General features: G+C 68.2%; 45 protein-coding genes and 1 tRNA gene. 26 read left to right on the top strand and 20 right to left on the bottom strand.

The genetic code is table 11. From position 1 onward, the window contains the following. Positions 1-39 precede the first annotated feature (39 nt). The 4 genes from gcvPA (at position 40) to NS334_RS07975 (ending at position 6647) form a co-directional block, all read left to right on the top strand. Positions 40-1398 (top strand): aminomethyl-transferring glycine dehydrogenase subunit GcvPA, encoded by a 1359-nt coding sequence (gene gcvPA / locus NS334_RS07990; protein ID WP_058755440.1) that lies wholly within the window; start codon positions 40-42, stop codon positions 1396-1398. Continuing rightward, the gene (gene gcvPB / locus NS334_RS07985; protein ID WP_058755439.1) at positions 1395-2969 is read left to right on the top strand and encodes an aminomethyl-transferring glycine dehydrogenase subunit GcvPB; all 1575 of its coding nucleotides are present in this window, start codon (positions 1395-1397) and stop codon (positions 2967-2969) included. The genes gcvPA and gcvPB overlap by 4 nt, the downstream gene beginning before the upstream one ends. A gap of 123 nt (positions 2970-3092) precedes the next feature. Further along, complete coding sequence (gene infC / locus NS334_RS07980; protein ID WP_058755438.1) at positions 3093-3626, top strand: translation initiation factor IF-3; 534 nt, start codon at positions 3093-3095, stop codon at positions 3624-3626. A gap of 216 nt (positions 3627-3842) precedes the next feature. Continuing rightward, a complete protein-coding gene (locus NS334_RS07975; RefSeq protein ID WP_058755437.1) occupies positions 3843-6647 on the top strand; it encodes a TonB-dependent receptor in 2805 nt (934 codons plus the stop codon). Between the two features lie 300 nt (positions 6648-6947). Here the strand turns inward: NS334_RS07975 and proS are convergent, their stop codons facing one another. Then, positions 6948-8477, bottom strand: coding sequence for a proline--tRNA ligase (gene proS / locus NS334_RS07970; RefSeq protein WP_058755436.1), 1530 nt, complete (start codon positions 8475-8477; stop codon positions 6948-6950). A 90-nt stretch (positions 8478-8567) separates the two neighbouring features. On the opposite strand from proS, the gene NS334_RS07965 reads away from it, so the two are divergent. Beyond that, positions 8568-9467, top strand: coding sequence for a DMT family transporter (locus NS334_RS07965; protein WP_058755435.1), 900 nt, complete (start codon positions 8568-8570; stop codon positions 9465-9467). A gap of 249 nt (positions 9468-9716) precedes the next feature. Here the strand turns inward: NS334_RS07965 and thrS are convergent, their stop codons facing one another. Next, positions 9717-11702: a threonine--tRNA ligase gene (gene thrS, locus NS334_RS07960; protein WP_058755449.1), complete on the bottom strand. Its 1986-nt coding sequence runs from the start codon at positions 11700-11702 to the stop codon at positions 9717-9719. A gap of 283 nt (positions 11703-11985) precedes the next feature. Between thrS and NS334_RS07955 the strand changes: the two genes are divergently transcribed. Both NS334_RS07955 and NS334_RS07950 read left to right on the top strand, forming a co-directional pair. Continuing rightward, positions 11986-12606 (top strand): retropepsin-like aspartic protease family protein, encoded by a 621-nt coding sequence (locus NS334_RS07955; RefSeq protein ID WP_058755434.1) that lies wholly within the window; start codon positions 11986-11988, stop codon positions 12604-12606. Between the two features lie 148 nt (positions 12607-12754). Continuing rightward, positions 12755-14266 (top strand): tryptophan halogenase family protein, encoded by a 1512-nt coding sequence (locus NS334_RS07950; protein WP_058755433.1) that lies wholly within the window; start codon positions 12755-12757, stop codon positions 14264-14266. On the opposite strand, the gene NS334_RS07945 is transcribed toward NS334_RS07950, so the two are convergent. The 6 genes from NS334_RS07945 to recF all read right to left on the bottom strand — a co-directional run bounded on the left by NS334_RS07945 (position 14253) and on the right by recF (position 25316). Continuing rightward, positions 14253-16301 carry a hypothetical protein gene (locus NS334_RS07945; protein ID WP_058755432.1) on the bottom strand — a complete coding sequence of 683 codons (2049 nt, stop codon included), beginning with the start codon at positions 16299-16301 and terminating at the stop codon, positions 14253-14255. The two genes, NS334_RS07950 and NS334_RS07945, sit on opposite strands and share 14 nt — an antisense overlap. A 17-nt stretch (positions 16302-16318) precedes the next feature. Next, positions 16319-18892, bottom strand: coding sequence for a TonB-dependent siderophore receptor (locus NS334_RS07940; protein WP_083500331.1), 2574 nt, complete (start codon positions 18890-18892; stop codon positions 16319-16321). A 229-nt stretch (positions 18893-19121) separates the two neighbouring features. Next, positions 19122-21614, bottom strand: a complete 2493-nt coding sequence (gene gyrB / locus NS334_RS07935) for a DNA topoisomerase (ATP-hydrolyzing) subunit B (protein WP_058755431.1) — start codon at positions 21612-21614, stop codon at positions 19122-19124. 52 nt (positions 21615-21666) lie between these two features. Further along, positions 21667-22977 (bottom strand): MFS transporter, encoded by a 1311-nt coding sequence (locus NS334_RS07930; RefSeq protein WP_083500330.1) that lies wholly within the window; start codon positions 22975-22977, stop codon positions 21667-21669. Further along, on the bottom strand, positions 22943-24136 hold the full coding sequence (locus NS334_RS07925; RefSeq protein ID WP_153002635.1) for an MFS transporter: 1194 nt from the start codon (positions 24134-24136) through the stop codon (positions 22943-22945). Before NS334_RS07925 ends, NS334_RS07930 begins: the two co-directional genes overlap by 35 nt. 142 nt (positions 24137-24278) lie before the next feature. Continuing rightward, positions 24279-25316, bottom strand: a complete 1038-nt coding sequence (gene recF / locus NS334_RS07920) for a DNA replication/repair protein RecF (protein ID WP_058755428.1) — start codon at positions 25314-25316, stop codon at positions 24279-24281. Between the two features lie 230 nt (positions 25317-25546). On the opposite strand from recF, the gene rarD reads away from it, so the two are divergent. Next, positions 25547-26461: an EamA family transporter RarD gene (gene rarD / locus NS334_RS07915; protein ID WP_058755427.1), complete on the top strand. Its 915-nt coding sequence runs from the start codon at positions 25547-25549 to the stop codon at positions 26459-26461. Here the strand turns inward: rarD and NS334_RS07910 are convergent. Next, complete coding sequence (locus tag NS334_RS07910) at positions 26403-27635, bottom strand: dicarboxylate/amino acid:cation symporter (protein WP_058755426.1); 1233 nt, start codon at positions 27633-27635, stop codon at positions 26403-26405. The genes rarD and NS334_RS07910 overlap by 59 nt on opposite strands. A gap of 67 nt (positions 27636-27702) precedes the next feature. On the opposite strand from NS334_RS07910, the gene glmM reads away from it, so the two are divergent. Further along, positions 27703-29040 carry a phosphoglucosamine mutase gene (gene glmM, locus NS334_RS07905; protein ID WP_058755425.1) on the top strand — a complete coding sequence of 446 codons (1338 nt, stop codon included), beginning with the start codon at positions 27703-27705 and terminating at the stop codon, positions 29038-29040. Between the two features lie 96 nt (positions 29041-29136). On the opposite strand, the gene gpmA is transcribed toward glmM, so the two are convergent. Beyond that, positions 29137-29823, bottom strand: a complete 687-nt coding sequence (gene gpmA, locus NS334_RS07900) for a 2,3-diphosphoglycerate-dependent phosphoglycerate mutase (protein ID WP_058755424.1) — start codon at positions 29821-29823, stop codon at positions 29137-29139. Between the two features lie 12 nt (positions 29824-29835). Further along, entirely contained in the window at positions 29836-30291 is a 456-nt protein-coding gene (locus NS334_RS07895) for a GNAT family N-acetyltransferase (protein WP_058755423.1), read from the bottom strand. Positions 30292-30367: 76 nt separating this feature from the next. On the opposite strand from NS334_RS07895, the gene NS334_RS07890 reads away from it, so the two are divergent. Then, a complete protein-coding gene (locus tag NS334_RS07890) occupies positions 30368-31081 on the top strand; it encodes a dienelactone hydrolase family protein (RefSeq protein WP_241491861.1) in 714 nt (237 codons plus the stop codon). A 125-nt stretch (positions 31082-31206) separates the two neighbouring features. Beyond that, positions 31207-31719, top strand: coding sequence for a GAF domain-containing protein (locus tag NS334_RS07885; RefSeq protein ID WP_058755422.1), 513 nt, complete (start codon positions 31207-31209; stop codon positions 31717-31719). Positions 31720-31732: 13 nt separating this feature from the next. On the opposite strand, the gene NS334_RS07880 is transcribed toward NS334_RS07885, so the two are convergent. After that, a complete protein-coding gene (locus NS334_RS07880; RefSeq protein ID WP_058755421.1) occupies positions 31733-32014 on the bottom strand; it encodes a chorismate mutase in 282 nt (93 codons plus the stop codon). A gap of 105 nt (positions 32015-32119) precedes the next feature. Here NS334_RS07880 and NS334_RS07875 point away from each other — a divergent pair, with 105 nt between their 5' ends. Continuing rightward, entirely contained in the window at positions 32120-33130 is a 1011-nt protein-coding gene (locus NS334_RS07875) for a polyprenyl synthetase family protein (RefSeq protein ID WP_058755420.1), read from the top strand. A 15-nt stretch (positions 33131-33145) separates the two neighbouring features. On the opposite strand, the gene NS334_RS07870 is transcribed toward NS334_RS07875, so the two are convergent. After that, complete coding sequence (locus NS334_RS07870; RefSeq protein WP_058755419.1) at positions 33146-34267, bottom strand: NADH:flavin oxidoreductase/NADH oxidase; 1122 nt, start codon at positions 34265-34267, stop codon at positions 33146-33148. A gap of 222 nt (positions 34268-34489) precedes the next feature. Between NS334_RS07870 and NS334_RS07865 the strand changes: the two genes are divergently transcribed. After that, a complete protein-coding gene (locus tag NS334_RS07865; protein ID WP_153002637.1) occupies positions 34490-35059 on the top strand; it encodes a hypothetical protein in 570 nt (189 codons plus the stop codon). A 191-nt stretch (positions 35060-35250) separates the two neighbouring features. On the opposite strand, the gene NS334_RS07860 is transcribed toward NS334_RS07865, so the two are convergent. Further along, positions 35251-35327: transfer RNA gene (locus NS334_RS07860), tRNA-Pro, on the bottom strand. Positions 35328-35445: 118 nt separating this feature from the next. Here NS334_RS07860 and pnuC point away from each other — a divergent pair. Next, entirely contained in the window at positions 35446-36024 is a 579-nt protein-coding gene (gene pnuC, locus NS334_RS07855) for a nicotinamide riboside transporter PnuC (RefSeq protein WP_058755447.1), read from the top strand. Next, complete coding sequence (locus NS334_RS07850) at positions 35964-36536, top strand: AAA family ATPase (protein WP_083500329.1); 573 nt, start codon at positions 35964-35966, stop codon at positions 36534-36536. Before pnuC ends, NS334_RS07850 begins: the two co-directional genes overlap by 61 nt. Before the next feature lie 22 nt (positions 36537-36558). Here NS334_RS07850 and NS334_RS07845 read toward each other — a convergent pair whose 3' ends face one another. Continuing rightward, positions 36559-37524 carry an SH3 domain-containing protein gene (locus NS334_RS07845; protein ID WP_058755445.1) on the bottom strand — a complete coding sequence of 322 codons (966 nt, stop codon included), beginning with the start codon at positions 37522-37524 and terminating at the stop codon, positions 36559-36561. Between the two features lie 189 nt (positions 37525-37713). On the opposite strand from NS334_RS07845, the gene lepA reads away from it, so the two are divergent. The 4 genes from lepA to NS334_RS07825 all read left to right on the top strand — a co-directional run bounded on the left by lepA (position 37714) and on the right by NS334_RS07825 (position 41917). Continuing rightward, a complete protein-coding gene (gene lepA, locus NS334_RS07840) occupies positions 37714-39525 on the top strand; it encodes a translation elongation factor 4 (protein WP_058755417.1) in 1812 nt (603 codons plus the stop codon). Between the two features lie 358 nt (positions 39526-39883). After that, positions 39884-40648 carry a molybdate ABC transporter substrate-binding protein gene (gene modA / locus NS334_RS07835; RefSeq protein ID WP_153002636.1) on the top strand — a complete coding sequence of 255 codons (765 nt, stop codon included), beginning with the start codon at positions 39884-39886 and terminating at the stop codon, positions 40646-40648. Positions 40649-40677: 29 nt separating this feature from the next. Continuing rightward, positions 40678-41328, top strand: coding sequence for a molybdate ABC transporter permease subunit (gene modB, locus NS334_RS07830; protein ID WP_058755443.1), 651 nt, complete (start codon positions 40678-40680; stop codon positions 41326-41328). After that, the gene (locus NS334_RS07825) at positions 41318-41917 is read left to right on the top strand and encodes an ATP-binding cassette domain-containing protein (protein ID WP_058755442.1); all 600 of its coding nucleotides are present in this window, start codon (positions 41318-41320) and stop codon (positions 41915-41917) included. Before modB ends, NS334_RS07825 begins: the two co-directional genes overlap by 11 nt. A gap of 3 nt (positions 41918-41920) precedes the next feature. Here NS334_RS07825 and mtgA read toward each other — a convergent pair whose 3' ends face one another. Then, a complete protein-coding gene (gene mtgA / locus NS334_RS07820; protein WP_058755416.1) occupies positions 41921-42595 on the bottom strand; it encodes a monofunctional biosynthetic peptidoglycan transglycosylase in 675 nt (224 codons plus the stop codon). A 33-nt stretch (positions 42596-42628) separates the two neighbouring features. Continuing rightward, positions 42629-43480: a LysR family transcriptional regulator gene (locus tag NS334_RS07815; protein ID WP_058755415.1), complete on the bottom strand. Its 852-nt coding sequence runs from the start codon at positions 43478-43480 to the stop codon at positions 42629-42631. Positions 43481-43571: 91 nt separating this feature from the next. Between NS334_RS07815 and NS334_RS07810 the strand changes: the two genes are divergently transcribed. The 7 genes from NS334_RS07810 to NS334_RS07780 all read left to right on the top strand — a co-directional run bounded on the left by NS334_RS07810 (position 43572) and on the right by NS334_RS07780 (position 52415). Continuing rightward, entirely contained in the window at positions 43572-44738 is a 1167-nt protein-coding gene (locus NS334_RS07810; protein ID WP_058755414.1) for an isovaleryl-CoA dehydrogenase, read from the top strand. Beyond that, complete coding sequence (locus NS334_RS07805) at positions 44735-46330, top strand: carboxyl transferase domain-containing protein (protein ID WP_058755413.1); 1596 nt, start codon at positions 44735-44737, stop codon at positions 46328-46330. The genes NS334_RS07810 and NS334_RS07805 overlap by 4 nt, the downstream gene beginning before the upstream one ends. 5 nt (positions 46331-46335) lie before the next feature. Beyond that, entirely contained in the window at positions 46336-48189 is a 1854-nt protein-coding gene (locus NS334_RS07800) for an acetyl/propionyl/methylcrotonyl-CoA carboxylase subunit alpha (protein WP_058755441.1), read from the top strand. After that, positions 48189-48641 carry a MaoC family dehydratase gene (locus NS334_RS07795; protein WP_058755412.1) on the top strand — a complete coding sequence of 151 codons (453 nt, stop codon included), beginning with the start codon at positions 48189-48191 and terminating at the stop codon, positions 48639-48641. Before NS334_RS07800 ends, NS334_RS07795 begins: the two co-directional genes overlap by 1 nt. Then, positions 48638-49477, top strand: coding sequence for an HpcH/HpaI aldolase/citrate lyase family protein (locus NS334_RS07790; protein ID WP_058755411.1), 840 nt, complete (start codon positions 48638-48640; stop codon positions 49475-49477). The genes NS334_RS07795 and NS334_RS07790 overlap by 4 nt, the downstream gene beginning before the upstream one ends. Positions 49478-49512: 35 nt before the next feature. Beyond that, positions 49513-50853: an ABC1 kinase family protein gene (locus tag NS334_RS07785; protein ID WP_058755410.1), complete on the top strand. Its 1341-nt coding sequence runs from the start codon at positions 49513-49515 to the stop codon at positions 50851-50853. Positions 50854-50975: 122 nt separating this feature from the next. After that, positions 50976-52415, top strand: coding sequence for a methyl-accepting chemotaxis protein (locus NS334_RS07780; protein ID WP_058755409.1), 1440 nt, complete (start codon positions 50976-50978; stop codon positions 52413-52415). A gap of 22 nt (positions 52416-52437) precedes the next feature. Here the strand turns inward: NS334_RS07780 and NS334_RS07775 are convergent, their stop codons facing one another. The 3 genes from NS334_RS07775 to NS334_RS07765 all read right to left on the bottom strand — a co-directional run. Then, positions 52438-53943, bottom strand: coding sequence for a tryptophan halogenase family protein (locus tag NS334_RS07775; protein WP_058755408.1), 1506 nt, complete (start codon positions 53941-53943; stop codon positions 52438-52440). After that, on the bottom strand, positions 53940-55241 hold the full coding sequence (locus NS334_RS07770; RefSeq protein ID WP_058755407.1) for a tryptophan 7-halogenase: 1302 nt from the start codon (positions 55239-55241) through the stop codon (positions 53940-53942). The genes NS334_RS07775 and NS334_RS07770 overlap by 4 nt, the downstream gene beginning before the upstream one ends. Next, positions 55238-56033, bottom strand: a 796-nt coding sequence (locus NS334_RS07765) for a tryptophan 7-halogenase (protein WP_193753029.1), incomplete at its 5' end; no start/stop codon positions are given. The genes NS334_RS07765 and NS334_RS07770, both read right to left, overlap by 4 nt.

The following is a 56033-nucleotide window of genomic DNA, read 5'->3' as shown; positions in this document are numbered from 1 at the left end:
CCCCCGACCCCTCCCTTGTAGGGAGGGGAGGAGCATTCGATGCGCTACCTGCCCCTGACCCCCACCGACCGCCACGAGATGCTGGCCGTCATCGGCGCGTCGTCGATCGACGATCTGTTCGCCGACGTGCCCGAATCCGCGCGGCTCGACGGCCCGATCCACGACCTGCCGATGCATGCCAGCGAACTGGCGGTCGAGCGCCACATGGCCGCACTCGCACGCCAGAACACGGTGGCGGGCGACGTGCCGTTCTTCTTGGGGGCCGGGGCCTATCGCCATCACGTCCCCGCCAGCGTCGATCACCTGATCCAGCGCGGCGAGTTCCTGACCGCCTATACGCCGTATCAGCCGGAGATCGCGCAGGGCACGCTCCAGATGCTGTTCGAATTCCAGACGCAGGTCGCCGCCTTGCTCGGCACCGACGTCGCGAACGCCAGCATGTACGACGGCTCGACCGCGTGCTGGGAGGCGATCGGCATGGCGCGGCGGATCACGCGGCGCGGCAAGGCGATCCTGTCGGGCGGGCTGCACCCGCATTACGTCTCGGTCGCGAAGACGATGGCGAAGTATACCGGCGACGTGCTCGACACCGCGCTGCCGGTGCTGGGCGCCGACACCGATCTCGACGCGCTGATCGCCAAGATCGACGACGACACGTCGTGCGTCGTCGTCCAATATCCCGACATCCTCGGCCGCATCGCGGACCTCACCCCGCTGGCCGATGCGTGCCATGCGAAGAAGGCGCTGCTGATCGCGGTCGTGACCGAGCCGGTGGCACTCGGTGCGCTGCGCTCGCCGGGTGAGATGGACGCCGATATCGTCGTCGGCGAGGGGCAGTCGCTCGGCGTCGGGCTCCAGTTCGGCGGGCCGTATGTCGGGCTGTTCGGCTGCAAGGAAAAGTACGTCCGCCAGATGCCGGGCCGCCTGTGCGGACAGACGGTGGACGCCGAGGGGCGGCGTGGCTTCGTGCTGACGCTCTCGACGCGCGAGCAGCATATCCGCCGCGAGAAGGCGACCAGCAACATCTGCACCAACTCGGGCCTGTGTGCGCTGGCCTTCTCGATCCACATGACGCTGCTGGGCGAGGCGGGCCTGCGGCGGCTGGCGGCGCTCAACCATGCGGGCGCGTGCCGGGCGGCCGATCGTCTGGCGAAGGTGCCGGGCGTCAAGGTGGTCAACGACACCTTCTTCGACGAATTCACGCTCGACATCGGGCAGGAGGCGCGGCCAGTCGTGCGTGCGCTCGCCGACAAGGGTGTGCTGGCGGGCGTGTCGCTCGGGCGGCTCTATCCGGGCGAAGCGGCGCTGGCGAACGGGCTGATCGTCGCGGTCACCGAAACCGCGACCGACGAGGATATCGAGGCGCTGGCGACCGCGCTTCAGGAGGCACTGGCATGAGCATCAACGCAAGCGGCTGGAGGCCGACCACGCCTGTCGCGGGCGTCAACACCGCCCAAACCTTCACCGGCAACAAGGCGCTGATGCTGGAAGAGCCGCTGATCTTCGAGATCGGCTCGACCGAGACGACCGGCGTCGATTTTGCCGAGGGCGATGTCGCTGGTTCGCGGCTGGGCGACCTGACGCGCAAGAGCGCCATCGGGCTGCCGGGGCTGTCGGAGCAGGAGACAGTGCGCCACTATACGCGCCTCAGCCGTCAGAATTACGCGATCGACCTCGGGCTTTTCCCGCTCGGCTCGTGCACGATGAAGCACAATCCGCGCCTGAACGAGAAGGTCGCGCGGATGCCGGGCTTCGCCGACGTTCACCCGCTGCAGCCGGTCGATACCGTGCAGGGTGCGCTGGGTGTCATCAACGAACTGGCGGTGTGGCTCATCAAGCTGACCGGCATGTATGGCGTCGCGATGAGCCCGAAGGCGGGCGCGCATGGCGAGTTGTGCGGTATCCTGTGCATCAAGGCGGCGCTGGAGAAGCGGGGCGAGGGGCATCGCAAGGTCGTGCTGGTGCCGGAGAGCGCGCACGGGACCAACCCGGCGACGGCGGCGTTCGCCGGCTTCACGGTCGAGGACATTCCCGCCACCGCCGACGGGCGCGTCGACACGGCGGCGCTGAAGGCGCGGCTGGGGCCAGACGTCGCGGCGGTGATGATCACCAACCCGAACACCTGCGGGCTGTTCGAGCGTGATCTGAAGGAGATCAGCGACGCGGTGCACGCGGCGGGCGGCTACGTCTACTGCGACGGCGCGAACTTCAACGCGATCGTGGGGCGCGTGCGGCCGGGCGACCTGGGCGTCGATGCGATGCACATCAACCTGCACAAGACCTTCTCGACCCCGCACGGTGGCGGCGGGCCGGGCTCGGGGCCGGTGGTGCTGTCGGAGGCGCTCGCGCCGTTCGGCCCGCTGCCCTTCACCGCGCGGATGGCCGATGGGCATATCCAGTTGATCGAGGAAGAGACGGCAGGCGACGACCACCCTGACACGTTCGGGCGCATGGTCGCCTTCCACGGGCAGATGGGCATGTTCACCCGTGCCTTGGCCTATATCCTCAGCCACGGCGCGGACGGGTTGAAGCAGGTCGCCGAGGACGCGGTGCTGAACGCCAATTATGTCCTGCGCTCGCTGGAGGACGTGCTGGATGCGCCCTTCGCCCCGTCCGGACCGTGCATGCATGAGGCGATCTTCTCGGATAAGGGCTTCGCGGCCGGCTTCTCGACGATCGACGCCGCCAAGGCGCTGATCGACGAGGGCTTCCACCCGATGACCATGTATTTCCCGCTGGTCGTCCACGGTGCGATGCTGGTCGAGCCGACCGAAACCGAGAGCCGCGCCGCGCTCGACCAGTTCATCGGCGCGCTGCGTTCGGTGGCGGAACGGGCCAAGGCGGGCGACCCGTCGCTGAAGACCGCGCCGCATTTCGCACCACGCGCGCGCCTCGACGAGACGCTGGCCGCGCGCAAGCCGGTGCTGACGTGGAAGCCGCCGGTGGTGCAGGCCGAAGCGGCGGAATAGCACGGCCGTCGTGCGGGCAGGTCGCGCTGAAGCGGCCTTCCCGCACAGGCGCTTCCAAAACACAACAGGATGCCCTATATTCGGAGGGTAACCGATACAGGAGAAATACCCATACGTCCTCCCATGATGCGCCGGCCGATGCAGGCGCCGCCGATGAACGGCCCGCGGTTCAATGAGTGGATCCAGAGCCCCAAGGTCCGCGTGATCGATCACGAGGGAGAGAATCTCGGCGTGATGTACACGCGCGAGGCGATGGAGCAGGCGCGCGAAGTCGGGCTCGACCTTGTCGAAGTGTCCCCCAACGCCGATCCGCCCGTCGCCAAGTTCCTCGACGTCGGCAAGTTCAAGTACGAGGCGCAGAAGAAGGCGAACCTCGCCCGCAAGTCGCAGAAGACGCAGGAGATCAAGGAGATCAAGATGCGTCCGAACATCGACGATCATGACTATGACACCAAGATGAAGAAGGTGGCGGAGTTCATCGGCGAGGGAGACAAGGTGAAGGTCACGATGCGTTTTCGCGGTCGTGAGCTGAGCCATGGCCAGCTCGGCATGGCGGTGCTCCAGCGAGTCGCGGAGCAGGTGCAGGATGTCGCGAAGGTCGAGGCCTATCCGCGCATGGAAGGCCGGCAGATGCTGATGGTGCTGGCACCGAAGTAAGCATTCCGGACAGGCGCCAGGCCTGATCCGAAAACGGCCAGCCTGCCGTAACGTCCGCCGCGCCTGACCCGCGCGGCGGCGTTGTATTTGGCCAACACCATCTTCGAAAATCTGCGCGGACGTACAGAAAAGCTCTGGACGGACGCCATGTCCGCGCTACGCTCCACCAATACCGGACCTTCAAAGAGTTCGGGTGACATTGGGAGAGATAGCGCCATGCGTCTGACCGCCACCCTTCTGTCCACCGTTGCCGCGGTGTACGCCATCCCCGTGCTGGCGCAGGACCAGACCAGTCCCGTCACCACCAATGCCGCGGTCGCCGGGCAGACCGATACCGCTTCTTCGCAGTCGGGCGATACCGGCGTGTTCAATGCGGGCGATATCGTCGTCACGGCGACGCGCCGCGCCGAGCGGCTGTCGGACGTGCCGATCTCGATCAACGCGGTCAGCCAGCAGGCGCTGCAGAATTCCGGCGCGACCGATATCCGGCAGATGGCGCAGCTGGCGCCGTCATTGAACGTGTCGTCGACCGGATCGGAGGCCAATGCCTCGGCACGGGTGCGCGGCGTCGGCACGGTCGGCGACAATCCGGGCCTGGAAAGCTCGGTCGCGGTGTTCATCGACGGCGTGTACCGCAGCCGCACCGGCTCCGGCCTCAACGATCTGGGCGAGGTCGACCGGATCGAAGTGCTGCGTGGGCCGCAGGGTACGCTGTCGGGGCGAAACTCGTCGGCCGGCGCGATCAACATCTATACCAGGGCGCCATCGTTCGATTTCGGCGGCTATGCCGAGGGCACCTACGGCAATTACGATTTCTATCGGCTGGCGGGCGCGGTGACGGGGCCGATCGTCAAGGATCTGCTCGCCTTCCGTATCGACGGGGTGCTGTCGAAGCGTGACGGCTTCTACCGCGATGTCGTGAACGACACCGACTATAACGACCGCAATCGCTGGTTCGTGCGCGGGCAGTTGCTGCTGGAGCCGTCGCCCGACCTATCGCTGCGGCTGATCGGCGATTATACGTGGCGCAACGAGAAGTGCTGCGGCGCGGTCTATACCGACACGCGCGAGAAGACCGATCCGACCCCCGGCACGCCCGGCGATTATGCGATCAACCCGAACGGCAACCGCATCGTCAGCGTGATGAACCAGATCGCCGCGCTGCGCGGCTATCCGGCGGGCAGCGTGTTCCCGGCGGGCAACGATCCGTACAGCCGCCGCATCGCCTTCACGCCCGGCCGTGCCTATAGCAACGTCACCAAGGATTATGGCGGGTCGGCGCAGATCGACTGGAACCTGGGCGGGGCGGCGCTGACCTCGATCACCGCCTATCGCGAATACAAGTCGGACGGCGCGAACGACATCGACGCCAATGTGCTCGACATCGGCTATCGCCCGGCGGATGGCAACAATTACCGGCAATTCCATACCTTCACGCAGGAGTTGCGGTTGAACGGTGAGGCGTTCGGCGACCGCCTCAACTGGCTGATCGGCGGCTTCTTCAGCAACGAAGACCTGCAGGTCGTCGACAATCTGAAATTCGGTCGCGATTACGGTGCGTTCGCCGCCTGCCGGATCGTCGCGACGGTCAATCCGCTGGCGGCGCTGCGCAACCCGGCGAACCCAGGCTGCCTGGGCACCACGCCGCTGGCGGCGCTTGGCGGCGCGACCGCGCGGCAGGCGCTGGGCGCGGGGTTCGGCCAGGCGGCGGCGCTGATCCTGCCGGCGCTGGACCGACTTTCGACGCTCAACGATCTCGGCACGACGCGGGACGTCTATAATCAGAACAGCAAGAGCTTCGCGATCTTCACCCACAATATCTTCAAGCTGACCGATACGCTGTCGCTGACCGGCGGCCTGCGCTGGACGCGCGAGGAGAAGAATTTCGACGCGACGTTCGGCAACAACAACACCGTCTGCCCGCAGGTGCAGGCGTTGCTCAACCCGCTGTTCAACAACGCGCAACTCGCGGCGCTGACACGCGGGATTGCGACGCTGGCGTGTACCGGCAATTCGTCGAGCGTGCTGAACGGCCGCACGTTGAACGACAAGCTGCGCGAGAATCAGTTTACCGGCACCGCGGTGCTGAGCTGGAAGCCGAGCGACCGGCTGATGACCTATGCCAGCTATTCACGCGGGTACAAGGCGGGCGGATACAACCTCGATCGTTCGGATCTGGGCGACGCCTATACGTCGACGACGATCGCCAACCTGGATGCGCGGCGGCTGCGCTTCGATCCCGAAACGGTCAACGCCTATGAAGTCGGCCTGAAATATTCGAGCCGCCAGTTCACGTTCAACCTTTCGGGCTTCCGGTCGGAATTCAAGAACTTCCAGCTCAACACCTTCAACGGCACCAATTACGTCGTGGAGAATATCGGTTCGTGCTCCGACAGCCTGAACGGCGCGGATCGCGACAATTCGCTTGCGACCGGCGCGTGCGGCGCGAAGGTGCGATACGGCGTGGTCAGCCAGGGGTTCGAGGCCGAGGCGGGCATCTACCCGGCCGAACATTTCGCGCTGAACATGGGCTATACGTTCGCGGACACGCGCTATCGCCGCAATCTGGTCGGATCGGACGCGGGCGCGGCGTTGGACCCCGCGCTGTTCCTGCTGTCGGGGTCGCAGATGTCGAACGCGCCGCGCAACGTCATCACCACGTCGGTCAGCTGGACGCCGCCGATCGGCGGCAGCGGGATGTCGGCGCTGTTCTATGTCGATCAGCGGACGGTGTCGGACTACAACACCGGGTCCGACCTGTTCATCGAGAAGGAGCAGGACGGCTTCACCCTGGTCAACGCGCGCATCGGCCTGCGTGGCGATCGCGACCGCTGGGCGATCGAGCTATGGGCGCAGAACCTGCTCGACACCAATTTTCAGCAGGTGGCGTTCAATGCCCCCTTCCAGGGCGCCGGAAACCAGCAGCAGGTGCAGGCGTTCGGCGGCACGGGCAACCAGCTGTTCGCCTCGTTCCTGGGCGAGCCGCGTACCTATGGCCTGACGCTGCGCACGCGGTTTTGAGGTAAGGTGACGCGTCCGGCCGGCGCCGCGATGAAGGTTGGACCGCTGCGAAAGGTCGGTCTTCCTGCCTGATTGCGAACGTCACCCCGGCGAAGGCCGGGGTCCACGGCTCCGAAAAGGCAACGACGTGTGCGTTTGCGGAAACCTGGATGCCGGAACGAGTCCGGCATGACGGGGAATTTCCGTGGAGGGTTCGAGAGCCGGCATCGGGCGGGTCGCGAGATCCGGCAACGTCCCTCGACTGGACCCCGGCCTTCGCCGGGGTGACGGGTCGAGGAATGGCGGTGTTCGCGAAAGGCGTCAGTAGGCGCGGCCGACCAGCACCCGTTCCACCGCCGCGTCGCCGGTGAAGATGCACGCGCCGTCCGCTGCCGCCTGCCCCTCGGGCGCGTTGCGGAGCGTCAACTTGAGCGTCTTGAGCCGCTCGACCACCGTGTCCAGCGCCGCGCCGGTCGGGCGCGACCATTGCACCTCCAGCCACCCCGGATTCTTCGCGCCCTCCGCGAAATGCGCCTCGACCTGCGACCAGTCGCTTGCCGGCGTGATGTTCGCGTCCAGCCGCGCCTTGGCCTGATCGAATAACGTCTGCTGGATGTCGGCGAGCAGCCCGGCGACCTCGCCCGCGAAGCCGTCGCGCGCGACGATCGCGCTGTCGAGCTTGCCATCGGCGCGATACAGGCGATCGCGGCGGATGACCGAGATATTGCCCGACGCCATGTCGCGCCCGCCGACCTCGATGACGATCGGCGCGCCCTTCTTCACCCAGCCCCAGCGCTTGGTGGTCGACTTCACCGGCTTCAGGTCGAGCAGCGCGCGCACCGGCTCGCCGAACGCGCTCTGCGCCGCAAGCGTCTGTTGCAGTTCGCGGCAATAGGCGATCAGCGCCTCGTCCTCCGGTGCGTCGCGCAGCATCGGTACGATGACGACCTGCCACGGTGCGACGCGCGGCGGCACGCGGAGGCCATCGTCGTCGCCATGCACCATGATGAGCGCGCCGATCATCCGCGTCGATACGCCCCAGCTGGTCGTCTGGGCATATTCCAGCTGCCCTTCGGCATTCTGGAAGCGGATGTTCTGCGCCTTGGCGAAATTGGTGCCGAGGAAGTGCGAGGTGCCGGCCTGCAGCGCCTTGCCGTCCTGCATCATCGCCTCGATCGACCAGGTGCCGACCGCGCCGGGGAAGCGCTCGTTCTCGGGCTTCTCCCCGGCGATGACCGGCACGGCGACGCAATTCTCCGCGAAGTCGCGATAGACTTCGAGCATCTTGAGTGTTTCGTCACGCGCCTCCTCGGCGGTGGCGTGGGCGGTGTGGCCCTCCTGCCAGAGGAATTCGGCGGTGCGCAAGAACATGCGGGTGCGCATTTCCCAGCGCACGACGTTGGCCCATTGGTTGATGAGCACCGGCAGGTCGCGCCACGATTGTACCCAGCGTGCGAAAGCATGGCCGATGACGGTCTCGCTGGTCGGACGCACGACCAGCGGCTCCTCCAGCTTCGCGGCGGGATCGGGGACCAGTCCGCCCTTGCCGTCGGCGATCAGACGGTGATGGGTGACGACCGCCATTTCCTTGGCGAAACCCTCCACATGGCTGGCTTCCTGCTCGAAATAGGACAGCGGGATGAAGACCGGGAAATAGCAATTTTCATGGCCGGTCGCCTTGATGCGATCGTCCAGAAGCCGCTGGAACCGCTCCCAGATGCCATAGCCCCACGGGCGGATGACCATGCAGCCGCGCACGCCGGACTCCTCGGCCATGTCGGCCTCGGCGATGACGGACTGGTACCAGGCGGAGAAATCGGCCTCGCGGGTGACGGGGAGAGCGTGCTTCATGGGGCGGGGCGATAGCGGCAAAACGGGCCGCTCGCCAAGCGGCAACGCGCGGGGTTTCTTTGGCGCGGTGGCACGGTTAGGGACGGCGGCATGTCGGATGACCGCGTTCTCAAGGGCATCGGCCTGCGCCTGCTGGCGATTTTCTTCCTGTCCACCATGTCGGCGCTGGTGAAGCTGGCGGAGACGCGCGGCGCGTCGCTGCCGGAGACGATGTTCTGGCGACAGGCGTGCGCCTTGCCGGTGGTGCTAACCTTCGTGGCGGCCGGGCCGGGGCTGCGCTCGCTCAGGACGACGCGGCTTAAGGGGCATCTCGCCCGTTCGCTGGTCGGCGTGGTGGGAATGGTGTTCACGTTCGGCGCGGTGCTGCTGCTGCCGCTGGCGGAGGCGACGACCTTCCAGTTCACGGTGCCGATCTTCGCGACGATCCTGGGCGCATTGGTGCTGGGTGAGCGGACCGGCGTGCAGCGCTGGGGCGCGGTGCTGGTCGGATTCGCGGGGGTGCTGGTGGTGGCGCAGCCGGGCGGCGGGGAGCATGTGCCGCTGTTCGGGGCGATCGTCGGGTTGCTGGCGGCGCTGTTCGTCGCATTGGTCGCGATCCTGCTGCGGCAATTGCGCGACGAACCGTCGGGGACGACGGTCTTCTGGTTCTCGACCCTCACGCTGCCGCTGATCGCCGTGCCCTATGCCTTTCATCTCCAGTCCCACGACTGGCTGACCTGGGCGAATCTGGCCGCCATCGGGGTGGTCGGCGGGTGCGGGCAGCTGGCGCTGACGGGGGCGGCGAAGCTGGCGCCGGTGACGACCGTGGTGCCGATGGATTATTCCGGGCTGATCTGGGCGACGATCTACGGCTGGCTGCTGTTCGGCGTGTTGCCGAGCGCGATGACCTGGGCGGGTGCGCCGATCATCATCGCCAGCGGGCTGTTCATCGTGTGGCGCGAACAGCGGCTGGGGAAGCAGCAGACGGTGACGGCCGCGCCGGAGGATTGATGCGTCATTGCGAGCGTTGCGAAGCAATCCAGTCATGGATCAGGACGCATTCGGCCTGTTCGGGACGTCAGCGACAGTCGCTTTGCTCACCTCGCTCGCCACGTCACCCCGGACTGGTTCCGGGGTCCACTGATCCGCACCATCAGAAACTTGTGAGTGTGCGGCCCAGTGGATGCCGGAACCAGTCCGGCATGACGGTTGTGGCTTCGCAGAGGTTCCGGCGACGCCGGGGCACAGTGACGAGCAGTGTCAGCGCAGGTCCGGCGCGCGCGCTTCGTCGTGGAGCATCTGCACCGCCTCGTCGAGCGTCAGGAAGGTCTGTGCCTGGCTGCCGAGCCGGCGCAGCGCGACCTTGCCTTCCTCCGCCTCGCGCTTGCCGACGACCAGCAGGTTCGGCACCTTCGCGACCGAATGCTCGCGCACCTTGTAGTTGATCTTCTCGTTGCGCAGGTCGGTTTCGACGCGAATGCCGGCGGCGCGCAGCTTCGCCGCCACCTCATGCGCGTAATCGTCGGCGTCGGAGACGATCGTCGCGACCACCGCCTGCACCGGCGACAGCCACAGCGGGAAGCGCCCTGCGTGATGTTCGATCAGGATGCCGATGAACCGCTCGAACGTGCCCAGGATCGCCCGGTGCAGCATGACCGGACGGTGGCGATTGCCGTCCTCACCGACGTACGACGCGTCGAGGCGATCGGGCAGCACGCGGTCGGACTGGATCGTACCGACCTGCCACGTGCGGCCGATCGCGTCGGTCAGGTGGAATTCCAGCTTCGGCGCATAGAAGGCGCCTTCGCCCGGCAGTTCCTCGAACTTCGCCTTGATCTCCTCTGGCAGGTTCGACGCCTGCACCGCCTCGCGCAGCTCCTGTTCGGAGCGGTCCCACATCTCGTCCGAGCCGAAACGCTTTTCCGGGCGCAGCGCCAGCTTTACCGCATAATCGGTGAAGCCGAGATCCTGATAGACGGAGTGGAGCAATTCGCAGAATTTGCGGACTTCCTCGACCAGCTGATCCTCGCGCACGAAGATATGCGCATCGTCCTGCGTGAACTGGCGGACGCGCATGATGCCGTGCAGCGCGCCGTGCGGCTCGTTGCGGTGGCAGCAGCCGAATTCGGCCATGCGGATCGGCAGGTCGCGGTACGACTTGATCCCCTGCTTGAAGATCAGGACGTGCGCCGGGCAGTTCATCGGCTTCAGCGCCATCATGTCGGCATCGCCGCTGATGACCGCGCCCTCATCCTCGGTGTTCGGGATTTCGTCGGGGACGACGAACATGTTCTCGCGATACTTGCCCCAGTGGCCGGACTGTTCCCACTGCCGCGCGTCCATCAGCTGCGGGGTCTTCACCTCGGCATAATCGGCGGCGTCGAGGCGGCGACGCATATAGGCCTCCATCTGCCGCCACAGGATATAGCCCTTGGGGTGCCAGAACACCGACCCCTGCGCCTCCGACTGGAGGTGGAACAGGTCCATCTCCGCGCCGATCTTGCGATGGTCGCGCTTGGCGGCTTCCTCCAGCATCGTCAGATGCGCGTCGAGTTGCTTCTTGCTGAGCCAGCCGGTGCCATAGACGCGGCTGAGCATCGCGTTCTTCTGGTCGCCGCGCCAATAGGCGCCCGACACGCGCGTGAGCTTGAAGGCGTTCGGGTCCAGCCGCCCGGTCGAGGGCATGTGCGGGCCACGGCACATGTCGAGCCATTCGCCCTGACGATAGATCGTCAGTTCCTCGCCCTCGGGCAGTTCGGCCGCCCATTCGGCCTTGAACGTCTCGCCCTGTTCCTTCCACTTCTCGATCAGCTGCTGGCGCGACCAGACCTCGCGCGTGAAGGGCTCGTTCTTCGCGATGATGCGGCGCATCTCGGCCTCGATCGCGGGCAGGTCCTCGTCGGTAAACGGGCGGTCTTTCGGCGCGAAGTCGTAATAGAAGCCGTCCTCGGTCGCCGGACCGAAGGTGATCTGCGTGCCCGGGAACAGATGCTGCACCGCTTCCGCCATGACGTGCGCGAAATCGTGGCGCGCGAGTTCCAGCGCGTCGCCCTCGTCCTTCTGCGTGACCAGCGCCAGCGCGGCGTTCTGCGTCAGCGGGCGCGACAGGTCGCGCAACTCGCCATCCACCCGCGCGGCGATCGCCGCCTTGGCGAGGCCCGGGCCGATCGCGGCGGCGATGTCGGCGGGCGTGGTGCCGGATGCGACCTCGCGGACCGAACCGTCGGGCAGCGTGATCGAGAGCATTTCCATCGAGGGTCTTCCTGCGCAAAGTCGAGGGAACGGCCTAGCGATGCCGTGCCCCGACGAAAAGAGCGGCGTGTGATGCTGGCGAGGTGGAATGCGGCCGCTCGCGTCCCACCCGTCCGGATGGGCGGTGCCGAGCGTCAGACGATGACGCTGGCGCCGGCCCCCGGACGCAGCCGGGTAGTGGTGGTAGTGAGCGTCATCTGCATGACCGCGATATAACGTGGGTCCGGCACGTGCGCCAGCCATTCTCCCGACAGGTTCCGGTTCCTATATTCCGCTCATGCCCGTCGATATTTCGGCCAGTCCGCATTTCTACCTGCTGCTCGGCGTGTTGTTCGTCGCGGCGGTGGTGGCCCGACGCGCGCCGGTGTTGCGGACGATCGTGAGCCTGGCCTTCTGGGTCGGGGCCGGGTTGTTGCTGTACGCCACGGTCGCCGAGCGCGGGCGTTTCGATCCGTGGCTGGGTCGCGCGGCGGCGGCGCTCGACATGGACGATCAGAAGGTCGCTGGCGAGGAGACGCGCGTCAGCATGAGCCGCGACGGGCACTTCTATGTCCGCGCCAGGATCGGCGGGGTCGAGCGACGCCTGCTGGTCGATAGCGGCGCGACCGTCACCGCCCTGTCGCCGGCCACCGCCGCGGCGGCGGGCGTGGAGGTGAAGCCGGCGGTGTTCCCGGTGCTGTTGAAGACCGCGAACGGGACGATCAAGGCCGACACCGGCGAGGTGCGCGAACTGCGCTTCGGCAACGTCGTCGCGCGTGATCTGGCGGTGGTCGTCTCGCCGGCGTTCGGTGACGTCGACGTGCTGGGGATGAACTTCCTGTCGCGGTTGAAAAGCTGGCGGGTGGAGGGGCGCACGCTGATCCTCACCCCGCACCACCCGCAGGATACGACGGCTTAGCGCTGGCCGCCGTTGTCATCCGATCTCGCCGTTCCGGATGTGGGGGCGCACGATCGAGCGAAGCGCGGCTGGCGGAATGTCGGTCCGAGCAAGCCATCACCGCGCGGTTCTTCCTTTCCGTCACCGTGCGTCGCGCTACCATGTGGTAATGGCAGAGAAGCAGAGCGGCGGGCGTGTCGAGCGCGTGGTGATCCTTGGCGGCGGGACGGCGGGGTGGATGACCGCGACCGCCCTGGCCCGCACCTATGGCCGGCGGCTGGCGATCACGTTGCTGGAATCGGAGGAGATCGGCACGGTCGGCGTCGGTGAAGCGACGATCCCGACCATCCACTGGTTCAACGACCTGATCGGGCTGGACGAAGCGGGGTTCCTGCGTGCCACGCAGGCGACGTTCAAGCTGGGAATCGAATTCGTCGACTGGGCGCGGCCGGGGCATCGCTATTTCCACCCGTTCGGCCGTTATGGTGCGGCGCTGCCGGGAGTCGACTTCCACCACCGCTGGATCAAGGCGCGGCGCGACGGGCTCGACCTGCCGCTCGCGGCGCTGTCGCTGGCGACGCAGGCGGCGGGGCAGGGACGGTTCGCCAGACCGCAGGGGGACGCGCGCTCGATCCTGTCGACGCTCGGCTATGCCTATCATTTCGACGCCGCGCTGTATGCCGCACACCTGCGGAGCATCGCCGAGGGGGCGGGGGTGCGGCGGGTCGAGGGGCGGCTGGCGACGGTCGAGCGGGATTCGGCGACTGGTTTCATCTCCGCGCTGACCACGCAGCGCGGCGAGCGGCTGGCGGGCGATTTGTTCATCGACTGCTCCGGGTTTCGTGCGCTGCTGATCGGTGGAGAGATGGCGTCGCCGTTCGAGGATTGGTCGCACTGGCTGCCCTGCGACCGTGCGGTGGCGGTGCCGTGCGCGCGAGTCGCGGCGACGACGCCCTTTACGAGATCGACCGCGCGCGCGGCGGGGTGGCAATGGCGGATCCCGCTCCAACACCGCACGGGCAACGGCTATGTCTATGCCAGCCGGTACGTGGGCGACGACGAGGCGGCGGCGACGTTGCTGGCGAATCTGGATGGGGAGGCGCTGGCCGAGCCGCGTTTCCTGCGGTTCACCGCCGGGCTGCGGCGCCGGCCATGGGTGGGCAATGTCGTCGCGATCGGGCTGTCGTCGGGGTTCCTGGAGCCGCTGGAGTCGACCAGCATCCACCTGATTCAGAGCGGGATCGCCAAGCTGCTGACGCTGTTCCCGGATCGCGACATGGACGCCGGGCTGGCGACGCGCTTCAACCGGCTGTTGGCGGCCGACATGGATGGCGTGCGCGACTTCCTGATCCTGCATTACCACGCCACGCAGGGGCGCGACGACCCGTTATGGCGTGCGTGCCGGACCATGGAATTGCCCGCATCGCTCGTGGAGCGCGAGGCGCACTATGTTCGCGCCGGGCGGCTGATGCTCGATCCCGAAGAGCTGTTCCGCGAGGCGAGCTGGCTGGCGGTGCTGGACGGGCAGGGGTTCGTCGCGGGCGATCATCATCCGCTCGCCGACACGATCGACGCCGCCACCAACATCGCACAGGTGCGCGGGATCGCCGAGGTGATCGCCCGCGCCGCGCCGACGCTGCCGCTGCATGACGTCGCGCTGGAGGCGATCACTTCCGGTTGAGCGCGGCGGGCGGACGCACCGCGAGATAGACGGTGCTCCAAAGCTGTGCGGCGTTGGATTCGTCCACGTCCTGCTTGCCGGCGCCGAACGGCACCACGCGATAGCCGCCATTGCGCCACGCCCACGACCACAGCTCCGAGCTTTGCGTCGCGCGCGTCGCGGCGATCGCGCGCCACAGCGTCGCCTGCGCGGTCGTCAGGCGCGCCCGGGTGGCGGCGGGCAGGTCGGTGCGGCGCAACTGACGCTCCAAACCGGCGGCGAACAGCGCCTGCTGCCACGACCAGACGACCGCGCCGTGATAGGCGGCGGGGGTGAAGCGCGCCTGCGTCGCGGCATCGGCGAGCGCCGGATTGGCGACCAGCATCCCGATCCCGGTCATCAGCCCGGCGGGGAAGGGGCGCATCGCCGCCGCGACATCGGCGTCCAGTTCGGCGGGCGAGGGATCGGCGAACAGCAGCGCGAAGCCCTCATCCGAATGGATGATCGGCACCGGCGCGCCTTGCGCATCGAGCGAGATGGCGTGGAAAACCAGCGGTGCATTGCCGAGGCTGGCGAGGGCGGGCGCGACCGGAACGCCCAGCGTCTTTGCGTAGGCGGCGATTTTCGGGCGCGCCATCGTCGCGGACACCTCGACCCGGAACAGGGCAGGCGCTTCCCGTCGCCAGGTGGCCGCCATCGCCCCGGCGTGCGCCAGCGCGGCGCGGTCGGCGGCGGACAGATAGGGGTCGAGCAACCCTGACTTCAGCAACCTCGCGCCAGCCTGCAACGCCGCCGGGACCAGCACGGCGTTCACGTCATAAGCGTAGCGGCCACGCCCGAGACCTTCCTCGCTGTCGCGCCACTGTCCGGTCATCCGCCCATCGTGGAGCGCGATCAGATGCGCGACGCCGGGCGCGTCGGCGAAGGGCTTGCCTCGTGCCAGCACGAAGCGGAGATTGCGGACCAGCGCCGCGCCCGCCGGCTCCGACATGCCGGGACGGCTTTCGCTGGAGATCGGTCGCGCCAGAAAGCTGCGCGCCTGTTCGACGCCGACCCGATCCAGCATCCAGTCGGCAGCGACCGGCGCGAGCATGAAGTCGTCGTCGATCATGCCATAGTCGAGCGTCGCCGCGTCGCCGCTGCCGCCATGCGCGCGCCGGTCCAGGATCGCGAATTCCGCCAGACCCTCTTCATGCGCGACCTCCCCCGCCGGATTCAGCCGGGCGAGGACCGATCCGAGCGCCGCCTCCATCGCGGCGGGGCGCAAGGCCGGCATCAGCAGGCGCGCCGACATCAACGTGTCTCGCCCGAAATAGGTCTGGAACCGCCACGAACCCGCCAGGAACTTCTCGCGATAGCTCAGAAAGCGCAGCGCGTCGCGCGCAGCGGGGTCGTTCGCCGCCGCATCGGTCAGCAGGTCGGACAGCGGCAATCCGCGCAGCGGCGTTTCACCGGTCGCGGCGACGATCTCCAGCCGGATGCGGCCATCGCGCGCGGCTGTGATCGTGTCGCCCGCGATCCGCCCGTCCAGCACCCGAAGCATCAGGCGATAGCCGGGAGTGCCATCGATTCGATTCCGTGCCCAGGTGATCGTCTGTCCGTCGATACGCGGCGAGGTCGCCACTTCCGGCGGGAAGCGACCGACCGACTGGTAATCGCGCAGGAAGCGGATGTTGGTGAGCAGCGCCTGCCTGATCGCCAGCCGTGGGGTGGCGATCGTCGCGACCGTGCGGATGCCGTGCAGCGCACGACCCTGCGCATCGGCAAGCGATCGCGGTGCCGGTGCTTCCTCGATCCGCCAGGTCGCCGGGGTGGCGAGCGGGGCGAACCACAGCCCGACGCCGCTGTTCCCCGCAGGGAATGCCACCAGGATGCGCGGGTCGCGACCGTTGCGCAGCAGCAGGTGCGCGGCGGTCGCGCCATCGCGGACGAAGGCGTTGATATTGTCGCCTTCGGACACGCGATAGGCCAGTTCCGGCGCGTGTTGCGCGGCGGCGCCCGCCGCGATCGCCGCCAGCAGACTCCCGGCGAGCAACGGGCGCATCCAGCGCGTCATATCCCGGTTCCCTGCGATCAGAAGCGCAGCGTCACCGACCCGCCATAGGTCGGGCCGACGATGCCGCGCGCGTAGAAGAAGCCGTCGGTGATCGCCTGCGTCTGCCCCTGACGCGGATTGCCCTCGGTCAGGCCGACGACGTTGAAGATATTCTCCGCGTTGAAGCCGATCTGAAGGTTCTCTCCGACGTTCACGTTGAACCCGACGCTGGTGACGCCATAGCCGGGCAGCGCCACGCCGTTGCCGGCATCGGCGAAGATCTTGCCGACATATTTGTAGCGGCCATAGATGTCGCCCCAGCCGTTCGGCAGCCGGATGGTCGGCGTCACGGTCCACAACGTGGCGGGCGTGCGCTCCGGGCGATTGCCTTCATAGCCCGACTGCGTGGCGCCATCGATCTGCAGGTTCACCAGCGTCGGATCCTGGAAGACGGCCTGACCGTCGATCGAGAACCACGAGACCGGGCGCACCGCCACATCGATCTCGATGCCCTTGGTGCGCAGGTCGGCGTTGATGTTCTGCTGCTGCGCCGGGTTCTGCGGATTGGCGAAATTGTAGTTCTGATTGTCGAACAGCGTGCGGAACACCGTGACGGAGCCGCTGAACAGCCGCCCGTATTGATAGCGTGCGCCGGCCTCGTACAGCTTGATCGTCGTGATCGGATCGACGCTGTTGGTCTGGAAACCGTCGGCGTACCGCGCGTAGATCGCGAAATTCGGGGTCAGCAGGTAGTTGGCGCCGACCGTCCACGCAATCTTCGAGCGCGAGCGGTTGGTGGTCGCATACTGGCCGGCGAAGGTCGGTCCAACGGTCGGGATGACGCCGGCGGTGCCGGCGGGCACGCGCTGCTGGAACACGCCGGGGCGGATCTCGACGATGTTGTTCGCCGCATCGACCCCCGCCGCATCGAGGCCGTCGCGGGCGGTCGACTGGATATTCTCCCAGCGGACGCCGCCGTCGATGCGCAGGTCACCGATCGCCAGTTCGTCATTGGCGTAGAAGGACACCGCATTGTCGTGGCGCTGGCGAATGCCGTTGCCCCAGTCGCCGTAGGAAACGAGGCCGTTGTCGCTGAGCGTCGCGATCGTATTGTTCGCGGCGTCGAGCGCGACGATGTCATAGATGTCGCTGTTGTTGCGCACGTCGTTGACGACGCTGGCGACGGCGGACTGGTTCTGCTTGCGGAGCACGTCGTAATACATGACGCCCGCGGTCAGCGAGTTGGTGAAGCCGTCGGTCTTGTATTCCCAGCGGCCGCCCATGTTCAGCCCCAGGTCGTGCGCGTCGACCCGGTCGTGGTTCAGCGTGGTGCGCTGAAGGAAGCCGTTGCCGTTCAGCGCGTTGAGCTGCGCGGTCTGGTTGGCGGCGATCAGCGCGCCGGTGCGCAGGTTGCGGATGCCGAAGCGCGCGGTGTTCGTGGGCGCCAGCGACAGCAGGTCGTTGATCGGCGAGCCGCTGCCGCGTGTCAGGTAATTGACCGCGCTGGTCAGGCCGCCGTTGCCGGTGCCCGAGCCGGGGAACAGTCCATTGAAGTCGTAGCTGTAATCGAGATAGCGGCCGTGCAGGAACACGTCGAAGGTGTCGGTGACCGGCTTCTCGAAATCGATCCGGCCCTGCGTCGATACCGACTTGATCCCGTCCTTGTAGCGGAAGTCGCGGATGCCGTCGCGATCGACGAAGGTCGATACGGGCACGCGGATGTTCCGGAACGCGTCGCCGCCGATATTGTCGCGCTGCGGGTCGAGGCCGGGGAAGCCGGTCGGATCGCCATTGTCATAGCGATACGGCATCGACGCATAATAAGCGGTGTCCATGTCGCCGCGCTTCGCCGACAGCCGCAGATAACCGCCGTCGTCGAAGCGATACTCCAGCATCGCCTTCACGCGATAACCGTCGTAATCGAACGGGTTGCGGCGGACGCCGGGACTGCTCTGATAATAGCCGCCGATGCTGAACGCCAGATTTTCGGCCAGCGGCGCGGACAGGTAGAGGTCGGCGCGCTTCAGCCCGTAGTTGAAGTAAGTGGCGCGGGCCATGCCCTCGAACCGATCGAAACTGGGCTTCTTGGAGATAAAGTTGATCGTCGCGCCCGCGCCGTTGACGGTCAGTACGCCCGACGAACCGCCCTTCACCGCCTCCAGCCGGTCGATGGTCAGATCCTGCTGGAAGAAGAAGTCCGCACCGCCGCCGCCGTAGAGGATCGGCATGCCGTCTTCTTCGAGCTGCACGAAGCGCTGCCCGCCGCCTTGCAGGCCGCGCACCGAGTAGTTGTTCGACGCCTCGCCGGCGGTTCCTTCGACGAAGATGCCGGGGACGAGGTCGAGCATGTCGGCGGTGGAGCGCGGCGCGCGGCGGTCGATGTCCTCACGCGTGGCGAAGGTGATGTCGGCGGAGGAGGTGATGAGCGGGCGATCGCGGGAGGTCTGTCCGGTCACGACGATGTCGTGTAGCCCGGCGGTCCCGTCATCGGCGGATGTCGGTGCGGTCGTCGTCGCCTGCGGGTCGGCGGTTTGCGCCATGGCGACACCCGGCAGGCTGGCCGCGCCGGCCAGCAACGCTGCACGCAGCGCGATGTGAAAACGGTTCGACATCGTCCTCTCCCTTCAATCGTCGCGACGCTACGGTTCTCGCCGGTTTGCGCGTCGGTACGAGACGGCTGCTACACGCTTCGACCATCGATCGGGAAGCGCATGGACGATGTCACGTCCACTATCTTCGATCAGTGTGTCCGGGCTGCAACGCAGCGCCAAGGCTCTCGCCAGCCCAGAAAATGGACGGATTGGCGCCGACGCTTCCGGAAAGCGTCGGCGCAACCGTCGGTTACACGTCGAGGTTGGCGACGCTCAGGGCATTTTCCTGGATGAACTCGCGACGCGGCTCCACGACATCGCCCATCAGGCGGGTGAAAATTTCGTCGGCAACGTCGGCCTGTTCGATCGCGACCTTCAACATCGAGCGATTCGACGGGTCGAGCGTGGTTTCCCACAGTTGCTCGGCGTTCATCTCGCCCAGCCCCTTGTAGCGCTGGATCGACAGCCCCTTGCGCCCTGCGGCGAGGATCGCCTCCAGCAGTTGCGACGGACGCGCGACCAGCGACTGGCCGCGACCGACCGTCACCGTCTCCTCGCCATCCTCGTCGGTGGCGACGGCATCGGCGGGTGTCTCGACCGACTGCCCCTTCACGGGCACCAACTTGGCGGCATGCGCGAAGGTTTCCGCCTGCTCGCCGGCCAGCGTATGGAGCTTGCGCGCCTCCGCCGACGCCAGGAAGGCGGCCTCGACGATGTGATGGTCGGTCACGCCGCGCCACAGCCGCTCGAAGTGGATGCCGCCGTCCTCGGTGACACGCGCCGTCCAGGTCGCCTCGCTGTCGCCCTGGTCGAGCCGTCGCGTCACCTCGCCCACGGTCGCGGCGCGCGCCTCGCGCGTCGCTTCGGGATCAAGCGCCCCGCCCAGCGCCAGCGCCTCGATGATGACCGGATCGTAGCGGCGCGGCACGTAGCGCATCAGCGTGCGCATCCGCCGCGCATGTTCGACCAGCGGACGCAGATGGACGCCCGTCAGGGCTTCGCCGCCGCGCTCCAGCGCCATCGCCTGCAACCCGCCGTCGACCAGATAGTCGTCGAGCGCATGGTCGTCCTTCAGGTACACCTCCGACCGGCCCTTCGTCGCCTTGTAGAGCGGCGGCTGCGCGATATAGAGATGCCCGGCCTCGATGATCTCGGGCATCTGGCGATAGAAGAACGTCAGCAGCAGCGTGCGGATATGCGCGCCGTCGACGTCGGCGTCCGTCATGATGACGATCTTGTGGTAGCGCAGCTTTTCGAGATTGAAGTCGTCGCGCCCGATGCCGGTGCCCATCGCCTGGATCAGCGTGCCGATCTCCCGAGACCCCAGCATCCGGTCGAAGCGCGCGCGCTCCACGTTCAGGATCTTGCCACGTAGCGGCAGGATCGCCTGGAAATGACGGTCGCGGCCCTGTTTGGCGGAGCCGCCGGCCGAGTCGCCCTCGACCAGGAACAGTTCGGACTTGGCGGGATCGCGCTCCTGACAGTCGGCCAGCTTGCCGGGCAGGCTGGCGATGTCCATCACCCCCTTGCGCCGCGTCAGTTCGCGCGCGCGCTTCGCCGCCTCGCGCGCGGCCGCGGCGTCGATGATCTTGCCGACGATCGCCTTGGCGTGCTGCGGATTTTCCTCCAGCCATTCGGCCATCTTGTCGGCCATCAGGCTTTCGAGCGGCTGGCGAACCTCCGAGGACACGAGCTTGTCCTTGGTCTGGCTGCTGAACTTCGGGTCGGGCAGCTTGACAGAGACGATCGCGGTCAGCCCCTCGCGCATGTCGTCGCCGGTAAGGGACACCTTCTCCTTCTTCAGCAGCCCCGATTTCTCGGCATAGTTGTTGAGCGTGCGCGTCAGCGCGGCGCGGAAGGCGGCGATGTGCGTGCCGCCGTCGCGCTGCGGGATGTTGTTCGTGAACGCCAGGACGTTCTCATAGTAGCTGTCGTTCCACTCCAGCGCGACCTCGATCGTCACCTGATCGCGGGTGCCGGAGACGGAGATCGGATCCGGGAACAGCGGCTGCTTGTTGCGGTCCAGCCACTTCACGAACGCGGCGATCCCGCCCTCGTAGAACAGCTCGACCGACTTCGGTTCCTCGTGACGGGCATCGTTCAGGAACAGGCGGACGCCGGAGTTGAGGAACGCCAGCTCGCGATAGCGGTGCTCCAGCTTGTCGAAGTCGAACTCGGTGATCTTGAACGTGGCGGGCGAGGGGAGGAAGGTGACGCGCGTCCCCTTCTTGCCGTCCGCCTTGCCGACGATCTTCAAGGGCGCGACCGCATCGCCGTGCGCGAAGCGCATGTAATGCTCCTCGCCGTCACGCCAGATCGTCAGGTCGAGGAACTCGGACAGCGCGTTGACGACGGATACCCCCACGCCGTGCAGGCCGCCCGAAACCTTGTAGGCGTTATCGTCGCTGGTGTTCTCGAACTTACCACCGGCGTGCAGCTGGGTCATGATGACCTCTGCCGCCGACACGCCCTCTTCGGGGTGGATGCCGGTCGGGATGCCGCGCCCGTTGTCGGTGACGCTGACCGATCCGTCGGCGTTCAGCGTGATGTCGATCCGGTCGCAGTGCCCCGCCAGTGCCTCGTCGATCGCATTGTCGCTCACCTCGAACACCATGTGGTGGAGGCCCGAGCCGTCGTCGGTGTCGCCGATGTACATGCCGGGGCGCTTGCGGACCGCGTCCAGCCCCTTCAGAACCTTGATCGAGGACGCGCCGTATTCGTTGCTATTCTGAGCTTCTGCCATGGCGGAGCATATAGGCAGACGCGGCCCGCAACGGAAGCGAAACCGACGCGGTTCAGCCGGCGGCGGTGGCGGCGGCGCTGGACGGCGGGGGCAGCGCGCGATCGCGGAGCCGGATGTAGAGCAGGCCGGCGATGACCAGCGAGATCGCGGCGATCGCCAGCGCCGCGGCGTCGCCATCGGTCGCGTCGTGCAGCGCGCCGAAGCCGACGATGCCGACCGCGCTGCCGGTCAGCGCGATGACGATCAGCGAGCCGTAGATCTCGCCATAGGCGCGCAGCCCGAACAGCCGCGCCGCGAAGAAGGGGAAGAGGTCGTTCTCCGCGCCGTTCATCAGCCCGGCAAGAAACACGCCGACCGCCAGCATGGTCAGCGACAGATGCGCGGCCTGGAGCAGGAGAAAACCCAGCGCGGACACCAGCGCGACCGAGGCGGCGACCCGTCGCGGGGGAAAGCGGTCGATCAGCAGGCCGATCGCCAGCCGTGCCACGATCTGCGATGCGCCGAATGCGGTCAGCAGCAGGGCGGCGTCCTCGGCGGCGACCCCGCGGTCGATGGCGAACGGCACCACCTGCGTAATGAAGCCGATCGTCGCCAGATTGATGAAGAAGCCGGTGAGCCCGACCTGCCAGAAGCGCGGATCAAGCCGCGCCTCGGCGGCGGTGACGCCGCCGACCGGTTGCGTGGCGACGGGGTCGCCGGGGGCAGGTCGGGTCGGGCCGGTATCGGCGTGGCGTATCGCGAGCAGCGCGATCGGCAGCGCGACCAGCGTCGAGAGGGCGGCCAGCGTGAGGAAACCGCCGCGCCAGCCATGGGTGGCGATGATGTCGCCCAGGATGACAGGCAGCAGCAGGGTGGTGATCGGCAGCCCCGACGTGGCGATGCCCAGCGCGAGCCCGCGTTGCAGGACGAAGCGGGCTGCGATCAGCTTGCCATAAACCAGCGCGCTGGTCCCCGGCACGGTCATCGCCAGGCAGAAGACCAGCAGGTGATATTGCCAGAGCGAGCCGCTCATCCCCGCCAGACCGACATAGGCCGCGCCGAGCAGGATCATGCAGCCCGCGATCGCCGGGCGCACGCCGATCCGGTCAACCAGTCGCCCGAGAAGCGGCACCGTGATGCTGCCCGCGAAGCCCAGGCCGGTCGCGGCGGCCAGCTCGGCGCGGCTCCAGCCGAAGTCGGCGATCAATCCGGGGACGAACAGGCTCGACAGGTTCTGGAACAGCGCCGGTCCGGCACCGCTGCCGACGGTCGCGCCCAGCACGATCGGCCAGCCGCGCCGCCATTCGGCGCGAGTCGGGGAGGGCGGGGCGGCGAGCATATCCGCCGCGCTAGCGTGCGACGGGCGGTCCGTCATCCCGCCCATGATCGGGCAGGACCAGAAAACACAAGGCGGCCATCAGCAGCGCGCCGCATCCCAGCGTCAGTGCCAGCGCATACCCGCCGGACATGTCGTGGAGACGGCCGAAACCGATGATCCCGACCGCCGTCCCGGAAATCGCGATCGGTATCGCCGTGCCGTAGATTTCCGCATAGGCGCGCAGCCCGAACAACCGCGCGGCGAAGAACGGCAGCAGATCGTTCTCCGCGCCATTCATCAGCCCGGCAAGGAACACCAGCACCAGCAACGTCGCCAGCCCGCCCGGCGCGAACGTGAGCGCCAGGAAGGCGGCGGCGGAGACGATCGCGCAGGCGGCGGCGACCGGCTGGGGCCGGAGGCGATCCACCAGCCAGCCGATCAGCAGCCGCCCGGCGAGCGCGCTGGCGGCGAAGCTGGTCAGCAGCAGCGCGGCGCGCGGCGCGCTCAGCCCCAGCTCGATACCGATCGGGACCAGTTGCGTGACGAAGCCGGTGGTCGCGGCGTTGATCAGCCACGCCGAGCCGACCAGGATCCAGAACCGCCGGTCGCGCCGCGCCGCCGCCGCGCTGACGCCCGGCAGGTCCGCGGGCGCAGGTCCGCCTCCGCGCGCGGGCGCCGCCGCGCGGAGGCTCAGCACGATCAGCGGCAGCGCCACCAAGGTCGATCCGATCGCCAGCGCGACGAACCCCGCGCGCCAGCCATGATGGCTGATCACCATGCCCAGAAGCGGTGCCGCGACAAGCGTCGTCAGCGCCAGCCCCGATGTGCCGAGCGCCAGCGCCAGCCCGCGTCCGCGCACGAAGCGCCCGGCGATCAGCTTGCCATAGGCCAGGCTGCTGGTGCCGGGCAGCGCGAGGACGAGCATCACGACGCCGAGCTGATAGCGCCAGATGTCGCGACCGCCCCGCAACCCCATGCCCGACAACCAGAGATAGGCTACGCCCAGCAGCAGCATCGACGCGACGATCACAGGACGGACCCCGATCCTGTCAGCGATGCGCCCGATCAAAGGGGCGGCGATCGCCGCGCCCAGCGCCAGCCCGGCGGCGGTGGCGATGTCGCCGCGCGACCAGCCGAACGTCGCCTCCAGTCCGGGCGTGAACAGACTCGACAAATTCTGGTAGAGCCCCGGTCCGAGCCCGGCGCCCAGCATCGCCGCCGCCACCACGGGCCAGCCGGCGCGCCATTCGGCAAGCGTTCGCGACGGCGGAGAGGCGGCGGTATCGGTCAGGCTCTGTCTTTCCCAAGCAGATCTAATGTGGTCACAACGCCTTGCCCGAAAGAATGTTGTGAACGCAACGACCTGCTCATAGCGTGAGCCAGGTCGCCGACCCGATCGCGTCGAACAGGCTCGGCTCGGTGCCGGTCATCCACACCTGTCCGACCGGCGCCAGCCGTGCGAACAGCGCGGCGCGGCGCGCGGGATCGAGGTGCGCGGCGACCTCGTCGAGCAGCAGCACGGGAGCGCGGCCGGCGACCCGCGCCACCAGTTCGGCATGGGCCAGCACGATGCCGAGCAACAACGCCTTCTGTTCGCCGGTCGAGGCGGTCGCGGCGGGGCGATCCTTGTCGACGTGGTGGACGATCAGGTCGGCGCGGTGCGGGCCCGCCAGCGTGCGGCCGGCGGCGGCATCGCGCGCCCGGCCGACCCGCAACTCCGCCGCCAGTCCGTCGGCGGTGCCGCTCCAGCCGTCGAGTGCGATCTGTGCGCGGGCGATATCGCCGGGCGGCTGCGCGGCCAGCGCGGTGTCGAGCGCGGCGACGGTGCGACGACGTGACGCGTCCAGCGCCGCCCCATGCTGCGCCATCTGCGCCTCCAGCGCGGCGAGCCAGTCCGGGTCGGTGGTCGGCTGCGCCAGCAGCCGGTTGCGGTCGCGCATCGCCGCCTCGTACCGGGCGCCGTGGCGCGCGTGGTCGGGATCGAGCGCGAGCGTCAACCGGTCCAGGAACCGTCGCCGGCCCCCGGCTGCCTCGGTGAAGAGCCGGTCCATCGCCGGAGTGAGCCAGAGCACGGCGATCCGCTCCGCCAGCGCGGTCGCGGCGGCCGGCGCGCCGTTGATGCGCACGACCCGCCGATCGGGCGCGGCGGCCAGCGCCCCGGTCGCGAGCGTTACGTCGTCGGCGAGCGTAGCGGCGATCCCGAACCCGCCCGGGCCGTCGCTGCGGGCGACGTCGCCCAGCGCCGCCCGCCGCAGTCCGCGTCCGGGCGCGAGCAGCGACACCGCCTCCAGCACGTTGGTCTTGCCGGCGCCATTGGGCCCGGTCAGAACCACGAAGCCCGGCCCGGGTGCGACCGTCAGCGCGGCGTGGTTGCGGACATCGGTGAGGACGAGGCGGGACAGCATGATGGTGAGGCGCTGGTACGGGGAAAGCGCGGGAAGGGCGATAGTTTCCTGAACCTTTTGGCCGCCGTCCGCCCTTCCGTCATCCCGGCGCGGGCCGGAGGGCATCTCTCCGCGCGTGCCTGCGGTCGTTGTTTTTTTGGAACCGTGGACCCCGGCCTGCGCCGGGGTGACGGAAAGGGGGGCGGGAGCGGCCCCTTGCATCCCGGCGCCACACCCGCGACAGCGCCCGCATGGTGAACCACGCTACCCGAACCGGCCTGATCCTGGGCATCGGCGCCTATACGCTCTGGGGATTGCTGCCGCTCTATCTGCATCTGCTGAGCGGCGTGCCGGCGGTGCAGGTGCTGGCGCATCGCGTGCTCTGGTCGCTGGTGCTGCTGGCGGCGATCGTGGTCGCGATCCGGCGCGGTGGGGCGATCTTGGCTGCCGCGCGCGGCCGGACGCTGGCGCTGCTGGTCGCGTCGGCGGCGCTGATCGCGGTCAATTGGATGGTTTATATCTGGGCGGTGCAGAACGGGCACGTGCTGGAGGCCAGCCTCGGCTATTTCATCAATCCGCTCGTCAATGTCGCGCTGGGGATGATCATCCTGGGCGAGCGGATCGGAACGATCCAGAAGGCGGCGGTGGCGGTTGCGGCCATCGGGGTGGCCGTGATGGCGGTGGCGGGCGGCGGTGCGCTCTGGATCCCGCTGACGCTGGCGTTCAGTTTCGGCTTCTACGGGCTGATCCGCAAGGTGGCGGCGATCGATGCGCTCGGCGGCCTGACCGTGGAAACCGCATTGCTGGCGGCACCCGCACTCGCCGTACTCTTCTGCAGCCCGGAGCCGGTGTTCGGGCGCGGGGTCACGACCGATACGCTGCTGGTGCTGGCGGGCGCGGTCACCGCTGCCCCGCTGTTAATGTTCGCCGCCGCCGCGCGCCGGTTGCGCTATGCGACGATGGGCCTGCTGCAATATATCGCGCCGACGCTTCAGTTCCTCGAGGCGGTGGTGCTGTTCCGGGAACCGCTGCGTCCGGTACATATGGTGACGTTCGCGCTGATCTGGAGCGGGTGCGTGCTTTACGCGCTGGGCAGCCGCACCCCCGTCACTCGGCCGGATCGCGCCGCCGCCCCAGCCAAGCCGTCGTCGCCAGATCCATCGTGACGTTGCCGACGGTGCGGACGATGTCGGGGATCGTCTCGACCGCCACAAGCAGCCCGAGCGGCGCGAGCGGCGCGCCGATCGTCCCGGCGATCGGCGCGATCGCGCTGACATAGCTGACCGTGCCGGGCAGGCTGACCGATCCGAGCGAGGTCAGCGTCGCCACCACCACCGCGACCACCAGTGTGGCGGGCGGCAACGGCACGCCGAACCAGGTCGCGACATAGATCGCCACCGCCAGGTTCATCGCCGGCCCCGTCGCACGGAAGATCGCCACCGCGAGCGGCAGCGTGACACCGGCTGTTTCGACCGGCACGCCCAGATCGCGCGCACCCTCCAGCATGGCGGGCACCGAGGCGAGCGAGGATTGCGTGCTGATCGCCACCGCCTGCGACGGCAGCGCCGCGCGCGCGAACCCCGCCAGCGGCACGCGCCCGCCGAGGCGCGCGACCGGGTAGGCGAGCAATGTCACCACCACGCCGACGCTGGAGACGACCAGGATGTAGTGGATCAGCGCGCCGAACGCCCCCGTGCCGGCGCGCGCGCCGACCACCAGCGCGAGGGCAAAGACGCCAAGCGGCGCGATCCAGAGCACCCAGTCGATGACCACCAGCATCGTGTCGCGCAGCGCGGTGAAGAACCGCACCAGCAGCGTGCGTCCCTCCGCGTCGATCCGGGCGATCGCGAAGGCGAAGACGAGCGTGAAGATGATGAGCGACAGGAAGGCATCCGCCGCCGCCGCCTTGACGATATTGGTGGGGACGATCCCGGCGAAGAACTCCGCGAGCGGCGGCACCGCCGGCACCTGCTCCGCTCCGCTCAGCGCGGCGCGCAGCGCGGTGGCGGCGGCGGTCGGCAGCGGCGCGATCGTCAGGATCAGCGGCGTGACCAGCGCAGCGATCGTCGCGGACAGGAACAGGAAGGCGACGTAGAGCGCGATCGCGCGCCCGGCGAGCCGCCCGGCCTTCGCCGCCTCCGCGGTCGCCGCGACTCCGGTGACCAGCAGTGAGACGACCAGCGGCACGATCGTCATCTGCAATCCGTGCAGCCAGGCGGTGCCGATCGGATCAGCGACCGTGATCGCGCCCGGCACCGCCGTCGGCGCGAAGGTCGCCAGCGCGATGCCCGACGACAGGCCGATCAGCAACGACAGGAGGATGCGGGTGGCTTGCGACATGGGGGGATTTCGCCCTGTGACGGCTTGTGGTTATGGAACGGATGAGCGGAAGCGAACGGAAGGCGTGATGGCAAGAAAATATTTCGGCACCGACGGCATTCGCGGGCTGACCAACACCGGCGCGATGACCGCCGAGATGGCGATGAAGGTCGGCATGGCGGCTGGTCGGCACTTCCTGCGCGGCGAACATCGGCATCGCGTGGTGATCGGCAAGGACACGCGGCTGTCTGGCTATATGCTGGAAAGCGCCCTGCAGGCCGGCTTCACCAGCGTGGGCATGGACGTGACGTTGGTGGGTCCGATGCCGACACCGGCGGTGGCGATGCTGACCAAATCGATGCGCGCCGACATGGGGGTGATGATCTCCGCCAGCCACAATCCCTTTTTCGACAATGGTATCAAGCTGTTCGGGCCGGATGGTTACAAGCTGTCGGACGAGGACGAACTGGCGATCGAGGCGGCGATCGACGGCGACGTGGCGCTGGCCCCGTCCGGCGAGATCGGCCGCGCCAAGCGGATCGACGACGCGCGCGGACGCTATATCCACTTCGCCAAGTCGACCTTCCCGAGCGACCTGCGGCTCGACGGGATGAAGATCGTCGTCGATTGCGCGAACGGCGCCGCCTATCAGGTCGCGCCGGAGGCGTTGTGGGAACTGGGCGCGGATCTGGTCCAGATCGGCGTCAATCCCAACGGCTTGAACATCAACGACAAGATCGGTTCCACGCACCCGGAGGCACTGTCGGCGGCGGTGATAGCGCATCAGGCTGACATCGGCATCGCGCTGGACGGCGACGCCGACCGGCTGATCGTGGTCGATGAGAAGGGCCGGGTGATCGACGGCGATCAGCTGATGGCGACGATCGCGGCGGGCTGGGCGCGCGCCGGGCGGCTGGCGGGCGGTGGACTGGTCGCCACCGTCATGTCGAACCTGGGGCTGGAGCGCCATTTGAAGGCGCAGGGGCTGGGGCTGATCCGCACCGCCGTCGGCGACCGCCACGTGCTGGAGGCGATGCGGCGGCGCGGCTACAATGTCGGCGGCGAGCAGTCGGGGCATATCATCCTGTCGGACTATGCCACGACCGGCGACGGGCTGGTCGCGGCGCTTCAGGTCCTGGCGGAGGTGTGCCGCGCCGGCGCGCCGGCCAGCGAGGTGCTCCACCGCTTCGATCCGTTGCCGCAATTGCTGAAGAACGTGCGCTTTTCGGGCGGCAAGCCGCTGGAAAACGAGGCGGTGAAGACGGTGATTGCCGAGGCCGAGACCGAGCTGGCGGGGCGCGGGCGGCTGGTGATCCGGCCGTCAGGCACCGAGCCGGTGATCCGCGTGATGGCGGAGGGCGACGATCCCGCGCAGGTCGAGCGTGTCGTCGATCGCATCTGCGACGCGGTGCGCGCGGCTGTGTAGGGGCTACCCTCTGCTGTTTCATACCGTCACCCCGGCGAAGGCCGGGGCGACGATAAGGATCAAGGTGACGGCCGAGGGTGGGACGCGACCCCGCCCTTACCGCTCGTTCAGATAGTAACGGTCGGTCGCGTTCAGGTCCGCGTCCAGCTCGTACACGATGGGCTGCCCGGTCGGAATTTCCAGCCCCGTGATCTCCGCGTCGGAAATTCCCGACAGATGCTTGACCAGCGCGCGCAGCGAGTTGCCGTGCGCGGAGATCAGCACGCGCTGCCCGTCCTTCAGCGCCGGGGCAATCCGCCCTTCCCAATAAGGAAGCACGCGCGCGATCGTGTCCTTCAGGCTTTCGGTGGCGGGCACGTCGATCCCGGCGTAGCGGCGATCGTTCGACAGGTCGAATTCGCTGCCCGGCTCGATCGGCGGCGGCGGCACGTCGAAGCTGCGGCGCCAGACATGCACCTGTTCCTCGCCATGCTTCGCCGCCGTTTCGGCCTTGTCCAGCCCGGTCAGCCCGCCATAATGCCGCTCGTTCAGGCGCCAGTCCTTCTCGACCGGCAGCCACAGCCGCCCCATCGCCTCCAGCGCGAGGTTCAGCGTCTTGATCGCGCGGGTCTGGAGCGAGGTGAAGGTCTGGTCGAAGTCCAGCCCCTTCGCCGCCATCAGCTCGCCCGCCGCGCGCGCCTCGGCCGCGCCCTTTTCGGTGACATCGACGTCCCACCAGCCGGTGAAGCGGTTTTCCAGGTTCCAGGCGGACTGGCCATGGCGGATCAGGACGAGCGTCGGCATCGGGGTCTCCCGTTAGAGGATCAGCGTCAGAAACTGGTTGTGCGGGCTGGGTTGGTAATCGGCGAAGGCGTCGCACGATACGAACCCGGCGCGCCGGTAGAGCGATAGCGCCGGGCCATACGCATCGGTGGTGCCGGTTTCCAGATACAGCCGGGCATAGCCACGCGATCGTGCCTCGGCCACGATCGCGGACAGGATCGCATGGCCGACGCCGCGCCCGCGCCACGTATCGACCGTGCGCATCGATTTCACCTCGCCGCTGGTCGTGTCGATCGCGCGTAGCGCCCCCATACCGACCGGCGCGTCGCCGTCCCATGCCGACCAGAAGGTGACGCCGGGCGCGGACAGGCCGCTGGCATCGAGCGCGAAGGAAAAGCCCGGCGGCGTATTGGCGCGCTGTTCCGCGACATGTGCCGCGAGCAGCGGTGCGACCGCCGGATTGCTCGGATCGTCCTTCCTGACCTGCACCCTGACGTCCTACGCTTGCCCGGTTGAGCGCCCCGATCTAGCGAAAGCGGGGCACGACACAACAGGAGAGCGCGAGATGACCGTCCAGCGGCGCACCATCGTCCATGACGGACCCGGCAGCCCTTTCGAGGGCGTCTTCGCCTGGGAGGATTCCATGGCGGGCCCGCGACCGGGCGTGCTGGTGATCCCGAACGTGCTCGGGCAGAAGGAGGCCGACAATCGCAAGGCGGAGGATCTGGCGGCGCTGGGCTATGCCGCCTTTGCGTGTGACCTGTTCGGACAGGGACGGCGGACGCAGCGCGGGCCGGGGGCCAGCCGTTACATGGATGAGTTGAACGCCGACCGCGGGCTGCTGCGCGAGCGGCTGCGGGCGGCGCTCGCGGCGCTGTCCGCTCAGGACGAGGTGGATCCGGATGCCTTGGCGGCGATCGGCTTCTGCTTCGGCGGGAAATGCGTGCTCGACATGGCGCGTGCCGGCCTAGGGCTGCGCGCCGGCGTAAGCTTTCACGGCGTTTACGATCGACCCGATTACGACAGCGTCACACCGATCGCGACGCGCCTGCTGGTCTGTCACGGCTGGGATGATCCGCTGGCGCCGCCCGCCGCGCTGGTCGCGCTGGGTGAGGAACTGACCACGGCCGAGGCGGACTGGCAGATGCAGGTGAATGGTCATGCCGGACATGGGTTCACCGACCGCTCGATGCCCGGCGATAGCCTGGTTTCGCGTATGACGAACGCGCCGACGCGCGGAGCTGGGCGGCGACGCGCACATTTTTACAAAGTGTACTGAGCTAGCGGTAGTATATTGATTGTTCCGTATCTGACCTGCATCAACCTCAACCACTATGGTGCGAGATGGGCTTTCGATTTCGCGCCAAGATCTTACTTTTGCGGTGATTTTGGGAACATTGTCGCATGGGCGTCACCTTTTACGAGCCAGCTCCGACGCCGGGTGACGAGGTGGCGCGCGAGCAGGCCGTGCTGACTTCGGGGGCACTGGCGGCGCGGGACGATCCCGGCTTGCAGATGCTGCTCGACGACTGCCGCCGGACGTTGGCCACCGGGATGGCGGCGGTGACGATCCTGTATCAGGAATGGCAGTATCTGATCGCCACGTCGGGCGTGACCTCACGCACGTACAGCCGCCGCACGTCGCTGTGCGGCCATGCGATCATGACGCCGCACCAGTTGTTCTGTATCGCCGACTCGCTTGCGGATCCGCGTTTCGCCGCCAATCCGCTGCGGATCGACGGACAGCAGGTGCGCTTCTACGCCGGAGCGCCGCTGGTCGATGGCGGGATGCCGCTGGGCGCGCTGTGCGTGCTCGATCGTGCGCCCCGTGATGATTTCGGTGCGTATGAGCGGATGCGGCTGCGCCAGTTCGGCGATGCCGCGATGGCGCGGCTGGCGGCGCTGCGTCCGCGCTGAGGCGCGCCGCGAATCAGCGCGCGGCGGCCGCGCGGTGGTGGCGGATCACCTCGTCGATGATGAAGCGCAGGAATTTCTCGGAGAATTCCGGGTCCAGCTCCGCATCCTCGCTCAACTGCCGCAGGCGCGCGATCTGCGCCTCCTCGCGCCCCGGATCGGCGGCGGGCAGGCCGCTGGTCGCCTTGTACGCGCCGACCGCCTGCGTGATCTTGAACCGCTCCGCCAGCAGGCAGACCAGCGCCGCGTCGATATTGTCGATGCTCCTGCGATAGCCCTTCAGAATGTCGTCGGTCATCGCGCTTCCCTGCCTCGTGTTGCGAATTTCTCATGCGGGCCGATGGACGTGGGGGCAAGCCCGCGCTTGCGTTGCGCGCGTGCCTCCCCGTAAGGGCAGGAACAGATGAGCGCCACCTTGCACCGCCTTCCCGGACACACGCCCTCGCTCGATCCGATGATCGGGCTGGTCGCGCGCGACATGGATCACGTCAATGCCGTGATCGTGGAGCGGATGCGATCCGACATTCCGCTGATCCCCGAACTGGCGGGGCATCTGATCGCCGGCGGCGGCAAACGGATGCGCCCGATGCTGACGCTGGCCGGCGCGCAGCTGGTCGGTTATGCGGGCGATCGCCATCACCTGCTGGCGGCGGCGGTGGAGTTCATCCACACCGCGACGTTGCTGCACGACGATGTCGTGGACGGTTCCGACCTGCGGCGTGGCAAGAGGACCGCGAACATCATCTGGGGCAATCCCGCCAGCGTGCTGGTCGGCGACTTCCTGTTCTCGCGTTCGTTCGAGCTGATGGTGGCCGGCGGCCACATGCGCGCGCTGGAGATATTGTCGAACGCCTCGGCGGTCATTGCGGAGGGCGAGGTGAACCAGCTCACCGCCGCGCGGCGCGTGGACCTGCCGGAGGAGCGTTACCTCGACATCATCCATGCCAAGACCGCCGCGCTGTTCGCCGCCGCGTGCCGGATCGCCGGCATCGTGGCGGAGCGCCCGGACGCGGAGGAGGTGGCGCTGGACGCCTATGGCCGCAATCTGGGGATCGCGTTCCAGCTCGTGGACGACGCGATCGACTATACCAGCGACGCGGGCACGATGGGCAAGGATGCCGGCGACGACTTCCGGGAGGGCAAGATGACGCTGCCCGTCATCCTGGCCTATGCGCGCGGCGGGGCCGAGGATCGCACCTTCTGGCGCGATGCGGTCGAGGGACGCCGCACCGCCGATGCCGATTTCGCACATGCGGTCGATCTGGTGCGGCGCACCCGCGCGGTCGACGACACGTTGGCACGCGCGCGCCATTACGGGCAGCGCGCCGTCGAGGCACTGGCGATCTTCCCCGACAGCGCGATCAAGGATGCGATGATCGAGGCGGTCGATTTCGCGGTGGCGCGCGCCTATTGACGCGCGCCGCGCGGGTCAGTCTTCCGCGCTGCCTTCCACGTCGAACAGATGCCGGTACTGGCGGGGTTGCGAGCGAAGGTATTGCGCCGGCGCCTTCACGCGCGCATCGAGCGTGGCGGCGGCGTGCCAGGGCCAGCGCGGATCGTAGAGGATCGTGCGCGCCAACGCGATCGCATCCGCGTCCCCGGTGCCGACGATCGCCTCGGCATGTTGATGGTCGGAGATGAGGCCGACGGCGACCACCGGGATCGATATCGCCTGTTTGACCGCGCGCGCCAGCGGCACCTGATAGCCGGGTCCGACCGGGATCTGCTGCCGCGGGTCCAGCCCGCCGCTCGACACGTGGATGCCGGCGCAGCCGCGCGCCTCCAGAGCCACTGCGAAGGCGACGGTCTGTTCGATGTCCCATCCGTCGGGCACCCAGTCGGTTCCGGACACACGCATCGTCACGGGGCGGTCGGCAGGGAAGGCGGCGCGCACCGCGTCGAACACCTCCAGCGGAAAGCGCATCCGGTTTTCCAGGGATCCGCCATATTCGTCGTCGCGATCGTTGGAGAGCGGCGAGAGGAATTCGTGGAGCAGATAGCCGTGCGCGCCGTGTAGTTGCACGAGATCGATGCCGAGCGTCGCCGCGCGCCGTGCCGCGGCGGCAAAGGCATCGCGGATCCGCGCCAGCCCGTCCCGATCGAGCGCGACCGGCGGATGTTCACCCGACGCATAGGGTAGGGCGGAGGGGGCGACCGTCTGCCATCCATTGGCATGGTCGGGCGCGAATTGTCCTTCTCCCTTCCACGGCAGGTCGGTGGACGCCTTGCGCCCCGCATGGGCGAGCTGGATGCCGATCGGCATGTCGGAATGGCGCCGCACTGACTGAAGGACGCGCGCCATCGCCGCTTCGGTCACGTCATCCCATAAGCCGATGTCGGCGTAGCTGATCCGGCCGACAGGTTCGACGGCCGTCGCCTCGATCGTCAGCAACCCTGCGCCCGAAAGCGCCAGCTGACCGAGATGGATCAGATGCCAGTCGTTCATGCAGCCATCGACCGCCGAATATTGGCACATCGGCGCGATGACGATGCGGTTGGGCAGCGTCAGGCCGCCGACGTCGAGTGACTGGAAGAGTTGGGGTCCGCTCATCGGGGCGCTCCTGAATGGGTAAGCGCCTCTTACGCATCAGCGGATGATTGGTGCCGTCGCCTCCCGGCGCGGTTCCGCGAAAGGGCGGACGTGCGCGATCATAAGACTCTGCGGATTGCGCGAAGCGATTTAACCGTCATTACTATCTCATGCGAGTCGAGGGGCACTCGCATGACTGGGGGATATATCGTGAAAGGTTTCTGTAGCGCGCTTGCGGGCGCGATGTTGCTTGCGTCGCCGCTGGCCGCCACCGCGCAGGTTGCTCCGATCGCGGCCGCGCCTGGCGGCACGATGCTTCGGGTCGGTACCGAGATCCCGCTGAAGCTGTCGGAAGAATTGACGACCAAGGGCAAGAAGTTGCGGGTCGGCCAGCGCTTTCACCTGGAAACCGCCGAGCCGGTGCTGGTGAACGGCGTCAACGTGATCCCGGTCGGCACGCCGGCGATGGGTGAGATCACCGAGGTCAAGAACAAGGGGATGTGGGGCAAGTCCGGGCATTTGTCGGCCCGCATCGTGTATTTGACCGTCAACGGGCGCCAGATACGGCTGTCGGGCAGTTTCGACGACAAGGGCGTGGCCGGCGGCGTCGGCGCGGTGGCGGCGTCCGCGCTGGTCTTCCTGCCGGCCGGCTTCTTCATGACCGGAACCAGCGCGCGCGTTCCGGCCGGAACCGTCGTGAAGGGCTTCGTCGATGAGGACGTGCCGGTCGCCGTTCCGGCCGTGCAGGCGCCGCTCGCCGTCGCCGCACCGGCGGCGGTCGTGCCGGCTGCGGGTGCCGTCACACAGAAGTGACGATCATCGGGTGGCGGAGCATCGGATCCGTCACCCGGTCTCCACGACATAGTCCCTGCGCTCACGCCACGGCGTTGGTGGCGCGACAGCACGGCCGCGCGGATGGCGATCGTGGGCGGAATGGTGGAAATGAACCGGCCTCAACCATGTTCATCATCGCGATAGCGGGATAACCTCACGAAGAGGAGAATTGGTCGGGGAAAGAGGATTCGAACCTCCGGCCCCTGCCTCCCGAAGACAGTGCTCTACCAGGCTGAGCTATTCCCCGACCAGATGCCCCGCGGCATCACCGCCGGGCAGGTCGCGGCTTATATCAGCGGATTTTTGTAGCGCAAGCGGGGAATCGACGCTGTTTTTGCGGGGAGGCGCGATTAGTGTCGCGCACGATGTCGCTGGTCGAATGGATCGCTACCGGATTGGGAATCGCCTGCGTTGCGCTCGCGGCGGTGCGCAGCATCTGGACGTTTCCGACCGGGATCGCCGCCGTGCTGCTGCTGGGGGCGGTGGTGTTCGAGGCGCGGCTATATTCCGATGCGATGCTCCAGCTCTTCTTCGCGGGTGCCAACCTGTATGGCTGGGGGCACTGGCGGCGCGCGCAGGCGGAAACCGGAGATGTCCCGGTCGCGACACTGGCGTTGCGCGACCGGCTGCGCTGGCTGACCGGCATCGCTTTGGGTGCGCTGTTATGGGGCGCGGCCATGCATCGCTGGACCGACGCGGCGCTGCCGTGGTGGGATGCCGCGATCGCGTCGGCCAGCGTCGCCGCGCAGCTTCTGATGGCGCGCCGACGTCTCGAGAATTGGTGGCTTTGGATTGCGGTCGATGTCGCGTCGGTGCCGCTCTACCTGTCGAAAGGGCTTTATCTGTTCGCGGCTCTCTACCTTATCTATCTCGCGCTGGCGGTGTGGGGACTGGCGCGCTGGTCCGGCGCGGCGGGCGGGCGGTGGCGCGTGGTGCCGGTGTGACGGTGCGTTCCGTCTGTTTGCATGGGCCGGAAAGCACCGGCAAGTCGACGATGGCACCGCGGCTGGCGCGGCATTTCGACGTGCCATGGGTTGCCGAATTCGGGCGCACCTATTGCGAGGCCTATGGAACCAATCTCAACATGTCCGATCTGCTCGTCATCGCGCAGGCGCAGGATGCCAAGGCGCGCAAGGCGGTGGAAGGTGGCGGTTGGCCGGTGATCCTCGACACCGATCCGCTGATGACCGCCGTGTGGGCCGACATGATGTTCGGGCGGCGTGATCCGTGGTTCGATCGCTGGGATGCGACGGCCGACCTCTACCTGCTGTTCGACATCGACCTGCCGTGGCAGGAGGACGGGACGCGGATGTTCGGGACCGCGCGCGACCGACAGCGCTTTTTCGACCTGTCTCGACGCGAACTCGAGCGGCGCGGCGTGCGCTGGGCGCTGATCAGGGGCGAGGGGTCGCGACGCTATCTGAACGCGCTGGAGGCGATCCACGCCGCGACGTGAGCGGCGGCGTGGATCGGCGCGATCAGTGGATCTCGTTCTCGCGGGTCACGTCGGGGCGCCCGCTTGGCGCCAGCTTCGTGTTGAGCACCCAGCCGACATTGTCGTTCTCGTCGGCGACCTCCCACCACAGGCCGTCCTTCTTGCCGGTCGGATAGACCGTCTGACCCTGCGGGATGGTGCGGATGACCTTGGCCCCGGCCGCCGCCGACGCTCTCAGCGCGACCGGCGCCTGCGTGGTGAAGGTCTTGGCGGGCGCCGCCTCGGCCGTGCCCGCCGTGCCCGGGGTCACCAGCCCGAGTGAATCGACCATCTTGCTGTACGCCTGGATGAACGACAGCGTGACGATCCGCCCGATCTCGGTATTGTCATAGCCGCCGCCCGCCGCGCCGGCGACCGCGAAGAAGCCCCCGCCGCCCAGCGACAGGTTGTTCTTGGCGGCATAGCCTTCCTCGGTGGCGATCGTCTCGGTCGTGCGGACGTTGGTGAGCGACAGGACGGTGTTCGCCTCCATCTTCTTGCTCTTCAGTCCGCCCAGCAACCCGCCGACGCGGCCGCCCAGCAGTCCGCCGACCCCGCCGGCGACCGCGCTGCCGCTGACATTCGCATTCGCGCCCTGCACCTCGGCGACCAGCACGTAATCGGCCGCCTTCACTTGTCCCTGGCCGACGTTCGCGCCGCGTTGCAGGCCCAGGTTGCCGCCGATCGCGCGCTCCTTCTCCGCCGCGTTCAGCCCGCTGCCGCGATCGACGAGATTGAAGCAGCCCGAGCGCGCGACGAGCACCTTCAGCAGCTTCGACGGCGGCGCCAGCGACCAGGCGGTCCAATAGGAACTGTTGTCGCCATCGACGATCGACAGCGTGCCCAGCTTGCGCGTGCAGTGCGGGACGTCGGCGGCGGTCTTTTCCTGAAGTCGCTGGCCGGAGGATGCGTTGGCCAGTTTTTGCGCCGCCACCGGACTTGTGGCGAACAGGCTGGCCCCGGCCAGCATCGAGACGATCAGATTACGCGTCACGCGATCCCCCATTGCTGCCGTCCTCCGTTCGCGACGGCTTCCGATTCGAGAATCTTACGTTGCGCACGTGTCACGAGAAAGACGCGGAGAAAGCTATTGTACAAAATGGTCGCTTCTCGACAGCCCTAGCCCTGCGCGTCGCGCTGCGCTAGGCGCGCGGGGATCATGACCACGCCGCTCAACACGATCCGCAATTTTTCGATCATCGCGCACATCGACCATGGCAAGTCGACGCTGGCCGATCGCCTGATCCAGGCCACGGGCGGGCTGACCGACCGTGAGATGAGCGAGCAGGTGCTCGACAACATGGAGATCGAGAAGGAGCGCGGGATCACGATCAAGGCCCAGACCGTGCGCCTGTCGTACACGGCGCAGGACGGCGAGACGTATACGCTGAACCTGATGGACACGCCGGGCCACGTCGACTTCGCTTACGAGGTCAGCCGGTCGCTGGCGGCGTGCGAGGGCGCGCTGCTGGTGGTCGACGCGGCGCAGGGTGTCGAGGCGCAGACGCTCGCCAACGTCTATCAGTCGATCGAACACGATCACGAGATCGTGCCGGTCATCAACAAGATCGACCTGCCCGCCGCCGAGCCGGAGAAGGTCCGCACCGAGATCGAGGACGTGATCGGCATCGATGCGTCGGAGGCGGTGCTGGCCAGCGCGAAGTCGGGGATCGGCATCGCCGACATCCTCGAGGCGATCGTCAAGAAGATTCCGGCGCCGAAGGGTGACGCGGACGCGCCGCTGAAGGCGATGCTGGTCGATTCGTGGTACGACCCGTATCTGGGCGTCATGATCCTGGTGCGCGTCGTCGACGGGACACTGCGTAAAGGACAGCAGGTCACGTTCATGCAGGCCGGGACGACGCACCTGATCGATCGCGTCGGCTGCTTCCGGCCGAAGATCGAGCAGCTCGCCGATCTCGGGCCGGGCGAGATCGGCTTCATCACCGCGCAGATCAAGGACGTGGCACAGGCGCGCGTCGGCGACACGCTGACGGATGCCAAGAAGCCGACAGCCGAGGCGCTGCCGGGGTTCAAGGAAGTCCAGCCGGTGGTGTTCTGCGGGCTGTTTCCGGTCGATGCCAATGATTTCGAGAAGCTTCGTGAGAGCATCTCCAAGCTGCGGCTGAACGACGCGTCGTTCAGTTTCGAGATGGAGACGAGTGCGGCGCTGGGCTTCGGCTTCCGCTGCGGCTTCCTGGGGCTGCTGCATCTGGAGATCATCCAGGAGCGGCTGACGCGCGAATACGACCTCGACCTGATCACGACCGCCCCGAGCGTGGTGTACCAGATCGAACTGACGCATAACGGCGGGCACATCGACCTGCACAATCCGGCCGACATGCCTGATCCCAACAAGATCGCGTCGATCAGCGAGCCGTGGATCGAGGCTGTGATCTACGTCCCCGACGAATACCTCGGGTCGATCCTGAAGCTGTGTCAGGACCGGCGCGGCATCCAGAAGAACCTGACCTATGTCGGCGGTCGCGCGCAGGCGACCTACGAACTGCCGCTCAACGAAGTGGTGTTCGACTTCTACGACCGGCTGAAGTCGCTGTCGAAGGGCTATGCCAGCTTCGACTATCACCAGATCGGCCATCGCGAGGGCGACCTCGTGAAGATGAGCATCCTGGTCAACGAGGAGCCGGTCGACGCGCTGTCGATGATCGTCCACCGCGGCACCGCCGAGACGCGCGGGCGGGGGATGTGCGAGCGGCTCAAGGAGTTGATCCCGCGCCATCTATTCAAGATCCCGATTCAGGCGGCGATCGGTGGCAAGGTGATCGCCCGCGAGACGATCAGCGCGATGCGCAAGGACGTCACCGCCAAATGTTATGGCGGTGACATCACGCGTAAGCGCAAGCTTCTGGAAAAGCAGAAGAAGGGCAAGCTGAAGATGCGCGAATACGGCAGCGTGCAGATTCCGCAGGAAGCGTTCATCGCCGCGCTCCGCATGGGGGACGAGGGCTGAGGGAGCCTCTCCCTCACTCCAGGTCCTGCCGTCGCCCGGTGTTCACGAACCTCTGCGAACATCCCCCGTCATGCCGGACCTGTTCCGGCATCCACGGTTCCGCACATGCGAACGTCGTTGCTATTGCGGAACCATGGACCCCAGCCTTCGCCGGGGTGACAGACGGAATGAGGCATGGAAACCGACGCCCGCAGATGCATTTTCGGCACCGTGGATGCCGGAACAAGTCCGGCATGACGGAGGAATTTCGGTAGCGGTCCCCCGGGGAGGCGGGGCGGCCTGTGGCGCAGCGCGGCCTATGACGCCCCACGCCGGAACCAGGGACCTCGCCGGATTGTCTCCGCTGCTGCAGGATGCCATGACCCATGCGATGCGCTTCCTCCTTTCGATCCTCGCCCTTCTGACGCTCGCGCCCGCCGCGCTGGCGCAGGAGAAGGGCCCGCTGGTCCTCGCCGCCGCCAGCCTTCAGGAAGCGATGACCGATGCCGCTGACGCCTGGGGGAGGGGAGGGCACGAACGCCCGCGCCTGTCGTTCGCGGCCTCATCGGCGCTGGCGCGGCAGATCGCGGCGGGGGGGCGCGCCGACCTGTTCGTGTCCGCCGATGCCGACTGGATGGACGATATCCAGAAGCGCGGGCTGGTCGTGGCGGGTACGCGTGCGGTGCTGGCCCGCAATCAGCTGGTCGTCGTGTCCCGCCCGGGGCTTCCGCGCGTCGCGTCGACCAAGGGCGCGGCACTCGGCCGAATCCTTGGCGGGGGCGCGCTGGCGATGGCCGATCCCGACAGCGTGCCCGCGGGGAAGTACGGGCGTGAGGCGCTGACCCGGCTCGGCGCGTGGCAGGCAGTCGCACCGCGCGTGGTGCGCGCCGAGAATGTCCGCGCCGCCCTGGCGCTGGTCGAACGCGGGGCGGCACCCTATGGGATCGTCTATGCCACCGACGCGCGCGCCGCGCAGGGCGTGCGGATCGCCGGCGCGTTTCCGCCGCGCAGCCATGCGCCGATCGTCTATCCGATCGCGCGGCTGACTGCCGGCACCAGCCCGGAGGCGGAAGGCTTCCGCCGTTTCCTGCTGTCGCGCGCCGGGCAGGCGATCCTGGCGCGGCGCGGTTTCGCGGCACGTTGAGCGAACTGTTGCCGATCGTCCGGCTGACCATGCTGGTCGGCGGCACCGCGACGCTCGGCGCGCTGCCGGTGGCGTTCGTGCTGGCATGGGTGCTGGCGCGGTGGCGGTTTCCGGGCAAGGTGTTCCTCGACGGATTGGTGCACTTGCCGCTGGTGGTGCCGCCGGTCGTCACCGGCTGGATGCTGCTGCTCGCCTTCGCGCCCGCCGGGCCGGTCGGTGGCGTGCTGGAGCGCTGGTTCGGCGTGAGTGTGCTGTTCCGCTGGACCGGCGCGGCGATCGCGGCCGGGGTGATGGCGCTGCCACTGATGGTGCGCGCGATGCGGCTGTCGATCGAGTCGGTCGATCGGCGGCTGGAGCAGGCGGCACGGACTTTGGGGGCGAGCCGCTGGCGGGCCTATGCGACCATCACGCTGCCGCTGGCCGCGCCCGGCGTCGCGGCGGCGGTGGTGCTGGGGCTGGCGCGCGCGATCGGCGAGTTCGGCGCGACGATCACCTTCGTCTCCAACGTGCCGGGCGAGACGCAGACCTTGCCGCTCGCCATCTACGCCGCGCTCCAGCGGCCCGGTGGCGAGGCCGAGGTGTGGCGGCTGGCGGCCGTCTCCGTGGCGCTCTCGCTGGTGGCGCTGATCGTTTCGGAGGCGCTGGTGCGACGTGCCGGGCGGGGCGTTCATGTCCTTTGACGTGGACGTTCGCGCGCGACGCGGCGACGTCGGGGTCGGCGGGCGGTTCGTCGCGGGAGACGGGCTGACGGTGCTGGTCGGCCCGTCGGGTGTCGGCAAGACCAGCCTGCTCGACATGATCGCGGGGTTGCTGCGTCCTGCGGGCGGACATGTGCGGGTCGGCGGGCGGACGCTGTTCGACGGTGCGACCAATCTTCCACCCGAACAACGACGCGCCGGCTATGTCTTTCAGGATGCGCGGCTGTTCCCGCATCGCCGCGTCCAGGCGAACCTGCTCTACGGCGCGCCCGATGCATCGCGACTGGCGGAGGTGGCCGAGACGCTGGACATCGTGCACCTGCTGCGCCGCTGGCCGCGCACGCTGTCGGGGGGCGAGGCGCGGCGGGTCGCGATCGGACGCGCATTGCTCAGCGATCCCGCGTTCCTGCTGCTCGACGAACCGCTGTCGTCGCTCGACCCCGCCCGGCGCGAGGAGGCGATGCGTGCGATCGAGCGGGTGCGCGATACGCGCGCGGTGCCGATCCTGATGGTCACGCACGACCTGCGCGAGGCGGAGCGGCTGGGCGATCGCGTGATCGCGGTCGGCTGACCCTCAACGCAGGCAGGAATCCAGCCCGACACGCCGCACGATCCCGACATAGCGGGCGATCTGGTTGCCGCGCCGCCGCACGAACCCGGTCGGCGCGACCGCCTCCCGCTTCTTGGGCAGCGGCAGGACGGCGGCGATCCGCGCCGCCTCGACCGGGGTCAGATGCGCGGCGGAATGGTGGAAGTACCGCTGCGCCGCCGCTTCCGCGCCATAGGTGCCGATGCCGGTCTCGGCGATATTGAGATACACTTCCATGATACGCTTCTTGCCCCAGATCGTCTCGATCAGGACGGTGAACCAAGCCTCCAGCGCCTTGCGGAGATAGCCGCCGCCCTGAAACAGGAACGTGTTCTTCGCCGTCTGCTGGCTGATCGTCGATCCGCCGCGGATCCGCCCGCCATCGGCATTGTGGACCGCCGCCCCGGCGATCGCATTCCAGTCGAACCCGTGGTGGGTGCAGAATTTGCTGTCCTCGCCCGCGATCGCCGCGCGCGCCATGTTGGGGTCGATCTCGGACAGGGGCGTCCAGTCCTTCGTCACCGAATGGCCGCTGATCAGGTCGCCTGCCATCGTCATGGTGAACGGCACCGGCACGATCGCATAGAGCCCGACCCAGACGAGCGACAGGACGACGAAGCCGATGACGATCTTCAGCAGGATGCGGAGCGCGGTGAACATGGCCGCCGTCGTAACGGCGACGCACGGTCCGGCTCAACCCCCGTCTGCGTCGCGCGCGATGGCGTCGGTCAGCGCCGCCAACGCCGGTTCGAGCGTCCGCGCATCGGCATGCGGCGCGACGACGACGCCGATCTCGCGCGTCGCGTCGAATCCGTCGAGCGGCACGCGCACCACCCCGGACTCGCGAAAGCCGTCGGGCATGATGGTGATGCCCAGGCGGGCGCGGACATAGGCCAGTGCCCTGTCGTCGCTGACCGTGCGTGCCGGGAAGAACGGCCGGACGCCGCGCGCGGTGAAGAAGCGGCTGGTTTCGGACAGCAACTCGCAATGCCGCCGCACGATCATCGGCTCATGCGCCAGTTCCTCGGCACGGATCAGCGCCCGCCCGGCGAGCGGATGCGTGGCGGCCAACGCCAGCGAATAGCCTTCGGTCAGCACGGCCCGCCCCCCGCCGTCGCGCAGGATCGTCAGGGCCGCGTCGATCCGACCGCGGCCCAGTCGCGCGCGCAACTCCCGCTCGTTCCCCTCGACGATCTCGATGCGGTCGGCCTGCGTGGACAGGAACCGCTCGATCCAGCGGCGCGGCGTCGTGCTCAGCACGCCCAGCCGCAATGTTCGCGCGACTGCCGCCCCGGCTACGGCGCGCTCGGCGGCGGCGAAGCCCGCTTCGATGGTCCGGGCATGGGCCAGCAGGTCAGCGCCCGCATCGGTCATCGCCACGCGGCGATTGGTGCGCGCGAACAGCGGGCGCCCGAGTGACTTCTCCAGCTTGGCGATCCCAACCGACAGCGTGGGTTGCGACACATTACACGCCGCCGCCGCGCGCGAGAAATTGCCGGTGTCGACGACCGCCAGGAAATAGCGAAGATGATAGCGATCGATCATAGACGAAACCTATGCGCTTCTTGCAGGTCTTTCAATTTTGCGATTGCCGGGGACGGGCCTAGGCTGGCGGCAAGAACCGACGGAGAGAGCGATGGACCTGGATTTCGGGCTGGGCGAGATGGCGGACACGATCCGCGACACGGTGCGGCGGTTCGCGCTGGACCGGATCGCGCCGATCGCGACCGAGGTCGACGCGCAAGATCGCTTCGCGCGCGAACTCTGGCCGGAAATGGGCGCGCTCGGGCTGCACGGCATCACCGTCGAGGAAGCGGACGGCGGTCTGGGACTCGGCTATCTGGAGCATGTCGTCGCGTGCGAGGAGGTCAGCCGCGCCTCCGCCGCGATCGGGCTCAGCTACGGCGCGCATTCCAACCTTTGCGTCAACCAGATCCGCCGCTGGGGGAGCCCAGAGCAGAAGGCGAAATATCTGCCGAAGCTGATCTCCGGCGAACATGTCGGCAGCCTGGCCATGTCGGAGGCGGGGGCCGGGTCCGATGTCGTATCGATGAAGCTGCGCGCGACGAAGGTGGACGGCGGCTGGCGGCTGAACGGCACCAAGTTCTGGATCACCAACGCGCCCTATGCCGACACGCTGGTCGTCTATGCGAAGACCGATGCCGAGGCCGGATCACGCGGGATCACCGCGTTCCTGATCGAAAAGGATTTCGCCGGCTTTTCGATCGGTCAGAAGATCGACAAGGTCGGGATGCGCGGATCGCCGACCGCCGAGCTGGTGTTCGACGATTGCTTCGTCGCCGACGAACAGGTGATGGGGCCGCTGAACGGCGGCGTCAAGGTGCTGATGTCCGGACTGGATTACGAGCGCGTCGTGCTGTCGGGCATCCAGCTCGGTATCATGCAGGCGTGTATCGACACCGTGCTGCCCTATGTCCGCGAACGTCGGCAGTTCGGGCGGCCGATCGGCGAGTTCCAGCTGATGCAGGCCAAGGTGGCCGACATGTATGTCGCGCTGAATTCGTCGCGCGCCTACGTCTATGCGGTGGCGAAGGCGTGCGACGCGGGGCGGACGACGCGCTTCGATGCGGCGGGGTGCATCCTGCTGGCGTCGGAGAGCGCGGTGAAGGTGGCGGGCGAGGCGATCCAGGCGTTGGGTGGGGCCGGCTATACCAAGGACTGGCCGGTGGAGCGATATTGGCGCGACGCCAAGCTGCTCGACATCGGGGCGGGCACCAACGAGGTGCGGCGGATGCTGATCGGGCGCGAGCTGATCGGCCATGACGCGCCGCGCGCGCAATGACGGTGCTGCGCTCGCTGGTCGATACCGGCGCCGATACTTTCCGCGCCAATGATGCGCACAATCGCGCGCTGGCGGCCGAGCTTCGCGAGCGGACCGCCCGCACCGCGCTGGGCGGGTCGGAGCAGCATCGCGCGCGCCACGTCGCGCGCGGCAAGCTGCTCCCGCGCGACCGCGTCGACCGACTGCTCGATCCGGCCGCGCCGTTTCTGGAGATCGGCGCGCTGGCCGCGAACGGCATGTATGAAGACGTCGCCCCTGGCGCGGGGATGATCGCCGGCGTCGGGCGCGTGTCGGGGCGCGAGTGCATGATCGTCGCCAACGATCCGACCGTAAAGGGCGGCGCCTATTTCCCGATGACGGTGAAGAAGCATTTGCGCGCGCAGGAAATCGCGCGCGAGAACAGGCTGCCGTGCGTCTATCTGGTCGATAGCGGCGGCGCCAACCTGCCGCATCAGGCGGAGGTGTTTCCGGACCGCGAGCATTTCGGGCGGATCTTCTTCAACCAGGCGCAGATGTCGGCGGAGGGGATCGCGCAGATCGCCTGCGTGATGGGCAGCTGCACCGCCGGCGGCGCCTACGTCCCCGCCATGTCCGACGAAAGCGTGATCGTCCGCAACCAGGGCACAATCTTCCTCGCCGGCCCGCCGCTGGTGAAGGCGGCGACCGGCGAGGTGATTTCCGCAGAGGAACTGGGTGGGGCGGACACGCACGGGCGGCGATCGGGCGTGGTCGATCATGTCGCCGAAAATGACGAACATGCGCTGCTGATCGTCCGCGATATCGTCGCGACGCTGGGCGCGAAGCCAGCGTCCGACGTGACGCTGGCGACGCCGCGCGCGCCGCTGCTCGACGCGGAGGAATTGTACGGCATCGTCCCGCAGGATGTGCGCGCGCCCTATGACGTGCGCGAGGTGATCGCGCGGATCGTCGACGGATCGGACTTCCACGAGTTCAAGGCGCTGTACGGCACGACGCTGATATGCGGCTTCGCGCATATCTGGGGGATGCCGGTCGCGATCCTCGCCAATAACGGCGTGCTGTTCAGTGAATCGGCGCTGAAGGGGGCACATTTCATCGAACTGGCGTGCCAGCGGCGGATACCGCTGCTGTTCCTCCAGAACATCTCCGGCTTCATGGTCGGCGGCAGATATGAGGCGGAGGGGATCGCGAAGAACGGCGCGAAGCTGGTCACCGCCGTCGCCACCGCGTCGGTGCCGAAGGTGACTGTGCTGATCGGCGGCAGCTTCGGCGCGGGCAATTACGGGATGTGCGGCCGCGCCTATTCGCCGCGCTTCCTGTTCAGCTGGCCCAATGCGCGGATCTCGGTGATGGGCGGCGAGCAGGCGGCAAGCGTGCTCGCGACCGTCCACCGCGATGCGGAGACATGGACGCCCGAGGAGGCGGAACGCTTCAAGGCACCGATCCGGCAGAAGTATGAGGACGAGGGCAACCCCTATTACGCCACCGCGCGGCTCTGGGACGACGGGATCATCGATCCGGTGCAGACCCGCGACGTGCTGGGCCTCGCCTTCGCCGCCGCGCTGAACGCCCCCGTGCCGGAGCGTGCGCGCTTCGGCCTGTTTCGGATGTGACCGCGATGATCGAGAGCCTGTTGATCGCCAACCGCGGCGAGATCGCCCGCCGCATCATCCGTACCGCGCGCGCGATGGGCATCCGCACGATCGCGGTCCATTCCGATGTCGATGCCGCGATGCCGTTCGTGCGCGAGGCGGATGAGGCGGTGTGCATCGGCACCGCGCCCGCCGCCGACAGCTATCTGCGGCAGGACCGCCTGCTGGAGGCGGCGCGGGCAACGGGCGCGCAGGCGATTCACCCCGGCTATGGCTTCCTGTCGGAAAATGCCGAGTTTGCGGAGGCGGTGATCGCCGCCGGGTTGGTGTGGGTCGGCGCGCCGCCGGCCGCGATCCGCGCGATGGGGCTGAAGGATGCCGCCAAGGCGCGGATGATCGCGGCGGGCGTGCCGGTGACGCCGGGCTATCTGGGCGAGGATCAGGCGCCCGACCGGCTGCGCGCGGAGGCGGATGCGATCGGCTATCCGGTGCTCATCAAGGCGGTGGCGGGCGGCGGCGGCAAGGGGATGCGGCAGGTCGATGCATCCGCCGACTTCGCAGAGGCGCTGGCCAGTTGTCAGCGCGAGGCGGCGGCGGCGTTCGGCGACGATCGCGTCCTGATCGAGAAATACATTCTGTCGCCGCGCCATATCGAGGTGCAGGTGTTCGGCGACACGCACGGGCAGGTCGTTCACCTGTTCGAGCGCGACTGCTCGCTGCAACGCCGGCATCAGAAGGTGATCGAGGAAGCGCCCGCGCCCGGCATGGATGCCGTGACCCGCGCGGCGGTGTGCGACGCGGCGGTGCGGGCGGCGAAGGCGGTCGATTATGTCGGCGCGGGCACGATCGAGTTCATCGCCGACGGTTCGGAGGGGCTGCGCGCCGACCGCATCTGGTTCATGGAGATGAACACCCGGCTGCAGGTCGAGCATCCCGTGACAGAGGCGATCACCGGGCAGGATCTGGTCGAATGGCAGCTGCGCGTCGCCTCCGGCCAGCCGCTGCCGAAGCGGCAGGACGAACTGTCGATCACCGGCTGGGCAATGGAGGCGCGGCTCTACGCCGAGAATCCGACGACCGGCTTCCTGCCTTCGACCGGACCGCTTGACCGGCTACGCTTCCCGGACGGCGTGCGCGTCGACAGCGGGGTGGATGAGGGCGGAGCGGTCACGCCTTATTACGACCCGATGATCGCCAAGCTGATCGTTCACGGCCCGACGCGCACCGACGCCGCGCGGCGGCTGGCGGGGGCGGCGCGCGGCGTGCAGGTCTGGCCGGTGCGCACCAATGCCGCGTTTCTGGCGCGCGCGGCGGCGCATCCGGCGTTCGTGGCGGGGGACGTCGATACCGGTTTCATCGCGCGCCATGCTGACGCGCTGATCCCGTCCGGCCAGCCATCGGCGGCGGTGCTGTCGGCGGCGGCCGCCGCGATCCTCCCGCCCGCCGGCGACGATCCGTGGCGCGCACTGCGCGGCTTCCGCGCCAATGCCGCGCCGGTCATGACAGTGGCGATCGAGGTGGCGGGCCAGCCGTATGTGGCGACGCCCGACGATCGCGCCACGGCCATCGCCGTCGATCAGGTGCTATTCGCCGAGGGAGAGGCATGGCCGTTCGGCCCCCGCCGCGCCGATCATGCCGGCGGAGCGGGCGATGGCGATGGAGCGCTGCTCGCGCCGATGCCGGGGCGGGTAATCGCGGTGCCGGTCGCCGCCGGCCAGCGCGTCGCACGTGGCGAGCGATTGCTGGTGCTGGAGGCGATGAAGATGGAACAGGCGCTGCTTGCCCCCTTCGACGGCGTGGTCGCCGAGTTGAAGGTCGAGGAGGGCGTGCAGGTGACCGAGGGCACGCTGCTGGTGCGGATCGATCGGGAGGACACGTGATGGCGGGGCGTTGCTTCGATCAATGGCAGGTCGGCGACCGGATCGTCCACGAAATTCGCCGCACCGTGACCGAGACCGACAATCTGCTGTTCTCGACCATGACCCATAACCCGCAGCCGCTGCACCTCGATGCGGAGGCGGCGCGCGCCAGCGAGTTCGGGCAGATCCTGGTCAACGGCACGTTCACCTTCGCGCTGATGGTGGGACTGTCGGTCGGGGACACGACGCTCGGCACGCTGGTCGCCAACCTCGGCTATGACAGACTGGTCATGCCCAGACCGGTGTTCATCGGCGACACGCTGCGCGCCGAAACCGAGGTGCATGAGCTGAAGGAGAGCCGATCGCGACCGGACGCGGGGATCGTCACCTTCGCGCATCGGCTGCTCAACCAGCGCGATGAAACAGTGTGCCAGTGCCTGCGCACCGCGCTGATCCGCAAGGTGGCGGCATGAGGCTGCGCTCGCTGTTGTTCGTGCCGGGCGACCGGCCGGAGCGGTTCGACAAGGCGGCAGCGAGCGGGGCCGACGCGCTGATCCTCGACCTGGAGGATGCGGTTGCCGCCGATGCCAAGCCGGTGGCGCGCGCTGCGGTCGCGGCGCGGCTGCGGGGGGAGCGCGGCGACGTGGCGATGTTCGTGCGCGTCAATCCGCTCGACACCGCCTTCTGCGAGGCGGATCTGGCGGCGCTGCACGGCCTGTCGCCGGACGCGGTCGTCCTTCCCAAGGCGGAGGGCGCGGCGAGCGTGCGGGCACTGGCGGCGCGGCTGGCGGCGTCAGGGATCGCCGCGCCGATCCTGCCGATCGCGACCGAGACGCCCGCCGCGATCTTCCAGCTCGGCAGCTATGCCGGCTGCGGCGTGCCGCTGGCGGGGCTGACCTGGGGTGCGGAGGACTTGCCCGCCGCGATCGGTGCCGCCACCAGTCGCGAGGACGACGGGCGCTATACGCCGCCCTATGAACTGGCGCGCTCGCTGACGCTGTTCGCCGCGCATGCCGCCGGCGTGGCGGCGATCGAGACGGTCTATCCGGCGTTCCGCGACATGGCGGGGCTGGACGGCTATGCCCGCCGCGCCGCGCGCGATGGCTTCACCGCGATGATGGCGATCCATCCCGCGCAGGTGCCGGTCATCAATGCCGCCTTCACCCCCACCGAGGCGCAGGTCGCCGACGCGCGGCGGATCGTCGCCGCTTTCGCTGCGGCGCCGGGCGCGGGGGCGTTGCAGCTCAACGGGCGGATGATCGACGCGCCGCATCTGGCGCAGGCGCGGCGGTTGCTGTCACGGGTCTGACCGGAACCGCCGGGGCGTTGCCGCGCTGAGGCGGTATGCGACAGGATGACGATGGGGCGAACGCCCGGCACCGCGCGGTACCCAGCGGGCGGATCGCGCGGCTCGGCAGTTTCGGGCGGCTGGCCGGCGGCGTGGCGGGCGGGATGCTGGCGGAGGGCGCACGGCGGCTGGCGGCGGGCGAGCGTCCGCGGGTCGGCGATCTGGTGCTGACCCCCGGCAACGCCGCGCGCGTCGCCGACCGGCTGTCGCATCTGCGCGGTGCGGCGATGAAGCTCGGGCAGATGATTTCCATGGATGCCGGCGACGTGTTGCCGCCGGAGTTGCAGACGATCCTCGCGCGTCTGCGCAACCAGGCATACCGGATGCCGCCACAACAGCTCGACCGGGTGCTGCGCGAGGAGTGGGGCAAGGACTGGCGACGTCGCTTCCGTCATTTCGAGGCCGCGCCGATCGCCGCCGCGTCGATCGGGCAGGTGCATCGCGCGACCTTGCCGGACGGGCGAACGCTGGCGATCAAGGTGCAATATCCGGGCGTCGCCGACAGCATCGGATCGGATGTCGACAATGTCGCCACGCTGCTGCGCGTGTCGGGATTGCTGCCCGCCACACTCGACCTGCGCCCCTTGCTGGAGGAGGCCAAGCGGCAGTTGGTGGAGGAAGCGGATTATGTCCGCGAGGGCGAACAGATGCGCCGCTACGGTCAGCGACTGGCGGGTGATCCGCGGTACGTCGTGCCGATGCTGGAAGAGTCGCTGACCACCCGCAAGGTGCTGGCCATGACCTTCGTCGAGGGCCGCGCCATCGAGACGCTGGCCGATGCCCCGCAGGATGTTCGCGATGCCGCCATGACCGCGTTGGTGACGCTGGTCCTGCGCGAATTGTTCGAGTTCGGGGTGATGCAGACCGATCCGAACTTCGCCAATTACCGGTGGCAGACCGACAGTGGCGCGCTGGTGCTGCTCGATTTCGGCGCCGCGCGCGCCGTGCCCGCCGACACGATTGGATCCTATCGCCGGTTGATCGAGGCCGGGCTGGCGCGGGATCGCGACCGGATCCGCGACGTGGCGGTGGAGACGGGGTTTCTGGGTCAGGCGGCGGTAGCGGCCCATGGCCCCGCGATCGACCGGATCATCGCCGCGATCGACGCGGCACTGAACCGCCCCGGCTCGTTCGATTTCGGCGACCGAGCGTTTGTACCCGTGGTGCGGGAGGAGGCGAAAGCGATGATCGCCGATCGCTCCAGCTGGCACGTGCCCCATGTCGAAACCCTCTTCGTCCAGCGCAAGATCAGCGGCACCGCGCTGCTGGCCGCGCGATTGCGTGCGCGGGTGAATGTACGTGGGCTGGCGGCGGCCGCGATCGGCGCCACCGCATAGGCGCTTTTTAACCCAAGTTAGCGTAACGCTTATCGTCATTTACGCCGGATTCACGACTTGCTGTCATAGCCGCTCGATCAAAATCCAGTTCGCCGCGCATTGTTCGGCCAGGAGGGGCAGCAATGATCAAGTGGTTCCGCGACATGGCGCCGATCAGGACCAAGTTCATGGTCCTCGGTATTGGCTATACCGCCTTGTCGATGGTTTCGCTGGGGTTGGTCCTGGCGGCGGTCGGTGGATATCTGCCCGCTGCGCTTTCGATCGGCGGTGCGGTCGCGGTCGTCGTGCTGGTGGGGTTGGTCGCGATCGTCTCGCGGACGCTGGTTTGCGATCCCTATGTGAGCACGGTCGTCCGGATGGAGGGGCTGGCGAACGGCGATTACGTTACGCCGATCCGCTATACCGATTCGCGCGATTGCGTCGGGCGCATGACCAAGGCGATGGACGTGTTCCGTCGGAACGGCGAGTCGCTGACCGCCTCTGAGACGGCGCAGCGGGAGGTGGTCGAGGCGCTGGGCGCCGGGTTGGGCCGGCTGGCCGACAACGATCTGACCTATCGCATCGACCGCGCCTTCTCCGCTGATTACGAGGGGCTCCGGCGGAACTTCAATCGGGCCATGGATGCGGTGTCGGGCACGATCGGCGCGGTCAGCGACGCGACCAACGGCATCAACAGCGGTGCCGCCGATATCCGGCAGGCCTCCGACGACCTGTCGCAGCGTACCGAGCAGCAGGCGGCCAGCCTGGAGGAAACCGCCGCCGCGATGGACGAGATCACCTCGACCGTCCGCGAAACCGCGTCCGGAGCGCGTCGCGCCAATGCGGCGGTCAAGGAGGCGCGGGAGGAAGCGCAGAATTCCGGCGACGTCGTGCGGCGCGCGGTGGACGCGATGGGCGGGATCGAGCGATCCTCGACCGAGATCAGCGAGATCATCAGCGTCATCGACGGCATCGCTTTCCAGACCAATCTGCTGGCGCTCAACGCCGGTGTCGAGGCGGCGCGCGCCGGCGACGCGGGCAAGGGCTTCGCCGTCGTGGCGTCGGAGGTACGGGCGCTGGCGCAGCGGTCCGCCGACGCCGCCAAGGACGTCAAGACCAAGATCCTGGCATCCACGGAGCAGGTCGATGCGGGCGTGGCGCTGGTCAGCGAGACCGGCAAGGCGCTGCAGCGGATCATCGCGCGCATCGGCGAGATCAGCGCGCTGGTGTCGACGATCGCCGAATCCGCCGAGCAGCAGGCGACCGGGCTGCAACAGGTCAACACCGCCGTGTCGGAGATGGACGGCGTGACGCAGCAGAATGCCGCGATGGTCGAGGAGGCGAACGCTGCCGCGCGCAGTCTGGCGGAGGAGGCCGACCGGCTGAGGACCGAAGTCGCGCGCTTCCGGCTCGATCCCAATTCGCGTCCCGCGCCCGTGCCGGCCACGGGGTCGCCGGTCCACGAACTTCAGGCACGGGCGGTGCAGGCCGGGCGTGCGATCGCCCGATCGTCGCGCCGCCCGGTGACCGGAACCAGCGGCGCGGCGCTGGCGGTCGTCGACGAGGACTGGTCTGAGTTCTGATCGCGCGCGCCGGCGACCGGGCTCAGCCGTGGTCGCCGACCAGCCGTTCCAGTACCGCATGATGCGGGGAAAGGCCGGCAACGGCCGCCGCGGTCGCCTGTCGCATCTGACGCAGCGCGGCGGCGGTCCGCTCCTCGTCCAGCGCATCGACGATCGGATCGTACCCCTCGGGAACGATACCCTGACCCAGCATCACCGCCACCCAGCTGGGCGTCGCGAACAGTTCGTCGTCATAGCGGAAGAACCGGCCCTTTTGCCGGAACAGCGCGATCTTCCGCTGCAATGTGTCCGGCACCGCCATCGTCCGCACGTGATCCCAGAACGGTGAGTCGTCGCGCGTCGTGGCGTGATAGTGCAGGATGATGAAATCGCGGATCGAGCGGTAATTGTCGCCCATCTGCCGATTGTATTCGTCGCGCTCGACCGCCGAAAGGGCGGTGTCGGGAAACAGCGCGAACAGCTTGGAAATGCCCTGCTGGATCAGGTGGATGCTGGTCGATTCCAGCGGTTCGAGAAACCCGCCCGCCAGCCCCAGCGCCACGACGTTGCGTTCCCAGGGCCGTGGGCGGAAACCGGCCGTGAACGACAGACGGCGCGGCGCCGCGGTCGGCGCCGCGTCGAGGCTGGATAGCAGCAGTCGCTCGGCCGCGTCGTCGTCCATGAAGCGGCTGGCGTAGACCATGCCGTTGCCGGTGCGATGTTGCAGCGGGATGCGCCACTGCCACCCCGCCGCATGGGCGGTCGCGCGGGTGTAGGGGAGCAGCGGCTCGGTCCGCCCGGTCGGCACCGCGATCGCGCGGTCGCACGGCAGCCAGTGCGACCAGTCCTCGAATGCCCCGCCCAGCGTCTCGCCGAGCAGCATGCTGCGGAATCCGGAACAGTCGATGAACAGATCGCCCGCGACCCGCCGGCCGTCTTCCAGCCGCACCGCCGCCACGTCGCCGTCCTCGGCGCGCTCCACCGCCACGATCCGTCCCTCGACGCGGGCCACGCCGTCCGCCTCCGCACGCTCGCGCAGAAAGGCGGCGTACGATCCGGCGTCGAAGTGGTAGGCATAGGCCAGACCCGAGAGGGGAGAGCGCGGGTCGGGTTGCGGCCAGCCGAACGCGCCGTTCGCCATCGCCACCGTCGCGGGCGAATAGTCGCCGATCGCGCCGATCCCGTCACGCCCGCGCAGCTTCAGCCACAATTGGTGGAAGTTCAGTCCCTGAATGTCGCGCCCGTAATGGCCGAACGGATGGACGTAGCGCGTGCCGCGCCGCTCCCAGTCGACGAATTCGATCCCCAATTTAAAGCTGCCGCGTGTCGCGCGAAGGAATTCCGCTTCGTCGACGCCGATCAGCGCGTTGAAGTTGCGGATCGACGGTATCGTCGCCTCGCCGACGCCGACCGTGCCGATCGCCTCCGATTCCACCAGCGTGATCCGCCGCCGCCCGTCGTCCAGATAGCGACCCGCTGCCGCCGCCATCATCCAGCCGGCGGTGCCGCCGCCGATGATGACGACATGTTCGATCGGCGCGGCGGTCATGAGCGGGGCTTTCCATAAGCGGTGCGGAGCCGCGTCGCGCGGTCGAGGATGTCGCGTCGCGCCACGTCCGGCGGGATACCGAGCGCGATCGGATCGGCCCGTTCGGGACGGAGCCCCTGTCCCAGCAGGACCGCGATCCACGCGTCGCGCTCGACGCAATCCTCATCGGCGGCGGGCACGCTGCCACGACGGCGAAACTGTTCGAGGATCGGGACCAGCGACGGCGGGACCGCTCCCGGCCCGCGTCGGCCGCCGCCATGATAATGCGCCGCCAGAAAGTCGCGCATCCGGTCGGCACGCTGACCGGCACGCCGGTTGTATTCGCCGGCCAGCAACGGTGTGTCGTGGCCGGTCGGCAACAGCTCCAGCGCCAGCGCGATCTGCGCCAGCGCCAGCGTGAAGCCGGCGCGTCCCAACGGCCCAGGCTGAACCGCCGCCTCGCCCAGCGCCAGCACGTTGCCGCGTATCGCCTCGGCAAGCCGGCCGGGCGTGATCGCGACGCCGCCGTCCGGACCGGCCGTCACCCGCGCTCCGGGCCAGTCCGCGACCCAGCCGGTGTCGGTTGCGCGATAGCTGTCGAGCAGCGCCCCCGTACAGGCGATCGTCTCGATCGTGACCCGGTCGCACGGCACGCTGTCGCGCCACTCCTCGAACCCTGCAGCGGTCGCCAGCAGCCGCGCCGGACCGGTGGCATCGACGAACAGATCGGCCGTGACGCGGCCACCGTCCGCAAGCTTCACCGCCGCAACCTCGCCATCGGCGCGCAGCACATCCAGGAGCGGTGCGGCCGCGACCACCACGCCGCCTTGCCGCGCCAGCGAGGCCAGCGCCCGCGATAATCGTGCCGCCTCCAGATGCAGCGCCACCTCCGCACCCGCCGCCACGCCGCCGGCTTCCGCCGCGACGCTCGCCGGGTGCAGCGCGTGGAAGGGGATGGGCGTTCCGGCGCGCAACCAGAGTTGATGGAGCGCAGCGGTGCCCGCGCCGGGAACCGGCTCGTCCGCGACCAGCCACGGCGCGCCGTCGATGCTCCAGTCGAGGAAGCGCGACGCGGCGCGGGGCACGGCAACTCCGCGCGCCAGCAGCAGATCCGGTGGACAGCCCAGTCGTGCCAGCATCGCGTGCGCGGAGGGAAGCGCCAGCGGCCAGCGGTCCGCCAGTGCCGCTTCCGGGACGGGGGTGGGGACCAGCGTCACCGCCACGCCGCGCAGCGCCTGGGCGAAGGCGGTGGCGGCTGCGAGCGCGACCGGCCCGCCGCCGACGATCGCGATGTGCGCCGGCAGCGCGCGGTTGTTCATGCCCGCGCCGTCGCGGCGATCGCGGCCAGCGCCGCGTCATGATGCGGCATCCGCGCGACCCGCTCGGCGATCGCGCGCGACAGGCCTGACAAGGCACGATCCAGACCAGCCCCATCCGGCAGGTCGGCGCGCGGATCCCAGCCCCCCGGCACGATCCCTTGACCCAGATAGACCGCGATCCAGCTCGGCTCCAGGAACAGGCCGTGACGATAGTGCGCGACCTGCGCGGACGCTCGCCACAAGGCCATCTTTTCGGCCAGGCTGTCGGGCACGGTCATGGTACGGACATGATCCCAGAACGGCGAGTCATCCCGCGTCGTGGCATGGTAGTGCAGGATCAGGAAGTCGCGGATGCGGTCATATTCCGCGTCGATCGCCGCATTGAACCCGTCGCGATCGGCATCGGCGACGCGGGCGTCGGGAAAATGCTCGACCAATGCGGTAATCGCGGCCTGCACCAGATAGATGCTGGTGGATTCCAGTGGTTCGAGGAATCCGGACGCCAGCCCGATCGCGACGACATTGCCGACGAAGCTGCGTCGCCGCCGGCCGGCGCGAAAGCGCAGGACGCGTGGCTCCGCCAACGCCGTGCCGTCCAGTCCGGCGAGCAGGGCGTCCGTCGCCGCGGCCTCGTCGCAGAAGGCGCTGGCATGGACGTAACCGTTGCCGACGCGATGGCGCAGCGGAATACGCCAGCGCCAGCCCGCCGGCATCGCGGTCGCGCGCGTGAACGGTTCCGTGGGGGCATCCGGGCTGGCGCTCGGCACCGCGACCGCGCGGTCGCACGGCAGC

It is taken from the genome of Sphingomonas endophytica, assembly GCF_001476895.1.
Lineage (GTDB): Bacteria > Pseudomonadota > Alphaproteobacteria > Sphingomonadales > Sphingomonadaceae > Sphingomonas > Sphingomonas endophytica_A.
The sequence above is the reverse complement of the archived record's forward strand: the minus strand, read 5'-3'. Positions and strand labels throughout refer to the sequence as shown.

Excerpts from the sequence above, each read along its gene's own strand:
- NS334_RS07885 (WP_058755422.1), top strand. The coding sequence starts at position 31,207 with ATGGGCGTCACCTTTTACGAGCCAGCTCCGACGCCGGGTGACGAGGTG.
- NS334_RS07975 (WP_058755437.1), top strand. The coding sequence starts at position 3,843 with ATGCGTCTGACCGCCACCCTTCTGTCCACCGTTGCCGCGGTGTACGCC.
- NS334_RS07890 (WP_241491861.1), top strand. The coding sequence starts at position 30,368 with ATGACCGTCCAGCGGCGCACCATCGTCCATGACGGACCCGGCAGCCCT.
- NS334_RS07845 (WP_058755445.1), bottom strand. The coding sequence starts at position 37,524 with ATGCTGGCCGGGGCCAGCCTGTTCGCCACAAGTCCGGTGGCGGCGCAA.
- NS334_RS07810 (WP_058755414.1), top strand. The coding sequence starts at position 43,572 with ATGGACCTGGATTTCGGGCTGGGCGAGATGGCGGACACGATCCGCGAC.
- pnuC (WP_058755447.1), top strand. The coding sequence starts at position 35,446 with ATGTCGCTGGTCGAATGGATCGCTACCGGATTGGGAATCGCCTGCGTT.
- NS334_RS07795 (WP_058755412.1), top strand. The coding sequence starts at position 48,189 with ATGGCGGGGCGTTGCTTCGATCAATGGCAGGTCGGCGACCGGATCGTC.
- NS334_RS07910 (WP_058755426.1), bottom strand. The coding sequence starts at position 27,635 with ATGTCGCAAGCCACCCGCATCCTCCTGTCGTTGCTGATCGGCCTGTCG.
- modA (WP_153002636.1), top strand. The coding sequence starts at position 39,884 with ATGACCCATGCGATGCGCTTCCTCCTTTCGATCCTCGCCCTTCTGACG.
- NS334_RS07870 (WP_058755419.1), bottom strand. The coding sequence starts at position 34,267 with ATGAGCGGACCCCAACTCTTCCAGTCACTCGACGTCGGCGGCCTGACG.
- thrS (WP_058755449.1), bottom strand. The coding sequence starts at position 11,702 with ATGCTCTCGATCACGCTGCCCGACGGTTCGGTCCGCGAGGTCGCATCC.
- proS (WP_058755436.1), bottom strand. The coding sequence starts at position 8,477 with ATGAAGCACGCTCTCCCCGTCACCCGCGAGGCCGATTTCTCCGCCTGG.
- modB (WP_058755443.1), top strand. The coding sequence starts at position 40,678 with ATGCTGGTCGGCGGCACCGCGACGCTCGGCGCGCTGCCGGTGGCGTTC.
- NS334_RS07785 (WP_058755410.1), top strand. The coding sequence starts at position 49,513 with ATGCGACAGGATGACGATGGGGCGAACGCCCGGCACCGCGCGGTACCC.
- NS334_RS07805 (WP_058755413.1), top strand. The coding sequence starts at position 44,735 with ATGACGGTGCTGCGCTCGCTGGTCGATACCGGCGCCGATACTTTCCGC.
- lepA (WP_058755417.1), top strand. The coding sequence starts at position 37,714 with ATGACCACGCCGCTCAACACGATCCGCAATTTTTCGATCATCGCGCAC.
- NS334_RS07955 (WP_058755434.1), top strand. The coding sequence starts at position 11,986 with ATGCCCGTCGATATTTCGGCCAGTCCGCATTTCTACCTGCTGCTCGGC.
- NS334_RS07780 (WP_058755409.1), top strand. The coding sequence starts at position 50,976 with ATGATCAAGTGGTTCCGCGACATGGCGCCGATCAGGACCAAGTTCATG.
- NS334_RS07875 (WP_058755420.1), top strand. The coding sequence starts at position 32,120 with ATGAGCGCCACCTTGCACCGCCTTCCCGGACACACGCCCTCGCTCGAT.
- gyrB (WP_058755431.1), bottom strand. The coding sequence starts at position 21,614 with ATGGCAGAAGCTCAGAATAGCAACGAATACGGCGCGTCCTCGATCAAG.
- glmM (WP_058755425.1), top strand. The coding sequence starts at position 27,703 with ATGGCAAGAAAATATTTCGGCACCGACGGCATTCGCGGGCTGACCAAC.
- NS334_RS07775 (WP_058755408.1), bottom strand. The coding sequence starts at position 53,943 with ATGACCGCCGCGCCGATCGAACATGTCGTCATCATCGGCGGCGGCACC.
- NS334_RS07945 (WP_058755432.1), bottom strand. The coding sequence starts at position 16,301 with ATGACGCGCTGGATGCGCCCGTTGCTCGCCGGGAGTCTGCTGGCGGCG.
- infC (WP_058755438.1), top strand. The coding sequence starts at position 3,093 with ATGATGCGCCGGCCGATGCAGGCGCCGCCGATGAACGGCCCGCGGTTC.
- NS334_RS07880 (WP_058755421.1), bottom strand. The coding sequence starts at position 32,014 with ATGACCGACGACATTCTGAAGGGCTATCGCAGGAGCATCGACAATATC.
- NS334_RS07940 (WP_083500331.1), bottom strand. The coding sequence starts at position 18,892 with ATGTCGAACCGTTTTCACATCGCGCTGCGTGCAGCGTTGCTGGCCGGC.
- NS334_RS07815 (WP_058755415.1), bottom strand. The coding sequence starts at position 43,480 with ATGATCGATCGCTATCATCTTCGCTATTTCCTGGCGGTCGTCGACACC.
- NS334_RS07930 (WP_083500330.1), bottom strand. The coding sequence starts at position 22,977 with ATGGGCGGGATGACGGACCGCCCGTCGCACGCTAGCGCGGCGGATATG.
- NS334_RS07965 (WP_058755435.1), top strand. The coding sequence starts at position 8,568 with ATGTCGGATGACCGCGTTCTCAAGGGCATCGGCCTGCGCCTGCTGGCG.
- rarD (WP_058755427.1), top strand. The coding sequence starts at position 25,547 with ATGGTGAACCACGCTACCCGAACCGGCCTGATCCTGGGCATCGGCGCC.
- gcvPB (WP_058755439.1), top strand. The coding sequence starts at position 1,395 with ATGAGCATCAACGCAAGCGGCTGGAGGCCGACCACGCCTGTCGCGGGC.
- NS334_RS07790 (WP_058755411.1), top strand. The coding sequence starts at position 48,638 with ATGAGGCTGCGCTCGCTGTTGTTCGTGCCGGGCGACCGGCCGGAGCGG.
- NS334_RS07825 (WP_058755442.1), top strand. The coding sequence starts at position 41,318 with ATGTCCTTTGACGTGGACGTTCGCGCGCGACGCGGCGACGTCGGGGTC.
- NS334_RS07950 (WP_058755433.1), top strand. The coding sequence starts at position 12,755 with ATGGCAGAGAAGCAGAGCGGCGGGCGTGTCGAGCGCGTGGTGATCCTT.
- gpmA (WP_058755424.1), bottom strand. The coding sequence starts at position 29,823 with ATGCCGACGCTCGTCCTGATCCGCCATGGCCAGTCCGCCTGGAACCTG.
- recF (WP_058755428.1), bottom strand. The coding sequence starts at position 25,316 with ATGCTGTCCCGCCTCGTCCTCACCGATGTCCGCAACCACGCCGCGCTG.
- gcvPA (WP_058755440.1), top strand. The coding sequence starts at position 40 with ATGCGCTACCTGCCCCTGACCCCCACCGACCGCCACGAGATGCTGGCC.
- mtgA (WP_058755416.1), bottom strand. The coding sequence starts at position 42,595 with ATGTTCACCGCGCTCCGCATCCTGCTGAAGATCGTCATCGGCTTCGTC.
- NS334_RS07865 (WP_153002637.1), top strand. The coding sequence starts at position 34,490 with ATGTTGCTTGCGTCGCCGCTGGCCGCCACCGCGCAGGTTGCTCCGATC.
- NS334_RS07770 (WP_058755407.1), bottom strand. The coding sequence starts at position 55,241 with ATGAACAACCGCGCGCTGCCGGCGCACATCGCGATCGTCGGCGGCGGG.
- NS334_RS07800 (WP_058755441.1), top strand. The coding sequence starts at position 46,336 with ATGATCGAGAGCCTGTTGATCGCCAACCGCGGCGAGATCGCCCGCCGC.